Source organism: Erythrobacter sp. NAP1, from assembly GCF_000152865.1.
GTDB lineage: Bacteria > Pseudomonadota > Alphaproteobacteria > Sphingomonadales > Sphingomonadaceae > Erythrobacter.
Genome location: NZ_CH672390.1, coordinates 2,363,017 through 2,419,534, shown reverse-complemented (window position 1 = coordinate 2,419,534; position 56,518 = coordinate 2,363,017). Strand labels below are relative to the sequence as shown.

At 60.3% G+C, this 56,518-nt stretch carries 52 protein-coding genes and 1 tRNA gene; 29 read left to right on the top strand and 24 right to left on the bottom strand.

All coding sequences use genetic code 11. The features are described 5' to 3' along the window. Positions 1–24 precede the first annotated feature (24 nt). The 5 genes from rplJ to NAP1_RS16495 form a co-directional block, all read right to left on the bottom strand. Positions 25–540, bottom strand: a complete 516-nt coding sequence (rplJ, locus tag NAP1_RS11510) for a 50S ribosomal protein L10 (protein WP_040464980.1) — start codon at positions 538–540, stop codon at positions 25–27. Positions 541–808: 268 nt separating this feature from the next. Then, positions 809–1,456, bottom strand: coding sequence for a hypothetical protein (locus NAP1_RS11505; RefSeq protein WP_007165473.1), 648 nt, complete (start codon positions 1,454–1,456; stop codon positions 809–811). Further along, positions 1,453–1,686, bottom strand: coding sequence for a helix-turn-helix transcriptional regulator (locus NAP1_RS11500; RefSeq protein ID WP_007165472.1), 234 nt, complete (start codon positions 1,684–1,686; stop codon positions 1,453–1,455). Before NAP1_RS11500 ends, NAP1_RS11505 begins: the two co-directional genes overlap by 4 nt. Further along, the gene (locus tag NAP1_RS11495; protein ID WP_040464434.1) at positions 1,686–2,237 is read right to left on the bottom strand and encodes a DUF2975 domain-containing protein; all 552 of its coding nucleotides are present in this window, start codon (positions 2,235–2,237) and stop codon (positions 1,686–1,688) included. The genes NAP1_RS11500 and NAP1_RS11495 overlap by 1 nt, the downstream gene beginning before the upstream one ends. Before the next feature lie 25 nt (positions 2,238–2,262). Beyond that, positions 2,263–2,403 carry a hypothetical protein gene (locus tag NAP1_RS16495; RefSeq protein ID WP_007165470.1) on the bottom strand — a complete coding sequence of 47 codons (141 nt, stop codon included), beginning with the start codon at positions 2,401–2,403 and terminating at the stop codon, positions 2,263–2,265. A 497-nt stretch (positions 2,404–2,900) separates the two neighbouring features. Here NAP1_RS16495 and rpoB point away from each other — a divergent pair, with 497 nt between their 5' ends. The 5 genes from rpoB (at position 2,901) to NAP1_RS11470 (ending at position 15,203) form a co-directional block, all read left to right on the top strand. Continuing rightward, on the top strand, positions 2,901–7,103 hold the full coding sequence (gene rpoB, locus NAP1_RS11490; RefSeq protein WP_007165469.1) for a DNA-directed RNA polymerase subunit beta: 4,203 nt from the start codon (positions 2,901–2,903) through the stop codon (positions 7,101–7,103). Between the two features lie 82 nt (positions 7,104–7,185). Then, positions 7,186–11,457: a DNA-directed RNA polymerase subunit beta' gene (rpoC, locus tag NAP1_RS11485; RefSeq protein ID WP_007165468.1), complete on the top strand. Its 4,272-nt coding sequence runs from the start codon at positions 7,186–7,188 to the stop codon at positions 11,455–11,457. Between the two features lie 143 nt (positions 11,458–11,600). Then, entirely contained in the window at positions 11,601–12,041 is a 441-nt protein-coding gene (locus tag NAP1_RS11480; protein ID WP_007165467.1) for a hypothetical protein, read from the top strand. Positions 12,042–12,083: 42 nt separating this feature from the next. Next, entirely contained in the window at positions 12,084–13,409 is a 1,326-nt protein-coding gene (gene gltX / locus NAP1_RS11475) for a glutamate--tRNA ligase (RefSeq protein ID WP_007165466.1), read from the top strand. 87 nt (positions 13,410–13,496) lie between these two features. Continuing rightward, entirely contained in the window at positions 13,497–15,203 is a 1,707-nt protein-coding gene (locus tag NAP1_RS11470) for a SulP family inorganic anion transporter (protein WP_007165465.1), read from the top strand. Positions 15,204–15,206: 3 nt separating this feature from the next. Here NAP1_RS11470 and pyk read toward each other — a convergent pair whose 3' ends face one another. Beyond that, the gene (gene pyk / locus NAP1_RS11465; RefSeq protein WP_007165464.1) at positions 15,207–16,694 is read right to left on the bottom strand and encodes a pyruvate kinase; all 1,488 of its coding nucleotides are present in this window, start codon (positions 16,692–16,694) and stop codon (positions 15,207–15,209) included. Between the two features lie 63 nt (positions 16,695–16,757). Between pyk and NAP1_RS11460 the strand changes: the two genes are divergently transcribed. Then, complete coding sequence (locus NAP1_RS11460; protein ID WP_007165463.1) at positions 16,758–17,075, top strand: DUF1244 domain-containing protein; 318 nt, start codon at positions 16,758–16,760, stop codon at positions 17,073–17,075. On the opposite strand, the gene NAP1_RS16020 is transcribed toward NAP1_RS11460, so the two are convergent. Continuing rightward, positions 17,072–18,280: an adenylate/guanylate cyclase domain-containing protein gene (locus NAP1_RS16020; protein WP_162013484.1), complete on the bottom strand. Its 1,209-nt coding sequence runs from the start codon at positions 18,278–18,280 to the stop codon at positions 17,072–17,074. The two genes, NAP1_RS11460 and NAP1_RS16020, sit on opposite strands and share 4 nt — an antisense overlap. Positions 18,281–18,543: 263 nt before the next feature. Between NAP1_RS16020 and NAP1_RS11450 the strand changes: the two genes are divergently transcribed. The 3 genes from NAP1_RS11450 to NAP1_RS11440 all read left to right on the top strand — a co-directional run bounded on the left by NAP1_RS11450 (position 18,544) and on the right by NAP1_RS11440 (position 21,056). After that, complete coding sequence (locus tag NAP1_RS11450) at positions 18,544–18,780, top strand: DUF2312 domain-containing protein (protein ID WP_007165461.1); 237 nt, start codon at positions 18,544–18,546, stop codon at positions 18,778–18,780. Positions 18,781–18,876: 96 nt separating this feature from the next. Beyond that, on the top strand, positions 18,877–20,655 hold the full coding sequence (locus NAP1_RS11445; protein WP_007165460.1) for a S41 family peptidase: 1,779 nt from the start codon (positions 18,877–18,879) through the stop codon (positions 20,653–20,655). An 83-nt stretch (positions 20,656–20,738) separates the two neighbouring features. Next, positions 20,739–21,056, top strand: coding sequence for a heavy metal-binding domain-containing protein (locus NAP1_RS11440; RefSeq protein ID WP_007165459.1), 318 nt, complete (start codon positions 20,739–20,741; stop codon positions 21,054–21,056). Here the strand turns inward: NAP1_RS11440 and NAP1_RS16015 are convergent. After that, a complete protein-coding gene (locus tag NAP1_RS16015; RefSeq protein ID WP_007165458.1) occupies positions 21,053–21,805 on the bottom strand; it encodes a type II CAAX prenyl endopeptidase Rce1 family protein in 753 nt (250 codons plus the stop codon). The two genes, NAP1_RS11440 and NAP1_RS16015, sit on opposite strands and share 4 nt — an antisense overlap. A gap of 54 nt (positions 21,806–21,859) precedes the next feature. On the opposite strand from NAP1_RS16015, the gene NAP1_RS11430 reads away from it, so the two are divergent. The 5 genes from NAP1_RS11430 to NAP1_RS11410 all read left to right on the top strand — a co-directional run bounded on the left by NAP1_RS11430 (position 21,860) and on the right by NAP1_RS11410 (position 25,244). After that, positions 21,860–22,606: a YebC/PmpR family DNA-binding transcriptional regulator gene (locus tag NAP1_RS11430; protein WP_007165457.1), complete on the top strand. Its 747-nt coding sequence runs from the start codon at positions 21,860–21,862 to the stop codon at positions 22,604–22,606. Between the two features lie 105 nt (positions 22,607–22,711). Then, positions 22,712–23,185 (top strand): crossover junction endodeoxyribonuclease RuvC, encoded by a 474-nt coding sequence (gene ruvC / locus NAP1_RS11425; protein ID WP_007165455.1) that lies wholly within the window; start codon positions 22,712–22,714, stop codon positions 23,183–23,185. A 75-nt stretch (positions 23,186–23,260) separates the two neighbouring features. Further along, positions 23,261–23,740: a hypothetical protein gene (locus tag NAP1_RS11420; RefSeq protein WP_156777261.1), complete on the top strand. Its 480-nt coding sequence runs from the start codon at positions 23,261–23,263 to the stop codon at positions 23,738–23,740. 119 nt (positions 23,741–23,859) lie between these two features. Beyond that, positions 23,860–24,207, top strand: coding sequence for an ArsC family reductase (locus NAP1_RS11415; RefSeq protein ID WP_007165453.1), 348 nt, complete (start codon positions 23,860–23,862; stop codon positions 24,205–24,207). Next, a complete protein-coding gene (locus tag NAP1_RS11410) occupies positions 24,186–25,244 on the top strand; it encodes a glycerophosphodiester phosphodiesterase family protein (protein ID WP_007165452.1) in 1,059 nt (352 codons plus the stop codon). The genes NAP1_RS11415 and NAP1_RS11410 overlap by 22 nt, the downstream gene beginning before the upstream one ends. Here the strand turns inward: NAP1_RS11410 and ubiG are convergent. Further along, positions 25,241–25,978 (bottom strand): bifunctional 2-polyprenyl-6-hydroxyphenol methylase/3-demethylubiquinol 3-O-methyltransferase UbiG, encoded by a 738-nt coding sequence (ubiG, locus tag NAP1_RS11405; RefSeq protein WP_007165451.1) that lies wholly within the window; start codon positions 25,976–25,978, stop codon positions 25,241–25,243. The two genes, NAP1_RS11410 and ubiG, sit on opposite strands and share 4 nt — an antisense overlap. An 86-nt stretch (positions 25,979–26,064) precedes the next feature. On the opposite strand from ubiG, the gene NAP1_RS11400 reads away from it, so the two are divergent. From NAP1_RS11400 to purT, 4 genes are all read left to right on the top strand, one after another. Then, the gene (locus NAP1_RS11400; protein ID WP_007165450.1) at positions 26,065–27,333 is read left to right on the top strand and encodes an aspartate kinase; all 1,269 of its coding nucleotides are present in this window, start codon (positions 26,065–26,067) and stop codon (positions 27,331–27,333) included. Between the two features lie 133 nt (positions 27,334–27,466). Then, entirely contained in the window at positions 27,467–28,183 is a 717-nt protein-coding gene (locus NAP1_RS11395; protein ID WP_007165449.1) for a helix-turn-helix domain-containing protein, read from the top strand. Positions 28,184–28,425: 242 nt separating this feature from the next. Then, a complete protein-coding gene (locus NAP1_RS11390) occupies positions 28,426–29,502 on the top strand; it encodes a diguanylate cyclase domain-containing protein (protein ID WP_241761249.1) in 1,077 nt (358 codons plus the stop codon). A gap of 44 nt (positions 29,503–29,546) precedes the next feature. Beyond that, complete coding sequence (gene purT / locus NAP1_RS11385) at positions 29,547–30,734, top strand: formate-dependent phosphoribosylglycinamide formyltransferase (RefSeq protein WP_007165447.1); 1,188 nt, start codon at positions 29,547–29,549, stop codon at positions 30,732–30,734. Between the two features lie 14 nt (positions 30,735–30,748). On the opposite strand, the gene NAP1_RS11380 is transcribed toward purT, so the two are convergent. Next, positions 30,749–31,090: a UrcA family protein gene (locus tag NAP1_RS11380; RefSeq protein ID WP_007165446.1), complete on the bottom strand. Its 342-nt coding sequence runs from the start codon at positions 31,088–31,090 to the stop codon at positions 30,749–30,751. A 184-nt stretch (positions 31,091–31,274) separates the two neighbouring features. On the opposite strand from NAP1_RS11380, the gene NAP1_RS11375 reads away from it, so the two are divergent. Then, complete coding sequence (locus NAP1_RS11375) at positions 31,275–32,135, top strand: DUF4198 domain-containing protein (protein WP_156777260.1); 861 nt, start codon at positions 31,275–31,277, stop codon at positions 32,133–32,135. Beyond that, positions 32,132–33,001 carry a formyltetrahydrofolate deformylase gene (gene purU / locus NAP1_RS11370; protein WP_007165444.1) on the top strand — a complete coding sequence of 290 codons (870 nt, stop codon included), beginning with the start codon at positions 32,132–32,134 and terminating at the stop codon, positions 32,999–33,001. The genes NAP1_RS11375 and purU overlap by 4 nt, the downstream gene beginning before the upstream one ends. Positions 33,002–33,005: 4 nt before the next feature. Here purU and NAP1_RS11365 read toward each other — a convergent pair whose 3' ends face one another. Further along, complete coding sequence (locus NAP1_RS11365; RefSeq protein ID WP_007165443.1) at positions 33,006–35,201, bottom strand: PQQ-dependent dehydrogenase, methanol/ethanol family; 2,196 nt, start codon at positions 35,199–35,201, stop codon at positions 33,006–33,008. A gap of 120 nt (positions 35,202–35,321) precedes the next feature. On the opposite strand from NAP1_RS11365, the gene NAP1_RS11360 reads away from it, so the two are divergent. Further along, positions 35,322–36,212, top strand: coding sequence for a dienelactone hydrolase family protein (locus NAP1_RS11360; protein WP_040464973.1), 891 nt, complete (start codon positions 35,322–35,324; stop codon positions 36,210–36,212). Positions 36,213–36,471: 259 nt separating this feature from the next. Here the strand turns inward: NAP1_RS11360 and NAP1_RS11355 are convergent, their stop codons facing one another. Then, a complete protein-coding gene (locus tag NAP1_RS11355; RefSeq protein ID WP_007165441.1) occupies positions 36,472–37,476 on the bottom strand; it encodes a complex I NDUFA9 subunit family protein in 1,005 nt (334 codons plus the stop codon). Between the two features lie 198 nt (positions 37,477–37,674). Between NAP1_RS11355 and NAP1_RS11350 the strand changes: the two genes are divergently transcribed. Continuing rightward, positions 37,675–37,761, top strand: a tRNA-Leu gene (locus tag NAP1_RS11350). Between the two features lie 374 nt (positions 37,762–38,135). Here NAP1_RS11350 and NAP1_RS16010 read toward each other — a convergent pair. The 5 genes from NAP1_RS16010 to NAP1_RS16005 all read right to left on the bottom strand — a co-directional run bounded on the left by NAP1_RS16010 (position 38,136) and on the right by NAP1_RS16005 (position 41,803). Continuing rightward, complete coding sequence (locus tag NAP1_RS16010) at positions 38,136–38,597, bottom strand: cytochrome c family protein (protein WP_007165440.1); 462 nt, start codon at positions 38,595–38,597, stop codon at positions 38,136–38,138. A 55-nt stretch (positions 38,598–38,652) separates the two neighbouring features. Continuing rightward, a complete protein-coding gene (locus NAP1_RS11340; RefSeq protein ID WP_007165439.1) occupies positions 38,653–39,372 on the bottom strand; it encodes a hypothetical protein in 720 nt (239 codons plus the stop codon). After that, positions 39,369–40,727, bottom strand: a complete 1,359-nt coding sequence (locus tag NAP1_RS11335) for an O-antigen ligase (protein ID WP_007165438.1) — start codon at positions 40,725–40,727, stop codon at positions 39,369–39,371. The genes NAP1_RS11340 and NAP1_RS11335 overlap by 4 nt, the downstream gene beginning before the upstream one ends. Positions 40,728–40,866: 139 nt before the next feature. Next, a complete protein-coding gene (locus NAP1_RS11330) occupies positions 40,867–41,142 on the bottom strand; it encodes a hypothetical protein (protein WP_007165437.1) in 276 nt (91 codons plus the stop codon). 160 nt (positions 41,143–41,302) lie between these two features. Continuing rightward, positions 41,303–41,803, bottom strand: a complete 501-nt coding sequence (locus NAP1_RS16005) for a lasso peptide biosynthesis B2 protein (protein ID WP_007165436.1) — start codon at positions 41,801–41,803, stop codon at positions 41,303–41,305. Between the two features lie 107 nt (positions 41,804–41,910). On the opposite strand from NAP1_RS16005, the gene NAP1_RS11320 reads away from it, so the two are divergent. The 4 genes from NAP1_RS11320 to NAP1_RS11310 all read left to right on the top strand — a co-directional run bounded on the left by NAP1_RS11320 (position 41,911) and on the right by NAP1_RS11310 (position 45,642). Next, positions 41,911–43,779, top strand: coding sequence for an asparagine synthetase B (locus NAP1_RS11320; RefSeq protein ID WP_007165435.1), 1,869 nt, complete (start codon positions 41,911–41,913; stop codon positions 43,777–43,779). Positions 43,780–43,835: 56 nt separating this feature from the next. Continuing rightward, entirely contained in the window at positions 43,836–43,964 is a 129-nt protein-coding gene (locus tag NAP1_RS16490; RefSeq protein ID WP_007165434.1) for a lasso RiPP family leader peptide-containing protein, read from the top strand. A gap of 599 nt (positions 43,965–44,563) precedes the next feature. Beyond that, positions 44,564–45,322: a hypothetical protein gene (locus NAP1_RS11315; protein WP_156777259.1), complete on the top strand. Its 759-nt coding sequence runs from the start codon at positions 44,564–44,566 to the stop codon at positions 45,320–45,322. Between the two features lie 44 nt (positions 45,323–45,366). Then, positions 45,367–45,642 carry a PqqD family protein gene (locus tag NAP1_RS11310; protein WP_007165432.1) on the top strand — a complete coding sequence of 92 codons (276 nt, stop codon included), beginning with the start codon at positions 45,367–45,369 and terminating at the stop codon, positions 45,640–45,642. A 20-nt stretch (positions 45,643–45,662) separates the two neighbouring features. On the opposite strand, the gene NAP1_RS11305 is transcribed toward NAP1_RS11310, so the two are convergent. From NAP1_RS11305 to NAP1_RS16540, 3 genes are all read right to left on the bottom strand, one after another. Continuing rightward, positions 45,663–47,399, bottom strand: a complete 1,737-nt coding sequence (locus NAP1_RS11305) for an ABC transporter ATP-binding protein (protein WP_241761213.1) — start codon at positions 47,397–47,399, stop codon at positions 45,663–45,665. Continuing rightward, positions 47,321–48,478, bottom strand: a complete 1,158-nt coding sequence (locus tag NAP1_RS11300; RefSeq protein ID WP_007165430.1) for a nucleotidyltransferase family protein — start codon at positions 48,476–48,478, stop codon at positions 47,321–47,323. Before NAP1_RS11300 ends, NAP1_RS11305 begins: the two co-directional genes overlap by 79 nt. Positions 48,479–48,612: 134 nt before the next feature. Beyond that, positions 48,613–49,431: an SGNH/GDSL hydrolase family protein gene (locus tag NAP1_RS16540; protein WP_083776283.1), complete on the bottom strand. Its 819-nt coding sequence runs from the start codon at positions 49,429–49,431 to the stop codon at positions 48,613–48,615. Between the two features lie 24 nt (positions 49,432–49,455). On the opposite strand from NAP1_RS16540, the gene NAP1_RS16735 reads away from it, so the two are divergent. The 3 genes from NAP1_RS16735 to NAP1_RS11275 all read left to right on the top strand — a co-directional run bounded on the left by NAP1_RS16735 (position 49,456) and on the right by NAP1_RS11275 (position 52,468). Then, positions 49,456–49,950 carry a DapH/DapD/GlmU-related protein gene (locus NAP1_RS16735; RefSeq protein ID WP_007165427.1) on the top strand — a complete coding sequence of 165 codons (495 nt, stop codon included), beginning with the start codon at positions 49,456–49,458 and terminating at the stop codon, positions 49,948–49,950. A gap of 45 nt (positions 49,951–49,995) precedes the next feature. Continuing rightward, a complete protein-coding gene (locus NAP1_RS11280) occupies positions 49,996–51,246 on the top strand; it encodes a polysaccharide pyruvyl transferase family protein (RefSeq protein WP_007165426.1) in 1,251 nt (416 codons plus the stop codon). An 85-nt stretch (positions 51,247–51,331) separates the two neighbouring features. Continuing rightward, positions 51,332–52,468: a Coenzyme F420 hydrogenase/dehydrogenase, beta subunit C-terminal domain gene (locus NAP1_RS11275; RefSeq protein WP_241761212.1), complete on the top strand. Its 1,137-nt coding sequence runs from the start codon at positions 51,332–51,334 to the stop codon at positions 52,466–52,468. Here the strand turns inward: NAP1_RS11275 and NAP1_RS11270 are convergent. The 4 genes from NAP1_RS11270 to NAP1_RS11255 all read right to left on the bottom strand — a co-directional run bounded on the left by NAP1_RS11270 (position 52,465) and on the right by NAP1_RS11255 (position 56,512). Continuing rightward, positions 52,465–53,319, bottom strand: a complete 855-nt coding sequence (locus NAP1_RS11270; RefSeq protein ID WP_007165424.1) for a hypothetical protein — start codon at positions 53,317–53,319, stop codon at positions 52,465–52,467. The genes NAP1_RS11275 and NAP1_RS11270 overlap by 4 nt on opposite strands. A 39-nt stretch (positions 53,320–53,358) precedes the next feature. Next, on the bottom strand, positions 53,359–54,195 hold the full coding sequence (locus NAP1_RS11265) for a 2OG-Fe(II) oxygenase (RefSeq protein WP_007165423.1): 837 nt from the start codon (positions 54,193–54,195) through the stop codon (positions 53,359–53,361). A gap of 104 nt (positions 54,196–54,299) precedes the next feature. Further along, positions 54,300–55,208, bottom strand: a complete 909-nt coding sequence (locus NAP1_RS11260) for a hypothetical protein (RefSeq protein ID WP_007165421.1) — start codon at positions 55,206–55,208, stop codon at positions 54,300–54,302. 5 nt (positions 55,209–55,213) lie between these two features. Beyond that, complete coding sequence (locus NAP1_RS11255; RefSeq protein WP_162013483.1) at positions 55,214–56,512, bottom strand: MATE family efflux transporter; 1,299 nt, start codon at positions 56,510–56,512, stop codon at positions 55,214–55,216. Between the last annotated feature and the right edge of the window lie 6 nt (positions 56,513–56,518).

The window sequence follows — 56,518 nt, the reverse complement described above, 5'->3', positions numbered from 1 at the left end:
TTCGTCTCTTGCGAGAATAGTCTCTTAAGCAGCGTCCTTGGCGCCATAGGCACCGAAAACACGGGCGAGCTTCGATGCGGGCGCGTTGACGACCTGGGCAATCTTGGTTGCCGGGGCGTTGACGAGACCAACGAGCTTGCCGCGCAGTTCGTCGAGCGACGGCATCGAGGCGAGTGCCCGGACCCCAGCTTCGTCGAGAACCTGCGTGCCCATCGAACCGCCGACGATTTCCAGCTTGTCGTTCGACTTTGCGAAATCGACAGCAGCCTTGGCGGCTGCGACGGGGTCTTCAGACCACGCCAGCGCGGTCGGGCCGGTGAGAAACTCATCGATCCCGACGTAGTCGGTGTCCTTCAGGGCGAGCTTGGCGAGACGGTTCTTCGCAACCTTGTAGGAAGCACCAGCTTCGCGCATCTTGCCGCGCAGTTCGGTGGACTGATCCACCGTCATGCCGAGGTTGCGGGTGACAACCACCACGCCGACCTCGTTGAAGACCGCATTGAGCTGGGCAACCGCGTCGGCTTTTTGCGAACGATCCATGCCATACTCCTTCATTATGGCCGCTTGGGCGTTGCCCGCGCGACCGGCTCATGTCTAACGGTGCCGTTCATCGACACCGAAAAGTCCAGCGATGGGGAAGGAGGGTGAGCTGATATGCTCGGTTGCGGCCACGTGGGTCCGCGAAATCTCTTTTCCCCGTCTAGGCTGCAAATTAAGAACGGGCCAATTCCCGCTCAGCAACTGTCTTGGACGGATGACCGATTGCTCGGTCGGGCGGGCATTTATCGTTACGCCCGCGAAAGTCAAGTCAGTTCGCCCTCGCTGGCAAGCGCAACAGCACCGTGCCTATCCAGCAGAACCAGACAATCTGGCCGAGGCCAAACAGATCGACCAGGTCGCCAAGGCCGGGGATGACGGTCACGCATCCGACTGCGCCGACGAGAATGCCTGTCCCTCCCAAGGCGCGCGATGCGATGCCGCAGCGCATGGCGAGCCAGCTCACGAGCGCCATCCACAGACCGCCGACCAATTCAATCCCGCCACCAAGCGCATCCTGAACACTGGCGACAGCCGCCCATGTGCTTTGCGCGATATCGGGCGCATCAGTCGCGAGCGAAACGACACTCTGCATCCCGGTAAGTCCGACAAATCCACTAGCGAAAAGCAGGGCGGCCCAGATCGCGCCGAACATTGCTGCGACCTCGCTCCACCCGCTGTCGGGGATCGCCCGGCGGATGGCGACAACCAAGAGGCACAAAGCCACTGCGGCGAGAGGATAAAGAACCGTGATGGCCAGCGACAGCATAGCGTGCTGGTCGATCACGAAGTCTATGTTCCCAGCTCCCCCTTCGTATCCCGTCCTGTCGATGACGCCGAGAAACATCGCAAAGCCGAAGATGTAAGAGGCGGCGATTGCCAATGCAGATGCGCCGCCCCATTTCGTGAGAGAGGTCATGCCTCGCCGCTTTCAAACCGCAGCAAGTCGCCCGGCTGACACTCCAGTTCCCGGCAGATCGCAGCGAGAGTGGAGAAGCGGATCGCCTTCGCCTTGCCGGTCTTGAGGATCGAGAGGTTGGCGAGGGTCAGGCCAACCCGGTCCGCCAGTTCGGTGAGCGTCATGCGACGCTCGTGCAGCAGGTCGTCGAGTTTGACCATGATGGTTGCTCCTTCGTCGTCGGCTGGCATCACACGGTCCCTTCGAGATCTTCGCGCATCGCTGCGCCATGTTTGAACACGCGGGCGAGGATGAAGAGCACGATCACCATCAGGATGCCTGTCAGGTCCAGGCCGACATCGATGGTGAATTCTGCGTGCTCCATCTCGTCAGCCCATTTCGCGAGCATCAGGCCAAATCCTGCGGCTGGGATAAGAAGAAACTGAATGCCAAGCATCAGCCACGCCATGATATTCAATCGCTCGGCATTCTCGGGCACGAAGGGATCGCCTTCACCCACGCTCGAGATGATCGCGCGCAGTTTCCCAAAGAAGAGAAATGCGAGAAACATCGCAAAGAGGACGGTCACGATGAAGGCCAACAGTGCGAAGGTGGGAAATGGTCCGATCGCGGTCGTTCCCTGCTCCGCGATTTCTGCGCTGATCTCGTTGCCGAAGAAGAGGAAGAGAGGAATTGCTATCGTCAGTGCCAATCCGCCGATAGCGAGACCAATCTGACCGATCACGGTGAGGACCTTGCCTGCCAGCAGCAGGAGGTCATTGGGTCGTTCGTATTTTGTCATGATGTCTGCCCCTTTCTGTTCGCGCTCAGGCAAGCTCGGCCGAAACCAGCGACCCGTGTGCGGTGCTTGCCGATGCGGGCGGTACGGTAGTTATGGCGCCGACCGAGGTGATCGTGAGGATCACAGCGGCGAAGACGGCGAGCGATTGATTAATGAAGCGGGTCATATCGTTCTCCTTTAAGGTGCATATCGAATTTCAATAATTCCTATCTAGGAGGCCTGCGATTTATCGTCAATCAATAAATATTGAAAAACGATAAGTCCCTCTATGAAAAACAATAATTCCGACCATATCGGTATTCGATAAGCGACTGTGGCGGCGTTTGGGGGTGCGAGATGGATCGCATCGCTGCTGAGTCGAATCGCGTCACGGCGCTGCTGCGCGCGGCGTTGACAAATCCAACATGGCTCCTAGATAGCTCTCACACGTCAGCTTCGAGCCGGACCGATTCATGCGCGGGGATCGGGCCAAGAATGGAAGCGGCGCTAGCCATATTCGCGACGATTTAAGCTGCAACCGAAGCGGCCCGATAGGGTGCGTTCCGGCGTGCGGCTTCTTTGCGTCGGATATGGCGGGAACGCTCTCGCGTGACGAAACGTTTTCATTTTTGCGTGCGGGAACCTCTCTCTCGTGCGCGCAGGCAAAAGAGGCATATCTCCTCCATGGCAACCAAGGCGAAGACCCCGAGCAAGGGGAAGGTCCGCAGCCGCAAGGCGCAGGGTACCGCTAAAAAGCGTATCCGCAAGATTTTCGGCGACATTCACGAAGTCGTCCAGATGCCAAACCTGATCGAGGTCCAGCGCGAGAGCTACGAACAGTTCCTGCGTTCGGACAAGGAAACGGGCTATGTTTCGGGTCTCGAAAAGACCCTGCGCAGCGTCTTCCCGATCCGCGACTTCGCCGGCACGGCCGAGCTCGACTTCGTTCACTACGAACTCGAAGAGCCGAAATACGACACGACTGAGTGCCGCCAGCGCGGCATCACTTACGCAGCCCCGATGAAGGTGACGCTGCGCCTGATCGTGTTCGAAGTCGACCAGGAAACCGAAACCCGCTCCGTCCTCGATATCAAGGAGCAGGACGTTTACATGGGCGACATGCCGCTCATGACCGAGAACGGCACCTTCATCATCAACGGCACCGAGCGTGTGATCGTCTCGCAGATGCACCGTTCGCCGGGCGTTCTGTTCGACCATGATCGCGGCAAGACGCACTCGTCGGGCAAGCTTCTGTTTGCTGCACGCGTCATTCCGTATCGCGGTTCGTGGCTCGATTTTGAGTATGACGCCAAGGACATCGTCAACGTCCGCATCGACCGCAAGCGCAAGCTGCCGGTCACCGCGCTGCTGTATGCACTTGGCCTCGATAGCGAAGCCATCCTGCATCACTTCTACGACACCGTGACGTGGGAGCGTGCGAAGGACGGGTGGAAGATTCCGTTCGTCGCCGAAAACTGGCGCGGTCAGAAGCCGACCTTCCCGCTGGTCGATGCATCGACTGGCGAAGAGATCTTCGCCGCTAACCAGAAGATCAGCCCGCGCGCTGCCAACAAGGCGGCCAAGGACGGTCTCACCGAACTGCTTCTCCCAACCGAAGAAGTCGTCAGCCGCTACGCTGCGAACGACATGATCGATGAGACCACCGGTCGCATTTACATCGAAGCGGGTGACGAGATCACGCTCGAGCATGTCGAAACCTTCGACAATGCCGGTATCGACAGCCTCGAGCTGCTCGACATTGACGAGATCAACACCGGCCCGTGGATCCGCAACACGCTCAAGGTCGACAAGGCCGAAAACCGTGATGAAGGCCTCGAGGCGATCTACAAGGTGATGCGCCCGGGCGAGCCGCCGACCAAGGAAACCGCAGAAGCTCTGTTCGAAGGCCTGTTCTTCGACGGCGAGCGTTATGACTTGTCGGCTGTTGGCCGCGTGAAGCTCAACATGCGTCTTGGCCTCGATGCCGAAGACACCGTGACCACCTTGCGCAAGGAAGACATCCTTGCCGTGGTCAAGGAACTGGTCGGCCTGAAGGACGGCAAGGGCGAAGTTGACGACATCGACAACCTTGGCAACCGCCGTGTTCGCTCGGTTGGTGAGCTGCTCGAAAACCAGTACCGCGTCGGCCTCCTTCGCATGGAGCGTGCGGTCAAGGAGCGCATGAGCAGCGTCGATGTTTCGACCGTCATGCCCAACGACCTCATCAATGCGAAGCCGGCTGTTGCTGCAGTCCGCGAATTCTTCGGCTCCTCGCAGCTGTCGCAGTTCATGGACCAGACCAACCCGCTGTCGGAAGTCACCCACAAGCGCCGCGTCTCGGCGCTTGGCCCGGGCGGCCTTACGCGTGAGCGCGCTGGCTTCGAAGTCCGCGACGTTCACCCGACGCACTATGGTCGTATCTGCCCGATTGAAACGCCTGAAGGCCCGAACATCGGTCTGATTAACTCGCTGGCCTCGTTCAGCCGGGTCAACAAGTACGGCTTCATCGAAACGCCCTACCGCAAGGTCGAGGACAACAAGGTCACGGGCGACGTGATCTATCTCTCGGCTATGGAAGAGCAGAAGCACACCGTTGCGCAGGCTTCGGCTGAGCTCAACGATGATGGCTCCTTCGTCGAAGACCTGATCTCGGCACGCCAGTCGGGCGACAACCTGATGGCGCCGAACGACCAGATCACTCTGATGGACGTTAGCCCCAAGCAGCTCGTCTCGGTCGCAGCCTCGCTCATCCCGTTCCTCGAGAACGATGACGCGAACCGCGCACTGATGGGCTCGAACATGCAGCGCCAGGCGGTGCCGCTTGTGAAGGCCGAGGCTCCGTGGGTCGGAACTGGCATGGAAGAAACCGTAGCGCGCGATTCGGGCGCTGCGATCGCAGCCAAGCGTGGCGGTATCGTCGACCAGGTCGATGCGACTCGTATCGTGATCCGCGCGCAGGGCGATGTCGAACCCGGTCAGTCGGGCGTTGATATCTACACGCTGCAGAAGTTCCAGCGTTCGAACCAGAACACCTGCATCAACCAGCGTCCGCTGGTGAAGGTGGGCGAAGTGATCGAACCGGGCGATATCATCGCTGACGGTCCTTCGACCGACCTTGGTGAGCTGGCGCTTGGCAAGAACAGCCTCGTCGCGTTCATGCCGTGGAACGGTTACAACTACGAGGACTCGATCCTCATCTCCGAGCGTATCGTGAAGGACGACGTCTTCACCTCGATCCACATCGAGGAATTCGAAGTCATGGCTCGCGATACGAAGCTTGGCCCGGAAGACATCACTCGCGACATCCCGAATGTCGGCGAGGAAGCTCTGCGCAACCTCGACGAAGCGGGTATCGTTTACATCGGTGCCGAAGTGCACCCCGGTGACATCCTCGTCGGCAAGATCACGCCGAAGGGTGAAAGCCCGATGACGCCGGAAGAGAAGCTTCTGCGCGCCATCTTCGGTGAGAAGGCTTCGGATGTTCGCGACACCTCGCTGCGTCTGCCGCCGGGTGTTGCCGGTACGATTGTCGAAGTTCGCGTGTTCAACCGCCACGGTATCGAGATCGATGACCGTACGCGCGCGATCCAGAACGAAGAGATCGAACGTCTTCGCAAGGACGCGGCTGACGAACGCAACATCCTCAACCGTGCGACCTACAACCGGCTGAGGGACATGCTGCTTGGCCAGACCGCTTCGGCGGCGCCCAAGGGTGTGAAGAAGGGCATCGAGATCAGCGAGCAGGTGCTCCAAGATGTCGAGCGTCACGAGTGGTTCAAGTTCGCGGTTGCCGACGATGGTCGCCAGGCGCAGCTCGAAGCGATCAAGTCGCAGTATGACGACAGCGCAGCGATGATCGATGCCAAGTTTGAGGACCGTAAGGAAAAGCTCGAGCGTGGTGACGAACTGGCTCCGGGCGTACTCAAGATGGTCAAGGTCTTCGTCGCGGTGAAGCGCAAGCTGCAGCCGGGCGACAAGATGGCTGGCCGTCACGGTAACAAGGGTGTGATTTCGCGCATCCTGCCGATCGAGGACATGCCGTTCCTCGAAGACGGTACGCCGGTCGACCTCGTGCTCAACCCGCTGGGTGTGCCTTCGCGCATGAACGTCGGGCAGATCTTCGAAACCCACCTTGGTTTTGCGGCTCGTGGCCTGGGCATGGACATCGCCGACAAGCTTGAGGAATGGCACGCTGCCAACCCGAATGCCAAGGAAGACTACGCCAGCGCGAAGCCTCCCGAGGCGGTCGTGGAGCGTCTCAAGGACGTCTATGGCGAGCAGTATTTCGAAGACCTCGAAAGCCGTTCGACCGCTGGTATCGTTGAGCTTGCGCAAAATCTTAGCGCCGGTGTCCCGATGGGCACGCCGGTCTTTGATGGCGCGCGCGAAGCGGATGTGACCGATTACCTGGTCAAGGCTGGCGTGGACGGTTCGGGCCAGTCGACCCTGTTCGACGGTCGCACCGGTGAAGCGTTCGACCGCAAGGTCACCGTGGGCATCATCTACATGCTCAAGCTTCACCACCTCGTCGACGACAAGATCCACGCTCGCTCGATCGGTCCGTACTCGCTCGTCACCCAGCAGCCGCTGGGCGGTAAGGCGCAGTTCGGCGGACAGCGCTTCGGTGAGATGGAGGTCTGGGCCCTGCAGGCATATGGCGCCGCCTACACCTTGCAGGAAATGCTCACCGTCAAGTCGGACGACGTCGTTGGCCGTACCAAGGTCTACGAGGCGATCGTCAAGGGCGACGACACCTTCGAGGCCGGCATTCCGGAGAGCTTCAACGTTCTCGTCAAGGAAATGCGCTCGCTGGGCATGAACGTCGAACTCAAGTCCCTTTCCGATGGGGAAGAGGACGAGGACGAATGGCCGGAGGCAGCGGAATAAGAGGGACGGGGCCCCTTCAAGTCTGAGGGCCCCTCCCACCTTCCGCCACCCAAGAGATTTCACCCCCCGAGGGAACTAAGTCATGAATGAACTGACCAAATTCACCAACCAGCTGGCTAAGCCGGAAACCTTCGACCAGATTCAGATCGGCATCGCTTCGCCTGAGCGTATCCGTTCGTGGTCATTCGGCGAGATCAAGAAGCCTGAAACCATCAACTATCGTACGTTCAAGCCCGAGCGTGACGGCCTTTTCTGTGCCCGCATCTTCGGTCCGGTTAAGGACTACGAATGCCTGTGCGGCAAGTACAAGCGCATGAAGTACAAGGGCGTCGTTTGCGAAAAGTGCGGCGTCGAAGTCACCGTCACCAAGGTGCGCCGTGAGCGCATGGGCCACATCGAGCTCGCCGCTCCGGTTGCTCACATCTGGTACCTGAAGTCGCTGCCTTCGCGCATCGGCCTGCTGCTCGACATCCAGCTCAAGCAGCTCGAGCGTATCCTCTACTTCGAAAGCTATGTGGTGATCGAGCCGGGCCTGACCCCGCTTGAGAAATTCCAGCTGCTGACCGAAGACGAACTGCTCGAAGCGCAGGACGAGTATGGCGAAGACGCCTTCTCCGCCGATATCGGCGCAGAAGCGGTCAAGGTCATGCTGATGGATCTCGATCTCGAACAGGAGCGTGAAGACCTCCTCGAAGAGCTCGCGACCACCAAGTCGGCTCTCAAGCCCAAGAAGATCATCAAGCGCCTCAAGGTCGTTGAGAGCTTCATCGACTCCGGTAATCGCCCGGAATGGATGATCCTCGAAGTGATCCCGGTGATCCCGCCCGAACTGCGCCCGCTGGTGCCGCTCGATGGTGGCCGCTTCGCGACGTCGGATCTCAACGATCTCTATCGCCGCGTGATCAACCGTAACAACCGCCTCAAGCGTCTGATCGAGCTGCGCGCGCCGGACATCATCGTCCGCAATGAAAAGCGTATGCTTCAGGAAGCTGTCGATGCGCTGTTCGACAACGGACGCCGTGGCCGCGTCATCACTGGCGCGAACAAGCGTCCGCTCAAGTCGCTGTCCGACATGCTCAAGGGCAAGCAGGGCCGCTTCCGCCAGAACCTGCTCGGCAAGCGCGTCGACTATTCGGGCCGTTCGGTCATCGTGACCGGTCCGGAACTCAAGCTGCACCAGTGCGGTCTGCCCAAGAAGATGGCCCTCGAGCTGTTCAAGCCGTTCATCTACGCCCGCCTCGATGCCAAGGGTCTCTCGATGACCCTCAAGCAGGCGAAGAAGTGGGTCGAGAAGGAGCGCAAGGAAGTCTGGGACATCCTCGACGAAGTGATCCGTGAGCACCCGGTTCTCCTGAACCGCGCGCCGACGCTTCACCGTCTTGGCATTCAGGCATTCGAGCCGGTGCTGATCGAAGGTAAGGCGATCCAGCTTCACCCGCTGGTCTGCTCGGCCTTCAACGCCGACTTTGACGGTGACCAGATGGCGGTTCACGTTCCGCTTTCGCTGGAAGCCCAGCTTGAAGCGCGCGTGTTGATGATGTCGACCAACAACATCCTCTCACCCGCGAACGGCAAGCCGATCATCGTGCCGTCGCAGGACATGGTTCTGGGTCTGTATTACCTCTCGATGGAACGTCAGGAAAAGACGCCTGAATACCTCGAGAACGAAGATGGCTCGAAGGTCGAGAAGCTGCCGCGCTTTGCCGACATGGCCGAAGTGCACCATGCGCTCGAAACCAAGGCTGTCACGCTGCACACGAAAATCCTCGCCCGCGTTCCGCAGGCCGATGAGGATGGCAACATCGTGATGAAGCGCTTCGAGACGACGCCGGGCCGTATGCTGATCGGCGAGTGTCTGCCCAAGAACCACAAGGTGCCCTACGACATCATCAACCGCCTTCTCACCAAGAAGGACATCGGTGACGTGATCGACGAGGTGTATCGTCACACCGGTCAGAAGGACACGGTGCTGTTTGCCGACGCCATCATGGTGCTGGGCTTCCGCAACGCGTTCAAGGCCGGTATCTCCTTCGGTAAGGATGACATGATCATTCCTGACGCGAAGGATCCGCTGGTTGACGAAACCAAGAGCCTCGTTGCTGACTATGAGCAGCAGTACCAGGACGGTCTCATCACCCAGCAGGAAAAGTACAACAAGGTGATCGACGCCTGGAGCCGTTGCGGCGACCAGGTGGCCGACGCGATGATGGAAGAGATCAAGGCGCAGCCGATCGACGACGACGGCAAGCAGGCGCAGATCAACTCGATCTACATGATGAGCCACTCGGGTGCGCGTGGTTCGCCAGCGCAGATGAAGCAGCTCGCCGGTATGCGCGGCCTCATGGCCAAGCCGTCGGGTGAGATCATCGAGACCCCGATCATCTCGAACTTCAAGGAAGGTCTGACCGTTCTTGAATACTTCAACTCGACCCACGGCGCTCGTAAGGGCCTCGCGGATACTGCACTCAAGACGGCAAACTCGGGTTACCTGACACGCCGTCTGGTCGACGTGTCGCAGGACTGCGTCATCGTCGAAGATGACTGCAAGACCGAGAACGCGCTTGAAATGCGTGCGATCGTTCAGGGCGGTAGCGTTATTGCTTCCCTTGGCGAGCGTATCCTTGGTCGTACGGTTGCCGAAGACATCGTCAACGCAGCCACCGACGAAGTCATCGTCAAGGCCGGTACGCTGGTCGACGAACCGATGGTCAAGCTGATCGAGGAAGCCGAAGTTCAGTCCGCAAAGATCCGTTCGCCGCTCGTCTGCGAGAGCGATCAGGGCGTTTGCGCGACCTGCTACGGCCGTGACCTTGCTCGCGGTACTCCGGTGAACATCGGTGAGGCTGTTGGCGTTATCGCTGCACAGTCGATCGGTGAGCCGGGCACGCAGCTGACCATGCGTACCTTCCACATCGGTGGTGCAGCGCAGCTCAACGAAACCTCTCACCTTGAGTCGATTTCGGACGGTAAGGTCGAACTTCGCGACATGCCGACCATCACCGACAAGAAGGGCCGCATCCTTTCGCTCGCACGCAACGGTGAGATCGCAGTGATCGACGCCGAAGGCCGTGAGCGTGAAATGCACAAGGTGCCTTACGGTACCGTGCTGCACTTCAAGAACGGTGCGAAGGTTAAGGAAGGCGATCGTCTGGCTGAATGGGATCCGTTCACCCTGCCTATCATCACCGAGCAATCGGGTGTGGTCCGGTATCAGGATCTCGTCGAAGGTACGACGCTCGAAGAGCAGACCGACGATGCGACCGGTATCGCGCAGCGTGTCGTTACGGAAAACCGTGCGACGGGCCGCAAGAAGAAGGAAGAGCTTCGTCCGCGCCTGATGCTTCAGGTTGAAGGCCAGAGCGAGGACGACACCGAAGCGCAGCGTTACATGCTGGCTCCGGGTACCACGCTTTCGGTCGAAGACGGTCAGCAGGTCGAGGCCGGTGACATCCTTGCGCGTGCATCGCGTGAAGCTGCCAAGACCCGCGACATCACCGGTGGTCTGCCGCGTGTTGCTGAACTGTTCGAGGCACGTCTGCCGAAGGACATGTCGGTCATCGCCAAGATTTCGGGCAAGATCGAATTCGTTCGCGAATACAAGGCGAAGCGCAAGATTGCGATCATTCCCGAGGAAGGTGATGCAGTCGAGTACCTGATCCCCAAGACCAAGGTAATCGACGTGCAGGAAGGCGACTTCGTGAAGAAGGGTGATACCCTGATTTCCGGCTCGCCGAACCCGCACGACATCCTTGAAGTCATGGGCGTCGAGGCGCTGGCCGAGTATCTCGTCAACGAGATCCAGGAAGTCTACCGACTGCAGGGCGTGAAGATCAACGACAAGCACATCGAGGTGATCGTTCGCCAGATGCTGCAGAAGGTCGAGATCACCAACGGTGGCGACACCACGCTTCTGCCGGGCGAACAGGTCGATCTTGCTGAGATGCTCGAGACCAACGCCAAGCTCGGCAAGGGCAAGCAGCCGGCTGAAGGTACGCCGATCCTGCTGGGCATCACCAAGGCGTCGCTGCAAACCCGCAGCTTCATCTCGGCTGCCTCGTTCCAGGAAACCACGCGCGTTCTTACCCAGGCTTCGGTCGAAGGTAAGAAGGACACGCTGATCGGTCTGAAGGAAAACGTGATCGTGGGCCGCCTCATCCCTGCCGGTACTGGCGCAGGCATGAACCGGATGCGCGTCACCGCCTCCAGCCGCGACGCTGCGCTCAAAGCCCAGTGGAAGAAGCAGCAGGAAGCGCTTGCCGCAGAGAATGCGTCCGAGCCTGAGCCTGAAGCCGACGCGGTTCCTTCCGAGGAAGCCATGAAGGCAGCTATGGGCGGCGGAGACGCCGCCGAATAAGAGCTCAGCTTCAAGCCTGACACAAAGACCCCGCTGGGAGCGCACGCTTCCGGCGGGGTTTTTCGTGCGACAAGCGGATATTATGCTATTGCGAAGCGCTTGCAATAAAGTAGAGTGAGGGCGATCTACACGAAAGGAATCGCATGCCTACAAGCAAGCCCTCGTTCTCTGCCGCACAAGCCACGATAGCCGCACTCGCCAGACCGGCGCGGATTGACGATCACGGCCCGATCGCTGCCCGCTTTCTCTATTCGCTGCGACTGATTGCGCTGCATGAGCGGGTGAACCGCGATCCCATACCCGAGCTGACGCAGCGTCTTGGCAGCGTCGAAACCGCCGCCCGCTCGCTCGCACTGGCTCAGACCGTCAAGGCGACGTGGCCGGAAGACATCCGGATCGGTTGCTATTGCTGCCAGATGCTTACTCATGACGAGGCGACTATCGCCAAGATGATCGATTGCGCGTCGCAGCGGGAAAGGGCTGGCTTCGAAGGCGCGGTGCAGGGCTTCATTAGGCATGACCGCGTGCATCGCCTGTGGGACGGTGTGCTCGGTTTGATTGCTGCAGAGATGCGCTCACTCTGAATTCCTTGCGGGAGGCGGCGGCGCGTTCTAACGGCAAGCGCCATGACAACCACCCGTTTTGCCCCTTCGCCGACCGGCCGCCTGCACGTCGGCAATATCCGCACTGCGCTTCATAACTGGATGATCGCCGAGAAGTCCGGCGGTACGTTCGTTCTGCGCATCGACGACACCGACGCAGAGCGTTCGAAGGAAGAATATGTCGAGGCAATCCGCGCGGACCTCGCCTGGCTCGGGATCGAAGCGGATCGAGAAGAGCGCCAGTCCGAGCGGCTCGACGCATACGAGGCCGCGTTTGAGCGGCTGCGCGAGGCAGGACGCATTTACCCCGCATATGAAACGCAGCAGGAGCTTGAACTCAAGCGTAAGGTGCTGCTCGGGCGCGGAAAGCCGCCGATCTATGATCGCGGTGCTCTCGAGCTAACCGACGAAGAGCGCGCGGCGAAGAAAGCGCAGGGCATCGCTCCGCACTGGCGCTTCAAGCTTGACCACGACCAGCCGATCGAGTGGGAAGACGGCGTTCGCGGCAAGCAGAAATTCGATCCCGCGCAGCTGTCCGACCCCGTGATCCGCCGCGCCGACGGCTCGTGGCTCTACATGTTGCCGAGCACGGTGGACGACATCGACATGGGCATCACGCAGGTGCTGCGCGGCGAGGACCACGTCTCCAACACCGCAGTCCAGATACAGATGTTCACCGCCATGGGCGCCGAGCCACCCGCCTTTGCGCACGAGGCACTGCTGGTGGGTAAGGAAGGCAAGCTGTCGAAGCGTCTCGGCTCGCTCGGCTGCGATGCGTTTCGCGAGCGCGGGATCGAGCCCGAAGCGATTATCGCGCTTCTCGCCCGCCTCGGCACTTCGCTCCCGGTGGAGCCGATTGCCGAGCGCTCCAGGCTGCTCGACACCTTTGACCTGTCCACCTTCGGCCGCGCACCTGCGAAATTCGACGATGCCGAGCTTGAGCGGGTGAACACCGCGATGGTGCACGCCATGCCTTATGACGCGGTGAAGGACCGCCTCCCCGAGGGCATGGACGAGGCTGGCTGGCACGCGGTGCAGCCCAATGTCTCGACCGTGAGCGAGGTGGGCGAGTGGTGGCGGCTGGTCACCGGACCCATCGAACAGCCAGTGTTCAACGATGAAGATCGCGCCTATCTCGCCGATGCCGCGCAGGCGCTGGATTGGGGCGATGACCCTTGGAGTGCACTTACATCTGCGCTCAAAGGAAAGACCGGGCGCAAGGGCAAGGCGCTGTTCCTCCCGCTGCGTCAGGCGCTAACCGGCATGAACCATGGACCGGACATGGGGGAGTTGCTGCCGTTGATAGGCGAAGATGAAGCGCGCGCGCGGCTGGAGCGCGCTGCGGGCTAAGCAGGCGTAAGCCCTACCAAATCGGAACAGGCTCCAAGCTCCATGCGTTGATGGGGCAATGATCAAAACTGTGCGCACGAGGCCTTGGTGGCCAACCCGCTGATCCCGAACCTTTCGAGCCTCAAGGGCTACGAGGGCAAGACCGCGCTTGCCGATGCGATTGCGGGCACGATTCTCGCGATCCTGCTGGTTCCGCAGGCGATGGCTTACGCGCAACTCGCTGGGCTTCCCCCTCAAGCAGGGCTCTACGCTGCGCTCGTCCCGCCGGTGCTCTACCTGCTTTTCGGGACCAGCCCGTTCGTGTCGGTAGGCCCAGTCGCGCTTATATCTCTCGTCATTGCCGAAGCGGCAAGCGGAACAGACGTCGAAGTGATCGAGGCTGCCGCGATTGTCGGGATCGAGGCGGGGATCATCCTCGCAGCCATCGGAGCGTTGCGGCTTGGAAGGTTGGTCAACTTCATCAGCGAGCCGGTTCTTCTCGGTTTCACGGCGTCTGTGGCTATCTTGATCTTCACAAGCCAGCTTCCGACCCTCATCGGCACAAACCCCGAGCGCGCTGGCAACCTGCCCGACGCGCTTGCGGCTATGTGGTCCGTGCTCCCGCAATGGAATGTGACGACCGCTGCGATTGGCGCGGCGGCGCTTGCCCTCTTGCTTTTGTTCGACTGGCTTGCCGCGCCCGCTCTCTGGAAAATCGGTGTGCGCCCGCCATGGCGGCAGGCCATCGCAAAGTCGCTCCCGTTGCTGGTGGTCGTCGGATGCGCAATTGCAGCTAGCTACGTCAGCGCCGATGTCGCCCGCGTCTCACCACCATCGGGCGAGATGCCGAGCTTCTCCCTGCCGCCGCTCGATCCGCAACTCTGGCTGCAGTTTGCTCCGAGCGCGCTTGCCGTGGCGGTGGTCATCTTTGCGACGGCTACCGCAGTGGCAAAGTCGCTGGCCGGCAGCGACCGGTCACGGCTCGACACGAGCCGCGAGGCGGTTGCGCTGGGTTTGGGCAATATCGGAGCCTCGCTCACCGGCGGCTATGCAGTGAGCGCGAGCCTCAGCCGCTCGGCACTGGTCGAGGACAGCGGCGGCAAGACGCCGATTGCACACGTGATCGGCGCGGCTCTGGTGCTGGCTGTGATCCTGTTTTTCGCGCCGATCCTGGCATTCCTTCCCGAAACCGCGCTCGCCGCGCTGGTGATCAGTGCGGTGTTCGGCCTCATCAAGCCTGGCGAGATGAAAAAGGTGTGGCAGCACGACCGGCTTGAGGGCGTGGTCATCGCGATCACGTTTGCCGCGACATTGCTGCTGGGCGTGATGCTCGGCCTCGCGGTAGGGGCGCTGGCGGGGCTTGCGCATCATCTCTGGATATCCTCGCTTCCCCGCGTGACGCGCGTCGATACCAATGATGGGGGACGCAGCTTCCGCTCGATCGAGCGTGACGAAATGGACTTAAGGACTCTTCCGATCCTCATCCTGCGCATCGACCGCTCGCTGTTCTTCGCCAACGCGGCGTTTGTCGAGGACGAGTTCTTCCGACTGCTCGGCGAGCATGACGTGGTGACGTGCCTCGTGATCGATATGCGCGCGGTGAATGCGGTCGATGCGAGCGGGGCGGCCATGATGCAGCGCCTGACCGAGCGTGTGCACAGCCAGGGGATCGCGATCCACTTCGCCGCCGTCCATGAGCCGGTGCGAGAGCGCCTCACGCGTCTCGACTCCAACAGATGCCACTTCCACCGCACGGTTGGCGACGCGATGGAGAGCTGCGGTTCGCCTCAGGACGAACCCATTGCGCCGAGCTAGCGGTTACTTCCGGTGCTTCTCGAGTTCGTCACCGGCAAGCGTGACGACGTGAAGCAGGTTGGTCGCCCCCGGCGTGCCGAAGGGGACGCCTGCAAGCACCACCTGCTTTGATCCAGCGGTCCCAAACCCGTGACGCAGCGCCATGCGCTTGCCCTTGGCAATCATCTCTTCAAAGCTGCCGATATCGCGGGTGACCACCGCATGTGCGCCCCACAGGAGCGCCACCCGGCGGGCTGTGCGCATACTCGGGGTGAGGACCAGCATCGGCGTGCCGGGCCGCTCGCGTGCGACGCGGCGTGCAGTGGAACCTGAAGAGGTGAAGACTGTGATCGCGCTGATCGGGACGGTGTCGGCGATAGTCATGCACGAATGCGCCAGCGCGTCCGAAGTCGTTGCATCGGGCGGCGTGTCGAGCATGCGGATGCGCTCGCGATAGCCCTCGTCGCGCTCCACCTGAGCTGCGATCTTGTGCATCATAGTGACCGATTCCTCGGGCCAGTCTCCGGCTGCGCTTTCCGCGCTCAGCATCACGGCGTCCGCGCCGTCATAGACCGCGTTGGCTACGTCTGAGACTTCGGCGCGGGTCGGCATCGGGCTTTCGATCATGCTTTCGAGCATCTGCGTCGCCACGATCACCGGTTTGCCTGCACTACGGCTCGCAGCGACGATGCGCTTTTGCAGCGGCGGGACTTCGTGCGGCTCAAGTTCGACGCCAAGGTCGCCGCGCGCGACCATGATCGCATCGGACAATTCGATGATCTCTTCGAGCCGTCCGACCGCCTGCGGCTTTTCGATCTTTGCGCACAGGGCAGGGCAATGGCCTCCGGCTGCGTGCGACGCGATCAGTTTGCGTGCTTCAGCGAGGTCGGCGGGGCGCTGGACGAAGCTCAGAGCAATCCAGTCGACACCCTGTTCGACCGCGAAGGCGAGGTCTTTCTTGTCCTTGTCCGTCAGCGCCGGGATCGGAACCTCGGCATCGGGTACATTCACGCCTTTGCGGTCCGAAATCACCCCGCCAACCTCGGCGGTGCAGAAGATCTTGTCCTCGTCTGCTTCCTTCACCAAGAGACGGATCTTGCCGTCATTGATGAGCAGACGCTGCCCACGCTCAAGGATGCCGAACAGCTCGGCATGGGGCAGGCAGACACGGGTCTCGTCGCCCGGCGTATCGTCGCGGTCGAGCGTGAAGTGCCCTGAATGGCGCAGCACTGCCTGACCATCCTTGAACGGCCCGACGCGCAGTTTGGGCCCTTGGAGGTCGGCGAGGATCGCGATGGGGCGAGCGAATTCCTTTTCCAGCGCGCGAATAGAGGCAATGGCCTTTGCATGATCGGCATGCTCGCCGTGGCTCATGTTCACTCGGAACGCGTCGGCGCCGGCCTTGAACAGCTTGCGCAGCATTTCGGGTGAGCGGCTGGCCGGGCCGATCGTCGCCAGAATCTTGACCTTGCGACCGCGCGGGTCGATCCGAGTGTTATCGCGTTTTGACATGGTATTCCTGATCCCGTTTGCGCTGCTATGACACAGTATAATTGCAACTCAAGGAAAAGCCCGATGACCGATCAAACTGACCCGCTCGACAGCCTCGACGACGAAGTGGCCGCTGCTGCGTTTCGGCGGCTGGTGCGCCACCTTCGCCATCGTCACGATGCGCAGAATATCGAGCTGATGGGGCTTGCCGGGTTCTGCCGCAATTGCCTTGCCGACTGGATTCGCGATGCAGGCTACGACGGCGAAAAGGCGCAGGCGCGCGAGCTCATTCACGGCATGCCGATGGACGAGTGGAAAGCGACCAAGCAGCAGCCAGCAACGCAGGAACAGATCGAGGCGATGGAAAAGAGCCTGACGAAGAACCGCGCGGATTTGCGCTAGGTCCTGGCTCCTGTCTTCGCGTTGGGCTGAGGCGGCTCGACATAATCGGCGCCTTCAAGGTGGAAGAGTTCGACCTCGCCATATTTCTTGGGCAGCAGCACACGCCCGACAGAGGTGAACTTGCAATCCTGGCAGTCGGCCATCAGCAGGGCAGCCGCGAAACTCTCGGTGCAATAGACGCCGCCCACGGGCGTCACCGGCTCGATCCGCGCCGTGCGATTGACCTCGCCACCATACCACAGCCGGTTGCCGGTGATCCGGTCGGTGCCCACCCAGATCGGGCCGTAATGCAGGCCCAGTCGCATGCCTGCCACCGCGCCGGACGGGATAAGACCCCTTGGCAAGTCAGCGAGCACTTCCTGCAATTTCAGCGCAATGGCAGCGGCGGTTTTGGGCTCATCGACAATCGCATAGATCGCATCGCCCCATGTGTTGCGAAACTCTACATGGTCGCCGAATGAATGGAGCACCTCTGCGATGCGGCCCATCACGATGTCCATGAAGCCGGGCATCTCCCGCTCTCCGATGCGTGAGAAGCCCTTGTAATCGGCAAAGATGATCGAGCGGATTTCGCGCTTGGTCCCGTCGCCGACTTTTGGCCTGTTGGGGAAGCGCAGCTCGCGCGGGACGGGCCCTGCCGGGATCGCAACCGTTTCGCGGCCCAGTGATTGCCAAAGCTTCATATCCGCCTTGGTCCCGGCAATTCCGGTGGTCGAGAAGCTCGCAAAACTGTCGGAAACGACCGCGATCTGGAACGCTTCACACTGCCGCTTTTGCGAACGCAGGATCGCAAGGCCCATCGCGTAGAGCGTGTTGTAGGCAAACTGATTATCGTCGCCGACATAGTCGCCTGGCGTTGCGAAGTTGATCGAGGTCGCCGCGTTGCGACAGGTGTAATACCGCTCAAGCCAGTCCTGTCCGCCGCACAGCACGCTTTCGGCGATGAAGTCCTCCTCGCTGAAAGGCAGGACGACGTTGAGCTCGGCCCCGCGGGCGAGCAGGCTTTCGGCGATCACGATGTCCGCCCCGCATGCAAGCGGGCCATAACCCACCGTGATGTCGAGCGTGTCGAGCTGTTCGCGCACGCGCTTCTTCAGCTCTTCTTCGGCCTCACTTCCGGTGTTGAACATGTGACCGCAGAAGACGGCGACATTCCCGCCCTTGCTGGTTTCTGGCTTGGGCGCGGTGAGCTTTTCTCCGGTCACGATGCGCCGCATCCTTCGCCGGCACAACCGCCCGCGAACTTACCTGAGCCTGTCAGCCATAGCCTTGTTTCCACGTGCGAGTTCCCCCTCCGCCGCGCCGTGTCGCTAGGCTCAGACACTACAGCAAGAGGGGCGGTGTGCAAGCTTGCGCAGCCAAAGCGGCCCGGACCGGTGGAGAAGCTGCGCATCCGTGCTTTGCACGCGGCGCTGGGCTGGTAAGTCCGACGGCCAAACCGTTTTACTGATTCTCACAGGATACCCCCATGGCCGAAGCCACCGACGACCGCCTGCGCCTTCTGATCGAGCGCATCGAACGCCTTGAAGAAGAAAAGAAAGGCATCGCCGACGATATTCGCGACGTTTATGCCGAGGCAAAGGCCGTGGGCTACGACGTCAAGATCATGCGCCAGATCGTGCGCCTCAGAAAGATGAAGCCCGACGATCGCAGCGAGCAGGAAACGATCCTCGAAACCTACAAGGCTGCGCTCGGCATGGGTTGATCTGCGGTTGATATGACCGGCCAAAGCTGGCCGGTTTATCCGGCGTTCATTTTGGCGATTGCATGACGTCGCTTCCGATTTCGGGGGGACGCATCCATGAAAACACTCGCTTTTTTCCGCCTGACGTTCGCTACGGCAGCGCTCGCGCTCATGCTTCCGTTGGGCGTGGCACAGGCGCAGTCGGCTGAGCCGCCCCGTGATTCTGCGGTTGAGGGAGATATTCCCGCCTCCGAGCTGAGCGATGGCGAACTTGAAAGGCTGCGGACCTTCGCGCGCATCTACACCGTCGCGCGCTGGTTCCACCCGAGTGATGCGGCGCTGAAGGCCGACTGGGATGCACTTGCCATCGAAGCGGTCCCGCAGGTCATCGCAGCATCTGGCGAGCGCGAGTTTGCCGAGGTGCTCGGAGTGGTCTTTGCGCCCGTTGTCGAGCATTTCGAAGCCTCGGCCGAGCCGCTTGGACCCTATGCCGGTCCAGCCAATGCGAATGGCCGCTGGCAGTGGATTCACAACGGCTTTAAGGGGATGCGCCAATCGGGCTACTCGAAGTTCCGGCGTGAGATCAGCACACTTGGAAGTGGCCCGATCTTTCACGAACAGCTGGGAGGGCTCCACGTTCGTTTCCCGCTAACCGGAGAGAAGCTGGGCGACGAACATCCCCCTTCCGAGCCGCAAACTACATTCAACGGTCGCCCCGAAGGCTGGACGCCAGCCGGGTTCGACCGCACCACGCGGATTGCTGCGACGATCATCGGTTGGGGCGTGCTCGACCAATTTTATCCCTATTGGGACGTTGTTGACGTCGATTGGGACGCCAAGCTTGGCCCGCAATTGCAGCGAGCCGCTATGGCCGGGGACGACACGGCGTTCCATGACGCCTTGCGGCTCATGATGCACGAGATCGAGGACGGCCATGGCGGAGCGCAGCTGCGTTGGCGCGACATCGAGATTGCTCCGGTGGCGCTTCAATATGCAGAAGGACAGGTTGTCGTCGCCTGGGCGCGGCCCGAAACCGGCATTCCTTCAGGCAGCATCGTTTCTGCGATCGACGGAGTGAATACGGGCGAACTGATGCAGCGTTTCAAGTCGGAGCGCGCTTCTGGCAGCGAGCATTTCCGCACCATGCGGGCACTCGCTGTGATGATCGAAGGCGAACCGGGCACGCGCGCTAATTTCTCGATAGTCGAGCCGGACGGTGCCGAGCGCGAGGTCGAGGTCGAGCGCGTCGCCTATACCCGTGAAAACTGGCCCATGCCGCCGCGTCCCGAGCCCGTGACCGAAGTCGAACCGGGTATCGTCTATGTCGACGTGAGCCGCATCACCGACGAAGAACTGATTGCAAAGGTCGACCTGCTGGCCGGTGCGCAAGGGCTGATCTTCGACCTGCGCGGACGCCCCAAGGGCTCTCCCTTCTTCCTGTCGCACCTGACCGATGAGCTGGCCCTCTCGGCGCGGATGGAGCGTCCGGTGATCGAGCGGCCCGACCAGCAGGGCATGAGTTTTAGCGAAGGCGGCTGGCGGATGCAGCCGCTCCTGCCGCGCCTCACCAGCAACACTGTGTTTCTGAGCGACGCGACTGCGGCGAGCTATCCGGAATCGATCCTCGGCGTCGTGAAGGGCAACGCATTGGGCACGATTGTCGGTCAAGCCAGCGCCGGGGCGAACGGCAACGTCACGCTGGCCGGTTTGCCCGGAGGCTACCGCATCATGTTCACCGGAATGCGGGTCATCAATCAGGATGGCAGCGTGCATCACAATATCGGGGTGGTCCCGGATGTGATTGTGGAACCGACGATTGCAGGCCTCGCAGCAGGGCGTGATGAAATCCTCGAAGCGGGCATGGCGCTGGTGCGCGGTGGAGCGCCGCAACCTTGAATTTGCGGCAAAGTGTTATATCTATCTAACACACCAAAAAGAGGAGAGAATTGATGGCCGGACCTTGGGCAGATGCACGCGGCGTGATCGTGACGACAACCCCTTCGATCGAGGGCAAGCCAATCCAGGATTATTGCGGCATCGTGGTCGGTGAAGTGATCGTGGGTGCGAACCTTTTCCGCGATCTGTTCGCCAATATCCGCGATATCGTTGGCGGACGTTCGGGCAGCTATGAACGCATCCTTTCCGATGCCCGCAATCAGGCGATCGAGGAATTGCAGGCCGAATGCGCGGCGCGCGGCGGCAATGCGGTGGTCGGGATCGACCTCGATTACGAGGTTATCGGCGACACCGGCTCGATGCTGATGGTCAGCGCCAGCGGGACAGCGGTGAAGGTCTAGGCTCCGGCGGTCGCCAGCGCCGCAATCGACAGCGCGGTCGCGTTGTGGGCCGCGTGCAGCAGGATCGCGGACCACAGTCCGATCCGCACTCTCACATAACCAAGCAGCATTCCGAGAATGAACTGCGGCAGCACCAGAGGCAGAAGGATCGCGAGCGAGCCTTCCTCGAAGTTCCAAAGGTGAACCAGCGCGAAGGCAACCGTGCTGAGCCAGAAGAAGACGGGGAACGCGAAGGCGAACCAGCCGAATGGCGGTCGGTTGCGAAGTCGGAATGCAAGGCCGATCGCGGCAGCAATTCCGATCACCGGCGCGGCGAGGCCGAGCATCGGACTGGTTTGGTGCGACACGCCAAAACCCACCGCGCCAAGGATCACGGCAAGAAGAGCGTAAATGTGCGCTGGCTTGCCCGACAGCCAGCCGCGAAAGAATATCTCCTCCAGCACCGGCGCACCGATCACGACCGACAGTATGACAAGCGGCGTAAACTCGATCCCCGCAAGCGCGGTCGCCGGGATGTAGATGCCCGCCGCCACCGCGATGGTGGCCAGCGTGATGAGCGCCGCCATCGCCGCCACATCGAGCGTGTAGATGCGGGCGAGCACCTTGAACGGCTGGGATTGCTCGGCATTCACGCCGAGCGAAGGGCGCTTCAGAAACGCACCGAGGCGCTGCCATTCGCCTCTCATCGTGTCGGCGGGCGCGATCAGGACGCGGGCGGGCGTCACAGGACTTGTCGGATAATCGTTCATCGGTCTAATGCGAGCACCATATTTCGCTGATTCCAGCCAACCAGAAGAGTACCCATGGCAGGCCATTCCAAATTCAAGAACATCATGCACCGCAAAGGTGCACAGGATAAGAAGCGTTCCAACCTTTTCAGCAAGCTGAGCCGTGAAATTACGGTTGCTGCCAAGATGGGTGCGCCCGACCCCGATATGAACCCTCGCCTGCGCCTCGCGATCAACACCGCGAAGGGGCAGTCAATGCCCAAGGACAATATCCAGCGCGCGATCGACAAGGCGAGCGCAGCCGATGGCGAGAACTACGAAGAGGTTCGCTACGAAGGGTACGGCCCCGGCGGCAGCGCGATCATTGTCGAAGCTCTGACCGACAACCGCAACCGCACTGCCACGGCCGTTCGCACCGCGTTCAGCAAGAACGGCGGCAATCTCGGCACCGAAGGTTCGGTCGCCCACGGTTTCGAGCGTGTCGGGTATATCGAATACGGCGCTGATGCGGGCGACGAGGAGAAAGTTCTCGAAGCCGCCCTAGAAGCAGGCGCAGAAGACATTGCATCGTCCGACGACGGCCACGAAATCTGGACCGCTGCCGAAGACCTCCACGAAGTGTCCTCGAACCTTGAAAAGGCTCTTGGCGAAGCGAAGGAAGTCAAGCTTGCGTGGAAGCCAAACCTCACCGTTGAGATGGACGAGAAGGGCGCGGGCACGCTCCTCAAGCTGATCGACGCGCTCGAAGACGATGACGACGTGCAGACTGTCTGGGGCAATTACGAGATCAGCGACGAAGTCATGGAGAAGCTCGACGCGTAAGTCGGCTCATGACGTGGCGCGAGTGGCTATATGCTCTGATGCTGGGCGGCGCGTTCCTGCTCGCGATTGCGTGGCGGCTTGGTTGGATGGTGGGCTTGTAGCCGCGTGATAATTCTCGGCCTCGATCCCTCGCTCACCTGCACAGGCTGGGGCCTGATCCGCGCTGAAGGTTCGCGCCTGTCGCATATCGCCAACGGTCAGATAAAGACCAACAGCAAGGCCCCGATGGCCGAGCGGCTGGCAGCGCTATCCTGCGGAATTGCGGAGGTGATCGCCGCTCACGGGCCAGAGCGCGCAGCGTGCGAAGAGGTCTTCGTCAACGAGAACCCCAAATCGACGCTCAAGCTCGCGCAGGCCCGCGGCGCGGTGTTGGCGGCGTGCGGCGCGGCAGGGCTAAGCGTCAACGAACACGCGGCGCGGCTGGTGAAGAAGGCAACCGTCGGTACGGGCGCTGCGGACAAGAGCCAGGTTGCCGCCATGATCAAGGTGCTGCTTCCCGGTGTCCAGCTTGCGGGAAGCGATGCGGCCGATGCGCTCGCAGTCGCGATTGCCGATGCGCATCTCGGAACGCCTCGCTAGGCGGAAAGCTTAGGTTCCGTAGCGTAACTATGGTATCTCCCCAGTGCGGTCGCCTCGACGACTCAGGAGGGGTAAATGCTGAAATTTGCACTGCCATTGGTAGCAGGCGTAGCTATGTTCGCAGCGTCACCAGCACATGCACAGACTTTCGTTTTCGATGTAGATTGGGGGCCGGTCGAACGCTTCCAAGGCCTCGATGGTTCCGACGGGCCGCAATATGGTGGCGGCATGGTTTCGGGAACGTATTCCGCGACCAACGCAGACGGTAGCGCCGATACCGGCATGGTAAGCTGTGTCGGGACAGGGCAACCCGAAGGCGGAATCTTCGCAATCCATCTGTCCTGCAAGGCGACAAGCAGCAATGGCTCAAGTTCGAGCTTTGCCTATGGTTGCAACTATGTTGGCGAAGCCGGACCGAATTCTCCGATCAGTTGCGTGGGAGGCATTCAAGGCCGCTCGGGCGACGTTGAAGGCTGGCGCGGAGCGCTCACCATGTATTGGTATTCGGCCGAGAAAGCGACCGGCACTGGCCAGTGGTTCATGCCGGCGGAATGATTTCGGGCTGAAAAACAGGGCCTAGAGTAAATGTGTAAAGGCGGGGGTCCGCTTTGGCGGGCCCTTGCTTTCGCGCGTGCAATTGGCATTGCGGGAGCATTCCGAAACGGAGTTTCTGCATGATCCACTTTTACGGCATTCCCAATTGCGACACGGTCAAGAAGGCACGCAAATGGCTCGAGGCCAATGGCCACGAATACACCTTCCACGATTACAAGAAGGAAGGCGCGGATGCCGACAAGCTCGCCACTTGGGTCGAGGCGAAGGGCGTCGACACCGTGCTCAACAAGCGCGGCACGACCTATCGCAAGCTAAGCGAAGAAGAGAAGGCCGATGCGGCTGACAGTCACAAGGCTGTCGCTTTGCTGGTTCAGCACCCCTCCATGATCAAGCGGCCAGTTGTCGAGCACTCAAACGGTATTCTGGTCGGTTTCAAGGAAGACGAATGGTCCGCAGCATTATCCTGAGCGCGCTCGCAGCTGCGCTTCTCATTCCCGCACCCGCCTTTGCCCAGAACGACCCGCTGATCATCGCGCATCGCGGGGCGAGCGGCGAACGGCCTGAGCACACGCTGGCCGCTTATGAGCTCGCGATCGACCAGGGAGCCGATTTCGTCGAGCCGGATCTGGTGGTGACAAAGGACCTTGTTCTCGTTGCTCGCCATGAGAACGAGCTTTCGGGCACCACCGATGTCGCCAGCCGCGAAGAATTCGAGCATCTGCGCCGCGAAAAGACCATCGACGGTCGCCGCGTTGCAGGCTGGTTCGCGGAGGACTTTACACTCGCTGAATTGCGCACCCTGCGCGCGCGTGAGCGGGTCGGGAACATCCGCCCGGCCAATACGCAATATAACGGGCTCTATCAGGTCCCGACCTTTGCCGAAGTCGTGCAATTGGTCCGGGCGAAGGAAGCGGAGACCGGCCGCAGCATCGGTCTGTACCCAGAGCTTAAGCATCCGAATTTCCTGCTCGAAGCCGAAGGGATCGACGTGGTCGATCTCGTGCTGCGCGAATTGCGCAATCTCGACATTGGGGCGGATGAGAAGCTGATAATCCAGTGTTTTGAGGTCGGCCCTCTGCGCCGCCTCAACCAGCGCAGCGACTATCACCTTGCGCAGTTGATCCATCCCGAAGGTGGTCCGGTGGACGAGCCTACGATGCGCTACGCTGAAATGGTGACGGCGAGCGGCCTTGCCGAAGTGGCGGAGTATGCAGACGGGATCGGACCCTGGCTCGGCTATGTCCTCGATCCCGAAACGATGGCCGAGACGACGCTGGTCGCCGATGCGCGCGCTGCGGGCCTGAAGGTCCACCCTTGGACGCTTCGCAAGGAAAACGGGTTTCTGCCGGCAAGCCTACAGGGCGAGGGCGGTCCATCGGATGACGGGCAATACGAAATGCTCTGGCGCGCCGCGATCGCGAGCGGTGCGGACGGGTTCTTCGTCGACAATGTGAAGGAATTCGTCGAGCTTCTGGATGAAGGCACGAACGAGTCCGGTTTTTAAACCCGCCGCGCGCTTACGATGTAATTGAGGCTCTCATCGTCTGACAGGTGCAGGCCCTTGCCCGGACGCCATGCGATGCCTTGGCGCTTGGTGACCTCGAAGCCGAAATCCGACAGCATCACGTCGAGCTCCTCTGGCATGATGAAATCGTCCCAGTGGTGCGTACCCTTGGGGACGTAGCCCACGGCCTCCGCCGCGCCGACGAGCAGCAGGCGCGAGGCGGTCGTGCGGTTGGGGGTCGAGATGACCAGCAGTCCCCCCGGTGCAACGCGCTGCGTCACGTCGCTAAGGAACGCTTCCTTGTCCGCGACATGCTCGATCACTTCGAGTGCGGTGACGAGATCGAATGTCCCGATATCCAGCCCTGCGACCTCGCCTGCCATGTAGCGAATGTCGAGCCCACTTGCCTCGGCATGGGCGCTGGCGGCTGCGACATTGTCGGCGGCTGCATCGACGCCAGTGACCTCCGCGCCCAGCCGTGCGAGCGGCTCGCACACGAGCCCTGCACCGCATCCGATATCGAGCGCACTCTTGCCCTTGAGTGGGCGTATGTTGCGCTCGTCGCCACCCCAATGCGCGTCGATGGCGGATCGAATGAAGCCGAGCCGCACCGGGTTCACTTCGTGCAGGCTGGCCATTTTGCCTTTGGGGTTCCACCAGTCCTTGGCCAGATCGGCGAAGAAAGCGGCCTCTTCCGGGCGGATGGTTACATTCGATACGTTTGCGTTTCCCATTCACCCCCGTTAGCAGCGCCAATTCGAACACACCACTGTCCACCTCACTCACGAAAAGGAGCGAGACGAGCTTGGCGCGAGTAGTGATGAAATTCGGCGGCACGTCGATGGCCGGGACCGAACGCATTCGCCGCGTCGCCAATATCGTGCGCGCGCAGGCCGCGGGCAAGGACGGCGAGGCTAACGAAGTTGCGGTCGTCGTCAGCGCGATGGCGGGCGAGACGGATCGGCTGGTGAACTTCTGCCGCGAGGCAAACGCGCTTTACGATCCGGCCGAATATGACGTGGTCGTATCGAGCGGCGAGCAGGTGACCTCTGGGCTGCTTGCGCTGACGCTGCAATCGCTCGGTTGTAAGGCGCGCAGCTGGCTCGGCTGGCAGCTTCCGGTGAAGACCGAGGAAGCCCACGCCAAGGCGCGCATCTCCAGTATCGAGGCTCCCGATATGGTCGCGAGCCTGGAGGCGGGCGAGATCGCGGTTGTGCCGGGCTTTCAGGGCATCACCGAAGAGGGCCGCGTTTCGACATTGGGGCGGGGCGGATCGGACACCTCGGCAGTCGCGGTTGCAGCGGCGGTGAAGGCGGATCGCTGCGACATCTACACCGATGTCGACGGCGTCTACACCACCGACCCGCGCATCGTCGCCAAGGCGCGCAAGCTGAAGGCGGTGACTTACGAGGAAATGCTCGAACTGGCATCCGTCGGGGCCAAAGTGCTCCAGACCCGCTCTGTCGGCCTCGCGATGAAAGAGGGCGTACGCATCCAGGTGCTGTCGAGCTTTGTCGACGACGATGCAGCGCTTGCTGACGACCTTCCGGGAACGCTGATCGTCTCGGATGAAGAAATGGACCAAATGGTGGAGAGAGGCGAAATGGAACGCCAACTTGTGACCGGTATTGCCCACGACAAGAACGAGGCGAAGGTCATCCTCACCCGCGTCCCCGACAAGCCGGGCGCGGTGGCGCATATCTTCGAGCCGCTTGCCGATGCGTCGATCAATGTCGACATGATCATTCAGAACGTCGGGCGCGACAAGGGCGAGACCGACGTGACCTTCACCGTGCCCCAGGCCGACCTTGCGCGCGCTCAGGCGCTGCTGGAGGACCGGCGCGAGGATATCGGGTTCAACCGCATCATCACCGACAGCCAGATCGCCAAGATCAGCGTCGTTGGTGTCGGCATGAAGAGCCATGCCGGCGTCGCCTCGACCATGTTCCGCTCGTTGTCGGATCGCGGGATCAACATTCAGGCGATTTCGACCTCCGAGATCAAGGTCAGCGTGATGATCGACGAGGACGAAACCGAGCTTGCCGTGCGCGTTCTGCACACCGCTTACGGCCTCGACGCCGAGGAATAAGCGGGTGCACCAACCTCGCGGCTAACACTTCATACCGCGAGCAAGGCTTTTCATCGCTGTTAACCATTTCCGGCAAGACCGCGTTTACACTTTTGGCCGGATCGTAAGGCTCCGTTACAGGAGCTTTACTTACATGTCGCAACAAGGCCCCATCCAGGCTCACCTTCCGCCATCGCCCGATGCGGCGGAGGGCCGCCGTCACCCGCGTCGCTCGCTCTACCTCGAAACCAGTGGGTCGTTGCCCGGCGGGGCAAGCGCGAATGTCACCGTGCACAACATCTCGGCGGCGGGCTTGCTGTTGCAGACCGAGTTGTCGCTCGATGTGGGAGAAGTGCTCTCGATCGACCTGCCTGAACTCGGGCCCGTGGGGGCGGAGATCGTATGGCAGAGCGGCGAGCTTTACGGTTGCGCGTTCGAGCAGGCGCTCGGCGAGGCGGCTCTAGCCGCAGCGCAACTTCGCGGCGGATTTGGCGCAGGGACACCCGCGCAGCCGCAGCCTGCGCCGACCCCCGCTGTCTCATTCGATCCCGGAGTGGGCTCTGGATTTGGCCAATCGGGCCTTGGCAAGCGTCTCAACACCCTGCGGCGCGAACGTGGGCTGACGCTGGCGCAGGTTGCAGATGCGCTTGGTGTCAGCAAGCCGACCGTCTGGGCATGGGAGAAAGACAAGGCGCGCCCGCTTCCTGAGCGGATCGGCGCGATCGCCGATGTTCTGGGTGTGACGAGCGAAGACCTGATGGAAGTGGCGGGCCGTACGCCAGCGGGCGCACTGATCGAAGAATGCCGACAGAAAATCGCGGCCCAATTTGGCGCGGACCCCTCTAGTGTGCGCATTTCCATCGAACTCTGAGCAATATACTTACCCTGCGAATACTATATCTACCAACCGGTCAATATTATGGTAAATGATTATTGACGTTGATTCGTTTTTTAGTTGCGTAATATAACAAGGTTAACTCAATAAGTGCGAATACATAGCGAGTAAGGGGAAATCTCGACTATTTATATCGCACGGGTTTGCTAACTCATAACGCGTGACGGGAAACGGATTGACTCAAACGGTCGCAAAACACCGGGGGCTGTCACGTGGATATGGGATTTCAGGAATCTGGCGGCTGTGCTGTGCACAGCCAGGGCAAGGACGCGTCTGAGGATATCGTCATCAGGATTGATGCCGATGGATTTATAATCCACGCCTCATCCAACGCTTGCCGATTGGGAATAGACTTTTGTTCGTTGCTTTTGATGCCGCACGTCGCCGATCTGGCTGCGCCTCAATTCGCGGCTGACGTATCGCGCTACTGCTCGGCCGTGCTCGCATTCGAGAAACGCGATGACTGGATCGAGTTTGCTCGACCCGCTCAAGAGCATGACGACGCGGAAGGCGGAGAGGAGAGCGAACCCGAACTTCACTGGTATGCGCTCAATCTTCGCCCTGTTGGCCGCGATACGAGCGACATGGGAGGCGCTATCGGCATCCTGCGCTCGGTCCAGAAAAAGCACGACACGGTGCGGGCGATCGGACGCGAAATTACGCGAGAGACTGCGACCCCTGCGGGCCGCGATCCCGTCACGGGTCTCGCTAACCGGCACGCTTTGTGTGCCTCGCTCAACCGCTCGATTGCAGGCGCACGTGCTCACGATAAATCCGCCGCCGCGGTCGCTATCTTCGCGATTGACCGGATGCGCGCGATCTTCATGCAATATGGACAAAGCACCGCAGACGAGATCCGCTGGGGCTTTGCGCGCTATCTCGGCACCATGACATCACCGCCGCACGAATTGGCACAGCTCGACGATGAACGCTTCGGCGTGCTTTTGCGGGGGCTGAGCCAGCGCGAGGCGCGCGCGTGGGCCAATGACGTGCTCAAGACCTTTGCAGGGCTGACCATGGCGTCGCCGGGCCGCGCTCCTGAACTCACCGCCAGCGCCGGAATTGCGCGGGCCGAAAGAAGCGTCGACTTGACCATGCGCCAGGCGGAACTCGGTCTTGTCATGGCGCGCGCTGGCGGGGGAATGCAGACGGGTATCTGCCGCACCTCCAGCCCTGTCATTAGCGGAGATGCGATGGAGCGGGCAATGGAAGAAGCCGTACAGCGCGCAGTCGAACAAAGCGGCCAATCCACCCGCGCGGCTGTTTCAGCGTCCGCATTGCAGAAACGCGCGTGACCTGACCGCTTCCCTCGCGCGAGCAGCGGCGCTAGGCGTTAGGCATGTCTCACACCGCCACCATTCTGCTGCTCGGCTCGGGCGAACTCGGCCGCGAATTCACCATATCCGCAAAGCGCCTGGGCGCGCGGGTCATCGCCTGCGACGCCTATGACGACGCGCCCGCGATGCAGGTTGCCGACGGGCGCGAGGTGTTCTCCATGCTCGATGGCGCCGCGTTGCGTGCAGCGGTAGAAAAGCACCGCCCCGACCACATTGTCCCCGAGATCGAGGCGATCCGTACAGAAGTGCTCGCCGACCTCGAAGGTGAAGGGTTCAACGTGATCCCTTCGGCCAAGGCGGTGCAATTGACCATGAACCGCGACGCAATCCGCGATCTCGCGGCAGGAGAGCTTGGCCTCACCACCTCGCTTTATCGCTATGCGGAAAACTTCGAGCAGGTCTGCGCCGCAGCCGGGCACACCGGCTTTCCTTGCGTGATCAAGCCGGTCATGTCCTCATCGGGCAAGGGGCAGAGCAAGGTCGATAGCGAGGCCGGCCTTGAGGAAGCGTGGGATTATGCCTGCGCCAACATGCGCGGCGACCGTGCGCGCGTGATTGTCGAGCAGTTCATCGACTTCGACTACGAGATCACGCTGCTGACCGTGCGCCACGCAAACGGCATCACATTTTGCCCGCCCATTGGCCATCGGCAGGAGCGCGGCGACTATCAGGAAAGCTGGCAGCCTGCCGCGATGTCGGCAAGCGCGCTTGCGGATGCGCAGGCGATGGCGGCCAAGGTGGTTGAGGCGCTCAAGGGCTCAGGACAAGGCTGGGGCCTGTTCGGGGTCGAATTTTTCGTGCGTTCGGGCCAAGGGGGGGACGAGGTGATTTTCTCAGAGCTTTCCCCGCGCCCGCATGACACCGGTATGGTGACCAGCGCGGGACAGACGCTGTCCGAATTCGATCTTCACGCCCGCGCCATCATGGGGCTGCCCGTGCCAGAGACGATCGATGCCAAGCCCAGCGCCTCCGCCGTGATCCTCGCCGATCGGGACAGCGATGACTTCGGTTTCTCAGGCCTCGATGCAGCGCTCGGCCTCGATCCGTCGGTGGATGTGCGCGTCTTCGGCAAGCCGACCACGCGCCCCTATCGCCGCATGGGCGTTGCGCTCGCCACGAGCGACAACACCGACGAGGCAAGGCGCCTCGCCGGTGCTGCTGCGGACCGGGTACTGATCCGTTATCGCTGACACGTGCGCGGCATTCAGCCAGCGTCGGCGCTGCGCTCGGCGATTGCCATGCGCTGCGCATCTGCAGATTGAGCGGCGGCAATTGCAGCGCTGCGATCTGCCATGAAGCTCGTCTCGGCGCTGATCACGCAGGCGCGGTGATTGCGCACATCGTGAAGGTCGCGAAGCGGCGGCGTAACGCCGCAGATCTGGCGAACGGCTTTCTTGAGTTCGGCATTGAGCGCACGCTGGCCGGCTTCGTCGGCGAGGTTGTACGCGCCTGCATCAACCTCGATGCTGGTCTGTGCGCTCACGGGAGAGGCGGTGATAGCCGCGATGGAAAGCATGACGGCGGAAACGGTTTTGCGATTGAACATTATGTGGGCTCCTAATTCTTGATAAGCGGGGTTTTGAAACTCGTGTCCGGCGAGCGGTTTTTTGGGGGAGGGCACTCGCCGGACGCCGCTTGTTCGCCGCACCTCATTCGAAGGTTACTCGTGGCTGAAAGTTTATTGCGCGAAGTTTCACGCCAATCCTGCAATCAACGCAAAGCTATCGTTGATGGCCGGGCGCGCCCTTGGCATGGTGCGCGACACATTTCCGGGAGTATTTCAAAAGATGATCCGCATCCTTCTCACCGCGCTTGCGCTGACCGTATCGACTGGCGCGGCCGCGCATTCCTTCTGGTTGCAGCCTGAAGATCATACGCCTGAGGCGGGTGAGGAGGTGCTGATCGAGTTCAAGGTCGGCGATGCAGGCGACGTGAACGATTGGGGGCTTTACTGGGAGCGGATCGCTTCGCTACGTCTTTTCAGCCCAGATGGTGTGGTCGACCAGCAGCGCGGCGTGCGCACGACTGGCGGCGACGAACCGGGCAGCGCGGTGGTGAGCATCCGCTCCGAAGGCACGCACATTCTCGCATTCGAAAGCAATCCGAGCTTTTCGGATCTCGAGGCGGAGCGCTTCAATAACTACGTCAAGCACGAGGGGCTGACCGGTATCGCGGCTGATCGGACCTTGCGCGGGACGACCGGCGAAAACGGGACCGAGCTATACTCCCGCCGCGCCAAGACCCTGCTGCAGGTGGGCGAGCAGCGCACGCGCAATGTCACGCGTCCGATCGGGCAGGTGCTTGAGATCGTGCCCTTGCAGAACCCCTTCACGCTTGAACCGAGCGACGCGCTAGACCTCCAGGTGCTGTTTCGCGGGCAGCCGCTCGAGGGCGCAATGGTAAGCGTTGCGCCGCTCAATGTGACGGCGAGTTACCAGACCTTCCTTACCAGCGCTGACGGCGTGGTTCGGGTCGGCGCTCCGAGCACGGGGGCGATGCTGTACTCGGTCGTCTGGGGCGTTCCTGCGCCCAACGATGCGCGCGCGGACTATTTCACGATCTTTGCCAGCCTCACGGTCGCGTCCGAATGACCTCACCCCAAGCCGGGCCGCTGATCCTCACGCTGGATTGCCCCGACCGCCCCGGTATCACAGCGAAGGTCACCGCCTTCCTGTTCAAGCGCGGCTGCAACATCCTCGACGCGCAGCAATTCGGGGAGGATGAGCGCTTCTTCATGCGGGTGGTGTTCGAGGCGGGCGGACATGACAGCGAGGATCTGCGCCGGGACTTCGCGCCGTTCGCGCAAGATTTCGCGATGCGCTGGACAATCGCGGCGCAGGACCGCCCGCGCCGCGTGCTGATCATGGTGAGCAAGGCGGACCATTGCCTCGCGGATCTCATATATCGCTGGCGCACCGGAGAGCTCAATATCGAGCCGGTCGCGATCGTCTCCAACCACCCGCGCGAGGTTGCGCTGTCATCGGGGCGCACGGATATCGGCGACGTGCCGTTTCATCACGTCCCCGTCACGCCCGACACCAAGGCAGAAGCCGAGGCCGCCTTGCGCAATATCGCCGAGGATGTGCAGGCCGAACTGGTCGTGCTGGCGCGCTACATGCAGATATTCTCCGATGAGCAATCAGCCCATTTCGCCGAGCGCTGCATCAATATCCATCACAGCTTCCTGCCCGGTTTCAAGGGCGCGCGTCCCTATCATCAGGCCCACCGCCGAGGGGTGAAGATCATCGGGGCCACCGCCCATTTCGTCACCGCCGACCTCGACGAAGGCCCTATCATTCATCAGGACGTAGAGCGCATCACCCATACCGACAGCCCGTCAGACCTCGTGCGCAAGGGCCGCGACATCGAACGCCGCGTGCTCGCCGAAGCGGTGCGGCTCTTCGCAGGCGACCGCGTGCTGATGAACGGCGCCCGCACTGTGGTTTTCAGAGGCTAGGGCGCTAGCGCCGGGCGACCTGCTCAGCCTCGGCTGTGGTCGCAGCCTCCAGCGCCTTGTCCTCGTTTGCGCGGGCGATGACGTAGGCGCGGATGGCCTGCACCTCTTCTTTCGAGAGCGAGTCTGCAAAGCTCACCATGCCATTGTCCTTGAGGATGCCCTCATGGACCACCGCTTCCCAGCTTCGGGCATTGCCGAGCGTGCCCGAGCGGCGAAGGTCCGGCAGCACGGTCGAACCGACCGCAGCAGGTGCATGGCACACCGCGCAATAACGCGCGTACTTCTCTTTCCCGAGCGCGATTTCCTCAGCCGAAGCGCGGCTTGGCGGCGGGTCGAGCGGCAGGTTCACAAGCTCGCGCATTTCGGGAAGCTCGGCCTCTCCGCCCAGCTTGAAGACCAGGAGGCGCGAGATGTTGCGCACCGGACCCTGATCGTTGACGAGATGCCCGTCGGCGGTGATCGCATAAGCGCCGCCCCATCCGGCCAGCACCGCGACATATTGCTCACCATTGACGGTGTAGGTCATCGGGGGCGCGACCACGCCGGTCTGCGCGCCAAAGCTCCAGAGCTTCTCGCCGGACCCGGCATTGTAAGCGGCAAATTCGCTCGATGAGTTACCCTGAAAAACAAGCCCGCCGCCCGTTGCGAGCAGGCCGCCGTTCCATGGGCCAGCATGTTCGACCACCCAGCGGGCTTTTTGCGCCACCGGATCCCACGCCATCAGCTTGCCCTTGACCGTGCCGTAGACTTCCTTGCGGATGCCCAGATCAGGCGGCAGATCGCCTGCGCCAAGGTTGAAGCCCACGTTGAAGCCGCGCGCGACGTCGGGCTTCCAGTTCTCTTCGGGCGCGTAAACCGAAGCAGCCTCAAATGCCGGAATGTACACCAGACCTTCGCCCGGATGATACGCCATCGGGTGCCAGTTATGCCCGCCAAGCGGACCCGGCATCACCAGCGCGGGCTGACCGGTCTTGTCGATCCGCGCTTCCGGGTTGAAGATCGGGCGACCGTTCTCATCAATCCCCTCGGCCCAGTTTTGCGGGATATATTCTTCGGCGCTGATGAACTCGCCAGTCTCGCGGTCGAGCACGTAGAAGAACCCGTTCTTGGGCGCCTGCATCAACACTTTGCGCTCCTCGCCATCCACTTCCATGTCGGCAAGGATGATGTGCTGGGTCGCGGTGTAATCCCACGTTTCGCCCGGCGTTGTCTGATAGTGCCAGACATATTCGCCCGTATCGGGGCGGATCGCGACGATGCTGGACAAGTAGAGGTTGTCGCCTTCGCCCGTCCCGTCCTCTCCCGGAGAGCGATATGCCTGGTTCCACGGGCTTCCGTTGCCGACGCCGAAATACAGAAGATCGAGTTCGGGATCGTAAGCCATCGAATCCCAAACAGTGCCGCCGCCCCCGATCGAATCGGATGACCGCAGCACCTCGGTGTTCCACGTCTCGGCAGCGTCCTGGAGATATTGCGGGCTCTCCCCGCCTTCATTGCCATCGGGCACGGTGTAGAAGCGCCAAAGCTCGCTGCCATCCGCTGCGTCGTAAGCCGCGATATAGCCGCGCACGCCGAACTCTGCGCCGCCATTGCCGATGATGACCTTGCCGTCGATCACGCGCGGTGCGCCGGTGATCGAATAGGCCATCGACTGATCGACCGTGACGACTTCCCACTGGACCTCGCCCGTGTCGCGGTCGAGGCTGACGAGCCGACCGTCAAGCGTGCCGAGGAACAGCGAATTGCCCCATGCGGCAAGGCCGCGATTGACCACGTCGCAGCACACCTTGACCCCGGTTTCTCCGGGAACTTCAGGGTCGTAATCCCACAGCGGTTTGCCGGTCGCGGCGTCGAACGCCTTCACCTTGCTCCACGCGGTGGTGAGGTAGAGCTTGCCGTCCATGACTAGCGGCGTCGCTTCCTGCCCGCGGGCAGTGTCCATGTCGGCGTACCAAGCGAGGCCAAGTTCGCCGACATTTTCCGCGTTCACTTGATCGAGCGGCGAAAAGCGCTGTTCGTCATAAGTGCGGCCATGGCTGATCCAGTTGGCGTGATCGGCGCCCGCGCCGACCAGCATCTCGGCCGTGACGCCGCCATCGCCCATGACGTCGCCATACATCTCGTTGCAGGCCCCAACGCCCAGCGTACCGAGAACCAGCAACTTGGCCGCCCACGCAGCCTTGCCCGTCGCAAAAATCATGCGGAACCCCTCTCAACTCTCTCCGTTACCAATGTTGCCGAGGAACTGCGCGCTTGTCCATTGCGACTTGTGCATCGTAGGACCGGCGCAAACGACAGATACATTGAGATGGAGACGGGCATGTGCGACGAGGCGAAACTGAAAGTCTGGGCGCGCGACGCCATCAACCGGCGCCAGTTTGGCGTGCTGGCCGGGGCTGCGGCCGTCGCGGCCTGCGCGCCAGGCGAAGAAGCAGGCGAGGGCGAGGTGGCCGAAGCGCCTGCGCTCGATATCACGGAGCGCTCCGTCACTTTCGACACGGCTGACGGCACGATGGATGCCTTCTTCGTCCACCCGGCAAGCGGCGCGCATCCCGGCGTGATCTTCTGGCCCGACATCGCTTCACTGCGAGAGGCAAAGCGCAACATGGCCAGGCGGCTCGCCGGACAGGGCTATTCGGTGCTCGTGCTCAATCCCTATTACCGCGACGTGGCGGGCGAGCAGTTCGCCGACTTTGCCGCTTTCATCGAAGCCGACGGTTTTCAGAAAGTACGCCCATGGCGCGACAAGCTCGATGCCGATGCGATCCAGCGCGATGCGGGCGCAGCGGTTGTCTGGCTCGACGGACAGGACGCGGTCGACAGCGATCGCGGCATTGGCACGCAGGGCTACTGCATGGGCGGGCCGTTCACGGTCTGGAGCTCGGCTGCGGTGCCGTCGCGGATCAAGGCCGCGGCGAGCTTCCACGGCGGAGGGCTGGTTCGCGAAGAGGACGACCCGAACAGCCCGCACAATATGCTGGACCAGGCCGATGCGACCTATCTCATCGCCATCGCGCGCGACGACCATGAGGAAGCGCCCGATCACAAGCTGCTCTTCGCCAAGGCCGCAGGCCGAGCCGCGCGTCCGGCAAATGTCGACGTCTATGATGGCGACCATGGCTGGACCGTGCCCGACAGCCCCGCTTACGCCGAGGCTGCAGCAGAGCAAGCCTATGCTGACTTGCTGAAGCTGTATTCGGAGAACCTCTAGGCGCGGGGCGTCTTTGAGGGCCGCAGCATTTTCCTACATGGAGCCGCCGCGATAGGGTCGTGGCGGCTCTTTCACATCGTCGGCACCCGTACGGCATCGACCGCTATGCGCAGGCGCTTTGGGTGTACGAAACCCGAAAGTCACACATCCTACAACGCGATCTGATAGATTTTCTATATTATACAGGGCCTTGCGGGGCGAGCGCAGTTTTCCAAACCACCCCCTTGCGCGTTCCACCCTGTCCGCAATTGAGAAGGCTTCAGACCTTCGAACCGGCTCCGGTCGGGACGGGCGGCAGGCCGCGTGCCTCGCGCTCCTTGTTGCGCTCGTTCGACAGGCCGAAGCGACCGAACTTGCGATAACGCACCATCCACTTGTCGAGGAACAGGCCTAGCGGCTTGGGAGTGATGCCTAGATCGGCGAAGGTCAGCGCGTCGTCGGCAACGACATTGCCGGCCTTGAGCAGCGTCCACTGATCGCGGCTCATCGGCGTACCGGGCAGGGCAGCGAACAACCCGCTCATCGAATCGGACATGGCGATGAAGCGGCGATCGCGGCCTTGCGCGGCTGCAATGCGCTCGTTGATCTCCATCATGGTGAGCTGCTCAGGCCCGCCAAGTTCGAAGGTCTCGCCGCCGTGGGCGCCCGGGTCTTCGAGGCAGAACGCAACCGCTTCGGCCACGTCATCGACAAAGACCAGCTGCATCTTCGCATCGGGCCCGAAGACGGGAAGCACGGGCAACATTTCGATCATGCCGCCGAACATGTTGAGGAAGTTGTCGTCCTTGCCGAAGATGATCGAAGGACGAAGCACGGTCGCCTGCGGGAAAGCGGCGAGCACGCGCTCTTCGCCCAGCGCCTTGCCCCGCGCATAACCCGTCGAGGACGAGGCATCCGCGCCGATTGCGCTCACATGGACGAAAGCCTTCGCACCGTTCTCGCTCGCGATCGCAGCCATACGGCCCGGCGCTTCGCCCATCAGCTCTTCGAGGTTGCCGCTGAAATCACCGACCAGATTGACCACGTGAGTTGCCCCGTGGAGCGAAGCCTTGAGGCTCTCCTCCTTGGTGATGTCGCAATGCGCGAACTGAAGCTGCCCGAGGTTGGCGAGCGGCTTTAGCGGGAAGGCCTTCTCCGGGTTTCGGCTCGCGATCCTCACCCGCGCACCGCGCGCAAGCAGGGCCTGCGCGACGTAATTGCCGAGATAGCCGCTGCCGCCGAAAACGGTGACGAGAGCATCGGAAAGCGAAGAGGTCTTGGACATTGCCCGTATCCCTTGGAGCATCTGTGAGGTTGGAGCGCCCCGGCGGCGCTGGAAACCCGCGTCCCATGCGCCAAGCCGCCGTTCGGGGCAAGACCTCATCGCGATGAGGCGCAGGTTTGCGTTGACAGGCACACAGGCCGAACGCTATTGGCCCGCGCCTACCCAGCGAGCCCCACCGATGTTTGCTCGCTAAAGTGTGCCCAGATGGCGGAATTGGTAGACGCACCGTCTTCAGGTGGCGGCGGGAGCAATCCCGTGGAGGTTCGAGTCCTCTTCTGGGCACCATTTACACGATTCTCACCAAGCGCATGTTTCGCTAAGGCGTTGGAACTCTGGCACTAATGCGGCGATCTCGTGGTTGGCTGATTCCGAAGCCGCCCTTGAGGTGCTCAACACATTGCCTGCGGGCTCTTTCGCTTCTGTTGATTTCATGTCCTTTTTGCATACCTCGCGCTCAGAATAGCCCGAAGCCGTCCGTCGCGATCCACGCTATCATCAGGACTTCGATTCTCCGGACCTCGCCGGAGCAAACGCTGAAAGCTGCGAACGCGGATATACGGGGGACCTGCCAGTGGTTCCGGTGCTGCCCTACGAGCGAATCTGATCAAGCAATCTGGTTGGCGTGACGAACTGAAACGCGGGCTTCGTCGGCCGACTGCTTAGTCGCTGCCGAGGATTTCAAGGTACGCTGTGATTGCATTGCGATCCTGGGCATTGGTAACCATGACGCCGGCCATGCTGGTGCCGGGGAGCATAGCAGTCGGGTTAGCGATGTAGGCATCAATCTCGCCTGTCGTCCAAGTGATGCCGGACGCTTGCATGGCATTCGAATAGGCAAAGTCATCGAGCGATGCCGCAGGCCGTCCGACGACGCCGTTCAGGCTTGGGCCAATGCCGGAAGAAGCGCCGACGTCGACTGCATGGCAAATCGCGCAATTTGCTTCGAATGCCGTCTTTCCGACAGTCAACAGGCCTACTTCAATTGGAGCCTCTGTCCCTGTTGCAACAACATCAGGCGCCCCGCGATCGCGAACGATGATCTGTTCAGTAGGACCCTCGGGCTCTGGAGGGCCGCACGCATTCAGCGTCATCGCAGCAATGGCAATTGTCGATAAAGCCATCGTTCTCATTATTGAGCCCCTCCGTTCAAATCGTGCCGGATCAAGTATTCGGCCGCTAGCATTGGCGGTCAATCGCCGTCTTGATCCGCCCAGCCGCAGCAGCGTCGCGTGGTTCAACACGTTCAATGGCTGTTCGCAGGTTTGAGCAGTCGAAGTCAGTGCCGTTTTCGATCGACGCAACCAGAATTTCGGCAAATGCGTCGATTGAGAGCACTCTTACCCCGCGTGTGAAGAACTGGCTGTGCCAGCGTTCAGCGCCGTCGAGAATGGAGGCGAAAGTCTCCCGGCCCACGCCGCCGGGTTCTGCGAGCACTTGCGAGCCGAGCTCTTCCAGCAGGCTGTCGGCCGTATCCCGTCGCACAAAAAGGGCAACAAACCGCCGAGCTGCCTCGGCTTCGTCTCCTGCCTGAAGCGCAAGTCGAAGCATGCTCTCCTGCGCCAACGGCTCGCGCCATCCACGCTGGGCTGCGTATTGGATCGTCAGCGCACTGTCGCTTAGCCGCCCCGCATTGAACTGAGCTTGCGCGAGAATTCGCAAATGTTCTGCTGGTAGCGGGCGTCTTCTGACCAGCCTCTCTGCCTCTTGAAGCGCGTAATCGGCATCATCCCCTGCGACCGCGAAAGCAGCTACGCCTTTCTGGGCCGAAGACCGAACCAATTCAGGCACGCTGGGTGAGAGCTCGGGCGTGCGCCGGGTTTGCCGGTCAAGCTGGAGCCCGATGGCGAGCACAGCGACAGCAAGAAGCGCCGCGCGCCAGATGAACCCCGCAATCATGCTTGCTTCTCCGTCCTGGCCGGTCGACCCGCTTCATCAGTCCCGAACCGGATCAGAATCACAAGCGCAAACGCGCCGAACACGAGCAGCGATTGGTTGCGCAGCGGATAGTCGGTTATCGATTGAAGCGCAGCTGCGAGCAAAAACGTGCCCCCACTCCAGGCAATCCAGCGATCGCGGGCTTTGCGCGCTCGCCATGCAAGCCCTGCCAGAAGCACAAGCCACGCAGCAATCAGCACTAGCCCTGGTACACCGGCCTCGATTGCGACCTCAAGGTAATCGTTATGCGCCCGCCCCGCACGTCGCAGGGTCATGTTCTCAAGCGATTCGTCGATCTGGAAGACATCGTCAAATGTGCCCATTCCGGAGCCGACCGGAAAATAACGCTGAGCGGAGTAGGCAGCGTCCTCCCAAATGAAAACGCGCGCATCTGTTCCCGACCCTTCGAACCTGTCGACCACCTCAGCCACGCGTCCGGGCGAGGTGACGGCGAGCATTCCGACAGCGCCGATCACCAGCACGGCGGGAATGATGGCTACCCACGCGGCCCGCGCCGAGGCAGCTGATCCGAGCCTTGCGAGAATGTATTTCATGGCAACTAGCCCCAGGGGGATCGCTGCGAGCACGATTGCCGTGCGCGAACGGGTAAGAAGAATGGCGAGCAGGAGGAGCGCACAAATGGCTGGCCGGGCCCAAACACCGAGCTGTTGGAAACGCGCAGGAACAAGGAGAAGTGCAGCGAAAGCGAGCGCCCCGACCAAGAAAACGCCCGTCGAGTTGCGATTAGCAAACGTGCCAAACAGGACGCCAGGCATGGGGTTCTCCGGATAGAGCACACCCACCTCGCTGTTTGAAAGGACCTGAGGCACGCCTAAAGCAAGATTGACGAGTCCGATTGCCACCGCGAACCAGCCCAAAGTAATGAGCGTTCCGCGCGGGGCTTGCCACCCGATCGTGAGAATGGCGAGGGGCGCAATGATTGCGCTGAGAGCTAGCAGAGTGCGGATCGGATCAACGCTTAACGTTGCCCAGTCGTTAGCGTTCACGAGTTCCAACGATTGGATCATCAGCTCGCGTCCAGGAAGCGCATTCCATACCGAGGCAGGCAGCGGCACGATCTGGAGGACGGGCAGGAGAATTGTCAGTCCGGTCAAGGCTTTCACCGAAAGCGGAGCCGTTCTCCAGAAATCGAAGAAAGCGGCTCGATGGAATGACAGCGCTACGAGCGCAATCAACTGGACGATCAGATTGGCTGATCCGTATTTCGATCCGCCCCCACCGAAGGCAAATGCCGCTGCGAGGATCGCAAGCCCTGCCCAGAGGAGCTTCCGCTCGGCCGTATTCTCATTGGTCATCGTCAGAGGGCCCCGCCCGGTCACTGGGTTATTCCGCGCTCATGCTTGCACGGAATTCAGGCAAAGAAAAAGCGCCCGGAAACATCCGCGCGCTCATTCTTGGTCAAAACCAACAAGAGTTGGTCAGGCTCCTAAAAGCTCAGGTGCCGGGCGACTGACCGTCGTCGTCATTGTCGACAACTGCGACAATGCCTGCGACCGCAGCAGCAGCAGCGAGAAGCAGGAGAACAACACTCGTTCCGCCACGGGCATTTTCACCTTCGGCTTCGCGGGCTAGGCCCGGCTGAGAAGCAGGCTCTGCCGTGTAAACCGGAGCGTTGTCTGCAGCGCGGGTGTTAGCCTGAGCCGCAATCGGTGCGAACACCATGCCAGCAGCAGCAGCCGAAACCATCACGCGAGAAATCGTCTTTTTCATCGAAGTTAACCCCCCTTGGGAATCCATTACGCATTTACCACTAGTGCAGTGCAGCAAGATTGACAACACCTTCTAGGAAAAAAGGGTAAACGGGCCCTTGTCGAAGGTGCAATCACGCTCTGTCAGCGGTTTGGCGTGGTTAATCGGTAAACAGCCGAATTTAGTCTTTGGTTCCCGAATCACCCTTGAGGCGCGATTCGGATAAAATTACGTCATATTGCGCTATATCTCCGCCGGTGATGATTTCACCTCCAGACATGAGCCACGCATGTGCGCCGAACTCACCATCCTCGGGCTTTTCAACGCCAATCTGGATTTCGCTTTGCACGCCTAGCGAGCACAGCCAATTCTGGGCGGCAATCGCCTGAATCAGACAGTCGCTGCGCCATGGAAGGCGATCCGAAAGCCGCGGGATCACATATCTGATCCGGGCGAGCGTTGCCGCCTCGACGGGCTGCCCGGACGCTGACGTTGGCCGTCCCGCATTGGCCGCCGCACGGTTGCGAAGCGGGATGTCACTTGCCTTGAAATTTCGAAAGATCAGTCTGGCACGAAAGAGCTCGCCGAGGCCGCGTGCCGAATAGCTCGCAAGCCAGCCGATGTCGGCCAGGGTCGGCTTTTGCCCTTTCGCCGGGACCGGTGATGATTGCGCGGTTTCCATGATGTGCCTATGTCCGCGCTCCTCTTGGCACAGGGTTGCTGGCGCTGCCAAGCGCTACAGTGGCAAGGCCATGGGATCGAAGCGGTAAGGGGTGAGAGCGCGAAGCTGTGTCGGCGATCGGTGGGATCTTTTCAGACGAGGACGTGCAGGACGATCAGCTCGCCGTGCTGAAACGCTCCTTGTCGCGCATTCCGCATGATGCAAGCGGGGCATGGCGCTCAGGGCGGATCGCACTCGCTGCTGCAAGCCGGCACACCACAGACGAATCAACTATTCAGGTGCAGCCATTTGTTTGCGACAGCGGAAAGTTGGCTGCCGTGTTTGATGGGTACCTGCTCAACCCGGACGAATTGGCAGCCGACCTGGAGGCGGGCGGGGCAAAATTAGTCGGGTGTTCGGAAGTGGAGCTTGCCCTTCGCGCATATGAAGCTTGGGGCAATGAATGCGCGAACAGGATGCAAGGCGAGTTCGCGATGATCGTGGCAGACCTTGCTACAGGTCAGCTCTTCGCGGCTCGCGACCACATGGGGACGGTTCCCCTTTACTATCGGCGCGAGGGCGGGCGAATCATCGTTGCATCCGATTTCCCCACGCTTGCTGCGCTTGGCGAAACACTGGGCCTGGGGGCCATGACGCCAGATCGCCTTTATCTCGCCCAGATAATGGCCAATCGTTGGTACCTTCGTGAAGCGACCCCTTGGCAGGAAATCAAGCGGATCGTGAGGGCGCATACATTGCGCTTCGATGGGAAGCGAGTGATCGGGCAGAAGTACTGGACCCCTCCGACCGAGGTCACAATCCGATACAAGCGCGACGAAGATTACGCTGAGCATTATCGCGAGATGTTGTTCGATTGTGTTCGCCGCTCCTTGCGCTCTCACCGCAAGGTAGGCGTTGCTGTGAGTGGCGGGCTCGACTCATCCGCTATTTTTGCGATCGCTCATCGCCTTGAGGGCTCGGGCCAATCCCCTGCGCCCAGCATCGCGGCGTATTCGCTTGCAGCGGAAGAGGGGGGGAATGCATTTGAATTGCCCTATGCGAGGGCCGTGGCCGCTCATGTTGGCCGTGACCTCGCAGAAGTTCCTTTGTTCGATCCCGATATCGATTGGTACACCGAAGACGGCGCTCGCCACATGGATCTGCCCACTCCCTCCAATGGTGCGATGATGTGGGGGCTTGAAGAGCGTGTGGTCGCCGATGGCGCCCGAGTGCTCATCAATGGCGGCGGCGGGGACGAGTGGTTGCAAGGCAACGAACTCTACTATTCCGAATACGCTGCGAGAGGGGAGTGGGGGAAATACTGGCAGGCTCTACGCCGCGATGCCGATGCTTTCGGTTGGCAGCGTGCATTCAAGCGCTCAATGCGTTTCACCAGTGCGGAACTCGCGCCTCGGTGGTTGCGCGAGCGGATCAGAACGCGCCTCCGCGCCGCGCGCAGAAAAAGCGACGCGGCCATGAATTGGCTGTCGCAAGACCTGCGCGAGGCGCTGTCCGAAGCGGAAGAGCGCTATGAAGCCGAATTGCCCGACAATGCTGTCGGTTGGACCAAGCGAAACACGGCTACGTCGCCGTTCAGTGACCTGTCGCACCAGCTTATGCGCAGACAGCGGTCACTGATCGGGGTCGAATCGCGGCACCCGATGCTCTCTCGCGCATTCATGGAGTTTTCGCTGCGCACACCGATTGACATCAAGATGAGAGGGGCAATGACCAAGGTCATTCATCGCAAGGCGATGGCCGGAATTCTGCCTGACGAGGTCGTTTCGCGGACAAATAAGGCTAACTTCACTAACACAGGGATTGACCAGCAATTCGCTGACTACGTCCGTGCGAACGCCTCAACGCAACTTGCTGAAATATGTAATCTCCATGGGCTTCAAGCCATTCTAGACGTCGATTTCAGCGCTCCGGAAGGAGATTATTGGGCGTGGGAAATTTGGGGCCTTTACGCATCCGCAGCATTTTTGTATCAGTAAATTTACGTAAGGGGGATTAACCCTGCCTCTGCGGTGCAACAGGACAGGATTTTGCAATGACCAAAGTGACTGAAAAAGTGAAGTATGAGGCTCCGAAGCTGACTGTTTTCGGCTCGGTACGTAACCTCACCGGCGGCAGCGGTACGAGCTTCCGTGACGGTGCGGTAACCAACACCCGCTTCTAAGCGACCCAGCCGTTCCGCCGTACGGCGGTATGCTCAACGCTTAACATCAGGCGCCCCGGTCCGGGGTGCCTTTTGTTTTGCGTGAAGCTCCGAAAAATCAGTGCTTTTCAGGCGCATCGAGTGCTTTCTAGCTGGTTCAGCACGATCGCTTTCTTGTCAGATTTGCCGATTCGTAAAAGGCCTTCGATCGAGCGTTTTGTTCGACGCGTTCGATAGATCAGAGGCGGCGAGGTGTGGAGCAATTCGCCTAAGGCCGCTGTTTCTTGCAGCGTTTCCCTTATACGGATCTGCACAAGCCGAGACGTTTGTGGATACGAGCTCCGCCGGTCGTGAATGGCAAGCGCGTTGCGAATCGAATCGTTGCACAAACGGCTGCCTTTCACACACGATTGATGCGTCGATTTTCTCTGCTTGGTTAAATTGGCGCATTTTTCGAGAGGTTGGCGGCAGTCCAAACTTGTGTCTAAAGGCTAGTCTCGATGGAATGGGAGCCCGACAGTCCGCGTCCGCAGGTTGAACTGCCTAGAGAGCCCTACGATCGTTGGGTTTCTCCCGCCGGGTATTGTCAGGCTGAGTTTTATCGCGATGAACGCGGATACTTGATCCGATTTCCTTCGCAGGCCGATTTCCTGATCGAAGTGAAATCAGGCGACGGCGGTGAATTCCGCATCACCGGCTGGCCGACACCGCAATGCGATGCGAAGACCACGCTCAACCTTTATCACAATGCAATCCAACCGATCCTTGGCAACCATTCTGGCGGGCTCTTCCTGCACGGAAGCGCAGTTTGTGCACGCGTGGAGCATCATTCAGATGGAGAGGAAGGTGCTGTTGCATTCCTAGGGCTGTCTCGCAGTGGGAAGACGACCCTGGCGGGCTCGTTCGCTCAGGCAGGACATCCCTTTTTGACCGAAGACGTGATTGATCTGGCGCGCAGCGATGGTCGATATTTGCTACAGCCCAAGCGTTCAAAGCTGCGCTTGTTCGCGGACAGCGCAAGGCACTTGCTCGGGAGGGATACCGAGTTTGAAAATGACGATATCAAGCAAGATGTCGATGCCGGAGCAGGCTTGCCGTTCGCAGATGGGGCGAAACCGCTGCGGCAAATATATGTACTAGGCACCGACTTGCGCGCGGATCTTTCCATCCGCCAATTCAGTTTGCAAGAAGCGCTGAGTGTGCTGCTTCCCAACGCGTTCATTCTCGACGTGGAAGACAAAGCAAGCTTGCGCGGGCATTTCGGCAGGCTCGCTGACCTGTCTCAGGACATCCCGTGCTACGCGCTTGACTTTATGCGCGACTACTCGGAATTGCCGCGTGTCAGGAAAGCGGTGCTCGGGAACCTCGCAAACGGGTAGCTGGTGCATCGTCGCTCCTGTAATTGGGGGATACGGAATTGCTTATGCAACTCAGCGACCGTTTTGCAGTCTCGGCCGATGTCGTCGCTCGTGAAGTCGGCGGGGAAATGGTCCTTCTCGATCTATCGAGCGGACAATATTTCGGGCTTGATCCGGTCGGTGGACGAATCTGGGAATTGCTAGCTGAAGGTCCGCGCGAGCTTGCTGAGTTATGCGACAGCGTCGAAGCCGAATTCGAAGCGCCTCGTGATCGTATCGAAGCCGACCTGCTGGCTCTCGCCAAGCAGTTGAAGGACCAGGACCTGATTGTCGCTGCCTAGACCCAGCTCCTCAAGACCGCTTACCGGCCTACTCTGACAAAGCCGTCCGGTCCCAGTTTCAATACTCTGTCGGCAAGCGCGAGGCTCGCCGGACGATGAGTGATGATAATGACGGTGCGCCCTTTCAGCGAACCGATGCATTCTTCGACGAAGGCAGCTTCGCCTTCTAGGTCGTACATGCTCGTCGCTTCATCCAGGATGTAGATCGGCGGCTGGCTATAGAGCGCACGGGCGAGCGCAATCCGTTGCCGTTGGCCACCTGACAGGCGTACCCCGTGATCGCCAATCACGGTCTCCAGGCCATCTGGAAGCGAGGCGATGAATTCGTCCGCCTGTGCGAGCTTAACCGCGCGGCTTACGGCCTCTTGCGGGTGAGGTGCGGATTGGCCGAACACGATATTGTCGGCGATTGTGCCGTTAAAAAGAAGGGCACGTTGGGGCACGTAGCCAAACTGTCGCCGCAAGTCTTGAACCTGATACTCGCTGATGCAGGTCCCATCGAGCGTGATCGTCCCCGACAAGGGTTCGTAAAAGCGCAAGAGCAGGCGAACGAGCGTCGACTTTCCAACACCGTTCTCGCCTGTGAGCGCCACGATCTCGCCCGGCTTCACATCGAAATCCAAGGCATCAAACAGGGTCGGGCGGCCCGGATAGCCAAAGCTTACTTTGCGGAAGGCGATAGCGCCTGCTGCTCGCTCAAGCCGCTGCCCTATTTGGTGTCCTGGCTCGGGCTCCTGCTCAAGTACGGACTCCAATCGAGCAAGAGTTCCACGCGCCATTTGGTAGGCACCATACATTTTGGCGAGAGCACCGGCAGGCTGCGTCAGAAGAGCCGCATAGAGAAGAAACGCGAACAGGTCGCTGGGTGATCGATCCGCGTCGAGCAACTGCTCGCTACCAACCACGAGCACGGAAATCGCCGCAAGCGCCGCGATCAACGCCATCACCGGGCCAATTGTGACGCTCCATTGCGCTTGTCGGACTGCCAGGCGCCGAGAATTGTCAGCCGCTGTCGCAAATTCTGACCGGTGTTTTTCCTCTGTCGCAAATGCCTTGATTGCAGGAAGCATTTCAAGATCGCGCTCCGCAATTGCGATCAGCTCGACCTCGGCTGCACGCACCTCGCTCGAAAGCTTGCGCAGTCGCCTGCCTGACAACCTGACTAGAATGTAAAATGCGGGGATCAGCAAGGGGACAATTGCGGCCATGACAGGGTCAATCGTGAACAATATCACGATGGCCCCTGCTGCCGTGAGCAGCATGGCGGGCGCATTGGCGATAGTGCCGGCAAGAAAATCGCTGAGATTGCCTACTTCGTAAGACGTGAGCGCGAGCACGTCGCCCCTGCGCGCATCGTCATGAAACCCAACACGCAGCATCTGGACATGGTTGTATATCTTGATGCGAAGCTCGGTCAGGATCCGCGTCGATGCACGTTCCGAAAGAATGGCTGCCGCAATGTTCAGAACGGTGAGGGCGACCAAGGCTACAACCAGCAAGATGAGGATTTGCCCGACATCGATGTCGGACACTGCCGAGCCTGAAACCACTCTACCCAGGACCTGAGCTGCCAACCATGGCACGGACAAAGCCGCGCCGGAACTTAGCAAGGTAAGCACGCTTATCAGCGTCAATTGTCCGCGAAATCTGCGCGCCCATTGAAGCCAGAAGCGGAAACTCATCGCGAGTGCCCCTGACGCATAAAGCGTGCTGCCGTCTCCAGCAGCATTCGCCCCTGCAAGGCCAAGGTCGGCCACCCTTGCGTCTCCGGATATCTTTCCACGAGGTGGCGACGCGGCGGAAAAGCGCGGGACAGCAGGAGTTTGGCTTTCGACCCTGCGCCCTTCGTGTGGCTGAGGTCGAGTTTGAACTGCGCCAAGGTGTCGTGCTCGCTGAAATACGCCTTTAGGTCAGGCGCAAGCTTGGCCTTCTTCAGACGAGATTCGACAATTGGCGGCAGGGGCGTGCCCAGATCGCTACTCATTCCGACAAGGGCCTCTGCCACGAGCGGAGCAATTCCCTCCGCGATACAATGGTCTGCGAGAACCGCCCACTCATCTTCGCTCATGGCTCGTACCATAAGGTCGAAATCGATAGACCAGATCAGGCGTCTCTGGCTTGTGACCCTTCCGTCTTCGGCAAAATAGCCGTGTTCAGCATGCCACTTCTGATTGATCACCGCGTGCAGGATCATGGTCGCGGTGTTTGGCCTGAAGGCTGCGTCATCGAACTTCGGTAATGGAAGCTTGCCCTCGAAAACCAATTCGAGCGGCAGCACCTCATGAAGAGTGGGTCGGTCGACCGGTTTCCAGTGCAGATCGATCGAGTGCACGAAAAAACCCGCAGCTTCGTGTGTCCAACCTTCCTGAAAATAAAGACCATGCGGTTCGACCCTGCGCTCCCAGCCAAGTTCGGTGAGTACCTCGCGTGTGTGCTCCAGAGTTCCGGGGCATACCAGCAGGTCGGTGTCACCGCGCCTTCGGGTGGCCGGCTCTGCATGCAGGGAATAAGCGAGGGCCGTGCCTTTCAGGATAACGGAAGTCACCCTCTCCTCAGCCAGCTTGCGAACCGCTGCCGAAACGAGTTTGTGATGGGTCGCTTCCCAAAGAGCGATCAATCGCGCTTCTTCGGCAATTCTGTCGATAAGCGCGCTCGGCCAGTCTGTGAGGTGGGCCGAGTTGTTGTGTAGTAAGAGGGCGATGCCATGATACTCGATCCTCAGCCAGACATCGTGCCATTCTGCACTGTCAGCGATGTCCCAACCTGCTGGATCGGACGCTCGCAAAGAGCGCAAGCACTGTGCCAAGAAACGGTCGACTGATGCGGTATCGGTCATGGGCTTCGCGATTGCCGTGCGTCTCTCTTGCTGGTCCCGCAGGGATGAGTTGGCCTGGTGCTTTCCAGCGCGTTCATGCGGGAAATCCGCCGCTTTGACCAGTGTCGCTCACACTCTCTGCCCACCTGTGTTCTTCAATCGGGGACCTGGCAAAAGCGTGCTGCCAGCCATTCACCCAGACACCGGTGCCCAGCCGCGTTCATGTGAAGTGCGTCGTAGGTCAGAAGCGGCTGCGATCCCTCGCAGGCCGCAAACGCATCGGCTGGGTCTAGAACAGGAACATTCAATTCTCTGCCAAGATCGCGCAGCGCCGAGCGATAGGGCCTCAGCCGTTGCATGATTACCGAGCTGCCCGCTGGCGGAGGGGCGAGAAACACCACTTGGCGCCCTGCTTCTGCTCCCGCGGAGGCAAGCCGTTCTAAGGCCGACTTGTAGTCGGGAACGGGCACGGGTTCTTTCGACCGCAGCCATCCGCGCGGGGCCGCGTCGTTGGTTCCGTAAGCGATAACGACGGTCTCTTCGGCGCTGTCTCGAACATCCCACCGCCCTTCGCCCAATCGTGCCGTGTGCCCACCAACACCGCGAAGCGAGACCGAAATGTCAGCGCCAAGTTCAGCCTCAAGCACGCGCCCAAATACAGGACCGCTTTCGCCGCCAAATTGCGTCATGCGCCCACCCGTGACATGACTGTCACCGTAGATCGCGATCTGCTCTCCTTCACTAGGACATGTGAGTGACTCTTGGAGATGGGCGACTGAACTCGCAGGCAGGCTTCTGGCCCCACCAATCCGCCAGGAGGGTATCTGTACCCACAGGAGCGCCAAAGCACCCAAGGCCACAAATGCACATATCAGCGCTATTGTCCGTGTGATCTTCAAGGAAATCGCCCGAAAATTGCTAGACGCGGGATTGCACCTAAGAGAGATATGGGACAAGCCGCAACTTGAAGGCATCAGCAAGCAGAACGGAGACCCTGGGTGAGCATTCTCAGGCTTTCAGCGCTAAGAAACGTCCTCACCAAGGCCCGGCTTCGTTTCTTCCGCGGCGTGATGAAGATGGACATCCACCCCACGGTGGAGATGTCTCTAAGTGCGAAAATGGACATGACCTTCCCCAAGGGCGTGCATATCGGTGAGTGCACATACGTCGCCTTCAACGCGCGAATTCTGACGCATGACAGAACTCGAGGGCTCTACGTGCATACTCACGTCGGCAAGAATTGTTTTCTTGGTGGTGAGAGCTTGATCATGCCGGGCGTGACCATCGGCGACAATTGCGTGATCGGTGCAGGCAGCGTGGTGACAAGGGATGTGCCCGCGCGCTCAATCGTGGCTGGGAATCCGGCACAGATTATCCGCGAAGGGATCGAAGTTGGCCCCTATGGCCGCTTCCTCGACGCTGACGAAACCGAGCGCCAGATCCGCGATACCGACCCTTCCGCTGCCGATTTGCCAAGCCGCCTGGCGCGCTGAGCATCGGATAGCATCAGCCTAATTCTTCAAAGGCCAATCTGCACAGTGAACAATCAACCAATACTAACGGGCGGCGATCCGGCTGGGGATCCAGATGACAGGCCCACCCTGACTATCGGCCTGCTGTGGCACACCTTCTTCTCCGAAAATCTCGGGGTCGGTGCGCTCACGATTGCCAATTCAAGTCTGATTGCCCAGGCCGTGGAGAAGGCTGGCTTTCGCCCTGTCTTCCGTGTCATTGGTCCACGCGGAGAGCTCGATTACGGCTCTGAATGCGCGCACGAGCATGACTTCACCAATATCGGCTATAAAGCCCTCGCTAATCCATTATCTGATCTGCACCGCGCCATCCGAAGCTGTGACATTGCATTCGATATTGGTGCGGGCGACAGCTTCTCGGATATCTATCCGTGGGCTCGCTACAACCTGATCCTTGGAATCAAGGTTGCTACCAAGATGGCGGGCGTTCCACTTGTTCTTAGCCCCCAAACCATCGGACCCTTTTTTTCCAAACGCGCTCGCGCGGGGGCGAAAGCGGTCATGCGAATGTCCAACCATGTTTGGGCGCGTGACGAGATGTCTTATGCGTTGCTTGAGGAGATGGGCGTCGCTGGCAAATCTTCGCTCACAACCGATGTCGCGTTCGCGCTTCCGTTCGAAACGCCAGCTGACAAGGAATCCCGCGACCTATCCGGCGGCAACATCAAGGTTGGCCTCAATGTCTCGGCCTATCTTTACCGTCATGGCGACGTGCCGACCGACAACATCAGGCTGGCCGCAAACTACAAGGAATTGGTCGATAGAATCCTGCAAAGACTCTCGAGCGACGAGCGCTACGAGGTCCATCTCGTCCCGCATGTTTTGATCCAATCGCGGGCATATGACGACGACTTCGATATGGCGCTGGAACTTCAGCGTCGTTTCCCAAAGGCGATCGTCCCACCACGTTTCAACGGACCTTCGGATGCGAAGTCGTACATTGCTGCGCTGGACCTGCTGTTGGGCAGCCGAATGCATGCGACGATTGCAGCGATCTCTTCGAACACCGCCGTCATTCCGCTCGCTTTTAGCCGTAAGTTCAATGGACTCTATGGATCATTGAATTACAGGTGGAATGCCGACCTCACCAAGCAGAGCAACGAAGAGGTGCTCAGCAAGCTCGAGGCCGCATTAGCAGATCTACCGCGCGTCCGTGCAGAGGCCGTTGCAGCCAATGCAGAAGCGCAGAAGCGGCTTGGCGTGTATCGTGACTATCTCGACACTCGCATTTCGGAGCTGGTCGCGAACCGTGTTTGATATCGATACGATAAAGGCGAACGGGCTTTGCGCGGGTTGCGGCCTTTGCGCTGGCATCAGTGATCCTAACGATCCCGCAATTGTGATGGAAAACTCGCTGGAGGGCTTTCGACGCCCTGTTCTTCAACATGAACCGAGCGAAGACCAAAAACGCCGGATCGATCAGGCTTGTCCTGGCGCCAACATCAGGCACGATAAGGCCGCGCATGAGGCAGAGTATCACGAGATTTGGGGGCCGCTTATCAAGGTGCGCCTCGGTTGGAGCACTGATGTTGCGCTTCGACAAAACGCTTCTTCAGGGGGCGGACTTTCGGCAGTTCTGAAATACCTGCTGGAAACCCGGCAGATCGACTACGTGGTGGAAACCTCGGTTTCGGAAAGCTCGCCAATTCGCAACGCCCTGAAAATCAGTACGGGGCGAGAAGACGTGTTCCAGTCGGCCGGTTCACGCTACGCGCCCTCTTCTCCACTTGAGGATATTGGCAAGCGACTGGACGGCAGTGAGCGTTTCGCCTTCGTTGGCAAGCCATGCGATGTCGCAGGGCTTCGCCAGCTCGCGCGGCACGATCCTCGCGTAAATGAGAGGGTGCCTTACATGATCGCCTTCATGTGCGCCGGCGTGCCGAGCTATCGCGGAACTTCGGCGCTGTTGGGTGCGCTGGGTGTTGAAGATGAGACGGATGTAGTCGCCTTCCGATACCGCGGTGATGGCTGGCCCGGCTATGCGACCGCCGAGCTTTCTGATGGGCGCAAGCTGAAGATGGACTATGACAGCAGCTGGGGCGGGATCCTGAACAAGCATCTGCAGTTCCGCTGCAAGATATGTCCTGACGGGATCGGCGAGTTTGCTGACATAGTGTGCGCCGATGGTTGGCACTCCGATGAAAGCGGAAAGGCGCATTTCGAGGAGCGCCCAGGGCGCAGCCTTATCCTTACTCGAACGGCAAAAGGCGAAAGGCTGATCAATACGCTGATCGATGCCGGAGCCATCGAAACCGAGCCCACCACTACCGAAGCGATGAAAGTGATGCAGCCCTATCAGGCGCAGCGCAAAGGTTTTGTCTGGTCCCGGCTCTTCGCGATGATGGCGATGGGCAAGCGAACGCCGCGTTTTCGCAATCTCAAACTCGCCCGCAATTCACGCCGTTTCGGTCTGGCGCGCAGCTTCAAGAGCATGGCCGGTATGGTGGTCCGCCTCGCTCGTGGCGGACAACTGAATTAGCGCAGCTTCAGCTTGTCCTCGAGGACAAGCTGCTCGTCATTCCCGATATACTCATTGTAGCGCGGGTGAGCGAACAGGTGAGCGTAATAGATCTGGTAGCGATATTTGACGTGATTGAGCGAAAGGAGGTTCTGGTTGAGGTGAACCTTCACATTCTCTGAGCGCTCATTGTACTCCGTGATGGCAGCCAGCTGTCCGTTGAACGGGCCGTACATTTCGATGGTCGAACCAAGGATGTCGTCAAAGTACATCGGAATGCGCGGGAGAAACCGTTCCGGGTGCGAAACAGCGTGATCGAACATCGAGAGTGAATCGCGGGTCGATGAGAAATAGTCGGTGTCATTGAAGATTGCACCAATCGGAGCAGCGTTGAAATCTTCGAAGAAGGCCGGGATCGTCTCTTTCACATTACCCAGCACCAGTCGCGCTTCGGGCAAGCGCTTTTTGAGCGCGTCGACATCCATCCGATATTGGCTTGCTTGAAACCAGTAAGGAAGGTCCTTTTCGGATTCTGGAGGCGGCATGCCCTCACCGGTGTCGAAGCCGATACATTCGATCGTAACGCCGGTGTCAGCCTTAATTCGCTCGGCAAACTCGACCATGAAAGCAAGGCCATTCCCGCCTGCAACGCCAATCTCGATCGCCGAGATCCGGTCCATACCGAGGCTCTTGGCCAGCCGCGCGGCAACCAGCATGCAATAAGCGTAGTTCGGTCGCTCGGTCGCCTCGCTGCGAACGAGGTAATCGGCCGAATGCTTGGAGAATTTGTCCGTGATCTTGATCGCCTTGCGTACGATCGGGCCAAGCACAGAGGCTTGGATATCGCGCGAGGTGCCGATTCTTCCCAACATGATGTCTAGTTTCCGTTTTCGTTGAGGGTGCGAGCCCGATCAGTTTGATTTTTTCGCCTTTAGCGAGCGCAGTCCGCGCTGAATGATGGGCGGTATCAGGTCGGCGGCAAGCTCGCGGCCTTTGACCGCCCAGTCGATCTTGTCTTCAGTTTTGGGGCGCGCGCGAAACTGAGTTGTGTGGGAGCGCTTAGTCTCGTCCCAAGTGGAGGTATAATAATAGAGCGCTATCGATTTGCGCGAGATGCCGTCCGGGTGATTGACCGGGTTCGGATTGCCGTGATTGCTGAACGAGGTCGTGTTGAAAATGACCGCACGATTGATCATCGGGACGATCGAATGGTGGCACTTGGACATGTCGTTTGCCCACAACTCCAGCTGGCCGCCATATTCCGGCTTCCAGTCCTCGTTAAGATAAATCAAGAGATTTATCCGCCGCTCCAAATTCATGCTTACATGGTGGTTGAAGTCGGCATGAACCGATAAATGCCCTCCATTGCGGATCTCATGAAAGCCGGCACCCCGGAAATAGGGATCGGGGATCAGACCTTCGATCCCGGTGATGTTCTCAAGCACTTTAATGAAGGGCAGAGAATTGAATGAATAGAATAGCTGACGAAGCTCCGGATGCATTTCGTCCGGGCGATACTCGTGCTTCTGTTTTTCCTGCGGGCGACTGTAGCTCGCGGCTTCGCCGCCGCCGTGATGAAAATGCTCGAGGCATTTCGCGATGATCTCCGGCGGGAGAAAATCATCGATCATGATGTGCGGGAAGGGCTCACCAGCATTATAGGCCTCTCTATGCTCGAGACCGATCTTATGCGCTGCTGACCGATCGACGAAGCCCGTCTGCGGGTCCATTGCAGTCAAAAAGGTCATCCCAAATCCCTAGCCAGCCCCTGAATGGCTGCGGATCGTCTTGCATTTCTGCGGTGCAACATCAACCTCTATTTGGCGCTGCAGATGCTGTGCTGACCCGGTGGTCAGTCGTCCATTTCGTACCGCAATTTTTTCAGATCGACAGGGCAAAATCGCTGGAGGATCGCATTTGATTTTCCGAACCGGTTAGAGAGTTCCGCGTCCAATGCGGCGTCGGCTCTTTGCTTTGCTTTGGCTTCGCCCAAGGTCCAGCGATAGCCCACCCTTTCGATCAACTTTCCGAGAGGTGCTATGCGGCTTCGCGATCGCGGGTTGAAAGGGCTTTGACCGATCGAATTGGCTATGCGCAGCAGAGGGGCGCCGCTGAGCGGAGGACTGATGCTGCTTGCCGGAGCTTTCGCCAGCTCATGCTCAGCCACTGATTCTTCTAGTCCGACAAAATCAAACATCAGTCTGAGATATTGAGGACGATTACTGACCAACAATTCCTGCGGGAGGACCATCACGTTCTCTCGCCCGAAATACGCCGCATACGCCTCGGCAACCTTGTGGAATTCGAGCGTGGCCGGGTCAAACCAGAAGTAGCCTGGCTCCGGCGCAAACCTCAGGAATTCTTCAATCCCCAAGCGTCCGCCCCGTTTTACGTATTGCTGGTAAATCGAACGGGCCATTGGTTTCTGAGCGCGCACGGTCAAAAGAACCTTCGCCTCATCGCATGTCGCTGCGAGCCTTTTGGCCAATTGCGCGCTATCTCTTGAGCCTAGGAGGATGTTTCCCGAAAGGATCTCAGACGAGATAACGTCCACGACGCCAGGCTTGGGATCACTTCTCAATGCTGAGATGTCGGCGCTTGCTTGCTCGGCGTCGAACCAGAAGTCGTGCGGTCGCACGAGGAGATCATCAATTTCCTCATGTGTCATCAGTGAGCGGAACAGCCGCTTCTCGGCGAAGACAGTACTCTGGAGCCAACTCGTCGCGGTTTTGTGAAACCCTGGGTGGAGCAGTAGCGTCATCGAATTCAGTCCATTGAGATAGCGCGCACGGTGCCTGTCCAGATGCCGATACCGAGTTTGTAGCGCACGATCATGTAAGCCAGGATGTTGCGTAACAGCATGATCGCGGAAATACACACCGCGATACCTTCTAATCCGGCATAGGCTGCAGCGGCTGGAACGCAGGCGAGCAGGAGCAAGGTGCCGGCGACCGTGATGATGAGATTTATCTTCTCGTGGCCGGACATTGCGAGCACGAGACCGCACGGACCGGTCAAGGTGAAAGCAAGTTGCCCTACGACCAGAATGTAAACGAGCGACCTTGCTGCAATGAACTCATCGCCAATAAGTTGTAGCAACGGTTCGCTGGCTATCAGCAAGATGATCGAGGCAGGTAAGGCGGCGGCTGTGCTAAGCCGAACCGCAGAACGCGCGAGCCGCGCAACAAGCTCGGTATCCTTTGCGTGATAGGCGGTGCTGATTTTGGCCGAATAGACCGCAAAGAGTGCGACCGAGATAATCTGGAGCACAGCTGCGATCTGAGCCGCGACACGATAATAGCCCGCCTCCGCTGCCCCCAGCATGCTTGCTGCCACAGCCAGCCCATACCAATCGCCAATATTCGTCGCCATCGCGACACCCCAGAGCGGGATCGACGAGGTCAGAACAGTCTTGAGCGATATGTCCAGCGCTTCACCGGCGCGCCTCACGTGGCGACGAAAGGTGAATGCACCAATCAGGATCGCAACGAACCCACCCGCAGAAGCCGCCCACAAAGCATCCTCGACAGAATCTGCAATTCCAGTGACCAGCGCAAACGCTGTGGATGCGGGAATGGCTAGGGCGGCGACGACTTGCCCACTGATGAAGCGATGTTGTGAGCGCAGCAGCGCCCCTAGAAGCTGAACGCCGCCTCGAGCGACAAGCAGAACGCAAAGGATGAGCAGGAAATCGCGCGGAACGACGTCCCCGAAAAGAGGCAGCCAGACAAGATCGCCGGCCAGCCACAAGATAAGGCCAATCGCAGCCATGAACGTGAACCCGAGCGTACAAACTCTCAAAACTGTAGCGAGTGCCAGTGGTGCGCCAGACGCGAGCGTTCTCGCGAAATGGCGCACCACGCCAACGTCGAGACCAAACAGTCCGATCACAGCGAGGAAGATTGCAGTCTGAGCGGTAAGAGCGAATTGCCCGGTCGCGGCGGCACCCATCGAGCCGCCGATCATGAAGGTGACCGCAAAACCAGCCAAGACCGAGGCGCCGCGGATAGCGAGCGAGGAGAGGGCAGCCGAGTGCTGCTCCAGTTTGCGAAGCATCGCCTGCATCAATCG

Bases quoted from the DNA above. Each gene is read 5' to 3' on its own strand.
- rplJ (WP_040464980.1), bottom strand. From the start codon at position 540: ATGGATCGTTCGCAAAAAGCCGACGCGGTTGCCCAGCTCAATGCGGTC.
- NAP1_RS11505 (WP_007165473.1), bottom strand. From the start codon at position 1,456: ATGACCTCTCTCACGAAATGGGGCGGCGCATCTGCATTGGCAATCGCC.
- NAP1_RS11500 (WP_007165472.1), bottom strand. From the start codon at position 1,686: ATGCCAGCCGACGACGAAGGAGCAACCATCATGGTCAAACTCGACGAC.
- NAP1_RS11495 (WP_040464434.1), bottom strand. From the start codon at position 2,237: ATGACAAAATACGAACGACCCAATGACCTCCTGCTGCTGGCAGGCAAG.
- NAP1_RS16495 (WP_007165470.1), bottom strand. From the start codon at position 2,403: ATGACCCGCTTCATTAATCAATCGCTCGCCGTCTTCGCCGCTGTGATC.
- rpoB (WP_007165469.1), top strand. From the start codon at position 2,901: ATGGCAACCAAGGCGAAGACCCCGAGCAAGGGGAAGGTCCGCAGCCGC.
- rpoC (WP_007165468.1), top strand. From the start codon at position 7,186: ATGAATGAACTGACCAAATTCACCAACCAGCTGGCTAAGCCGGAAACC.
- NAP1_RS11480 (WP_007165467.1), top strand. From the start codon at position 11,601: ATGCCTACAAGCAAGCCCTCGTTCTCTGCCGCACAAGCCACGATAGCC.
- gltX (WP_007165466.1), top strand. From the start codon at position 12,084: ATGACAACCACCCGTTTTGCCCCTTCGCCGACCGGCCGCCTGCACGTC.
- pyk (WP_007165464.1), bottom strand. From the start codon at position 16,694: ATGTCAAAACGCGATAACACTCGGATCGACCCGCGCGGTCGCAAGGTC.
- NAP1_RS11460 (WP_007165463.1), top strand. From the start codon at position 16,758: ATGACCGATCAAACTGACCCGCTCGACAGCCTCGACGACGAAGTGGCC.
- NAP1_RS11450 (WP_007165461.1), top strand. From the start codon at position 18,544: ATGGCCGAAGCCACCGACGACCGCCTGCGCCTTCTGATCGAGCGCATC.
- NAP1_RS11445 (WP_007165460.1), top strand. From the start codon at position 18,877: ATGAAAACACTCGCTTTTTTCCGCCTGACGTTCGCTACGGCAGCGCTC.
- NAP1_RS16015 (WP_007165458.1), bottom strand. From the start codon at position 21,805: ATGAACGATTATCCGACAAGTCCTGTGACGCCCGCCCGCGTCCTGATC.
- NAP1_RS11430 (WP_007165457.1), top strand. From the start codon at position 21,860: ATGGCAGGCCATTCCAAATTCAAGAACATCATGCACCGCAAAGGTGCA.
- NAP1_RS11420 (WP_156777261.1), top strand. From the start codon at position 23,261: ATGCTGAAATTTGCACTGCCATTGGTAGCAGGCGTAGCTATGTTCGCA.
- NAP1_RS11415 (WP_007165453.1), top strand. From the start codon at position 23,860: ATGATCCACTTTTACGGCATTCCCAATTGCGACACGGTCAAGAAGGCA.
- NAP1_RS11410 (WP_007165452.1), top strand. From the start codon at position 24,186: ATGGTCCGCAGCATTATCCTGAGCGCGCTCGCAGCTGCGCTTCTCATT.
- ubiG (WP_007165451.1), bottom strand. From the start codon at position 25,978: ATGGGAAACGCAAACGTATCGAATGTAACCATCCGCCCGGAAGAGGCC.
- NAP1_RS11400 (WP_007165450.1), top strand. From the start codon at position 26,065: ATGAAATTCGGCGGCACGTCGATGGCCGGGACCGAACGCATTCGCCGC.
- NAP1_RS11395 (WP_007165449.1), top strand. From the start codon at position 27,467: ATGTCGCAACAAGGCCCCATCCAGGCTCACCTTCCGCCATCGCCCGAT.
- NAP1_RS11390 (WP_241761249.1), top strand. From the start codon at position 28,426: ATGGGATTTCAGGAATCTGGCGGCTGTGCTGTGCACAGCCAGGGCAAG.
- purT (WP_007165447.1), top strand. From the start codon at position 29,547: ATGTCTCACACCGCCACCATTCTGCTGCTCGGCTCGGGCGAACTCGGC.
- NAP1_RS11380 (WP_007165446.1), bottom strand. From the start codon at position 31,090: ATGTTCAATCGCAAAACCGTTTCCGCCGTCATGCTTTCCATCGCGGCT.
- NAP1_RS11375 (WP_156777260.1), top strand. From the start codon at position 31,275: ATGGCCGGGCGCGCCCTTGGCATGGTGCGCGACACATTTCCGGGAGTA.
- purU (WP_007165444.1), top strand. From the start codon at position 32,132: ATGACCTCACCCCAAGCCGGGCCGCTGATCCTCACGCTGGATTGCCCC.
- NAP1_RS11365 (WP_007165443.1), bottom strand. From the start codon at position 35,201: ATGATTTTTGCGACGGGCAAGGCTGCGTGGGCGGCCAAGTTGCTGGTT.
- NAP1_RS11360 (WP_040464973.1), top strand. From the start codon at position 35,322: ATGTGCGACGAGGCGAAACTGAAAGTCTGGGCGCGCGACGCCATCAAC.
- NAP1_RS11355 (WP_007165441.1), bottom strand. From the start codon at position 37,476: ATGTCCAAGACCTCTTCGCTTTCCGATGCTCTCGTCACCGTTTTCGGC.
- NAP1_RS16010 (WP_007165440.1), bottom strand. From the start codon at position 38,597: ATGGCTTTATCGACAATTGCCATTGCTGCGATGACGCTGAATGCGTGC.
- NAP1_RS11340 (WP_007165439.1), bottom strand. From the start codon at position 39,372: ATGATTGCGGGGTTCATCTGGCGCGCGGCGCTTCTTGCTGTCGCTGTG.
- NAP1_RS11335 (WP_007165438.1), bottom strand. From the start codon at position 40,727: ATGACCAATGAGAATACGGCCGAGCGGAAGCTCCTCTGGGCAGGGCTT.
- NAP1_RS11330 (WP_007165437.1), bottom strand. From the start codon at position 41,142: ATGAAAAAGACGATTTCTCGCGTGATGGTTTCGGCTGCTGCTGCTGGC.
- NAP1_RS16005 (WP_007165436.1), bottom strand. From the start codon at position 41,803: ATGGAAACCGCGCAATCATCACCGGTCCCGGCGAAAGGGCAAAAGCCG.
- NAP1_RS16490 (WP_007165434.1), top strand. From the start codon at position 43,836: ATGACCAAAGTGACTGAAAAAGTGAAGTATGAGGCTCCGAAGCTGACT.
- NAP1_RS11310 (WP_007165432.1), top strand. From the start codon at position 45,367: ATGCAACTCAGCGACCGTTTTGCAGTCTCGGCCGATGTCGTCGCTCGT.
- NAP1_RS11300 (WP_007165430.1), bottom strand. From the start codon at position 48,478: ATGACCGATACCGCATCAGTCGACCGTTTCTTGGCACAGTGCTTGCGC.
- NAP1_RS16540 (WP_083776283.1), bottom strand. From the start codon at position 49,431: ATGCCTTCAAGTTGCGGCTTGTCCCATATCTCTCTTAGGTGCAATCCC.
- NAP1_RS11275 (WP_241761212.1), top strand. From the start codon at position 51,332: ATGGAAAACTCGCTGGAGGGCTTTCGACGCCCTGTTCTTCAACATGAA.
- NAP1_RS11270 (WP_007165424.1), bottom strand. From the start codon at position 53,319: ATGTTGGGAAGAATCGGCACCTCGCGCGATATCCAAGCCTCTGTGCTT.
- NAP1_RS11265 (WP_007165423.1), bottom strand. From the start codon at position 54,195: ATGACCTTTTTGACTGCAATGGACCCGCAGACGGGCTTCGTCGATCGG.
- NAP1_RS11260 (WP_007165421.1), bottom strand. From the start codon at position 55,208: ATGACGCTACTGCTCCACCCAGGGTTTCACAAAACCGCGACGAGTTGG.
- NAP1_RS11255 (WP_162013483.1), bottom strand. From the start codon at position 56,512: ATGCAGGCGATGCTTCGCAAACTGGAGCAGCACTCGGCTGCCCTCTCC.